Below are 56,074 nucleotides of genomic sequence, written 5' to 3' on the forward strand. Positions count from 1 at the left end.
GGGGTGGGGCGATGCGGGTGGGGCGGGACGATGCGGGTGGGGACGATGCGGGGCGGACCCCGGCGGAGAGGTGCCGGGGCCCGCCCCGGGTCCCGAGGCGCGCCGACGAGGAGGATGCGTGCCCCGGGTGGGGGCGTCAGCCGCGCGCGCCCATGAGGTGCTCGACGGCCAGCTGCTGGATGCGGACGAAGCCGAAGCCCTCGCCGTCGTAGTAGACGTCGGGGTTGAAGTCCTCGTAGGCCGAGGTGTCGGCGAGGAGGTCCGCGGTGGACTCGCCGGCGGCGAGCGTCGTCTGCGCGAGCTGGTCGTTCTTGGCGGCGAGCAGCGCCTCCTGGACCTCGGGGTCGGCGCGGAACGCCTGCGCGCGCTCCTTGAGCAGCAGGTACATGCGCATGTTGGCCTTGGCGGACTCCCACACGCCGTCGATGTCCTCGGTGCGTGAGGGCTTGTAGTCGAAGTGGCGGGGGCCGGTGTAGGACTGGCCGCCGTCGGGGCCGCCGTTCTCGAGCAGGTCGACGAGCGAGAACGCGTTGATCAGGTCGCCGTGGCCGAAGACCATGTCCTGGTCGTACTTGATGCCGCGCTGGCCGTTGAGGTCGATGTGGAACAGCTTGCCCTGGTACAGCGCCTGCGCGATGCCGGCGGTGAAGTTCAGGCCCGCCATCTGCTCGTGGCCGACCTCGGGGTTGAGTCCGACGAGCTCGGGGTGATCGAGCGTCTCGATGAAGCCGAGCGCGTGGCCAACGGTCGGGAGCAGGATGTCGCCGCGGGGCTCGTTCGGCTTGGGCTCGATCGCGAACTTGAGGTCGTAGCCCTTCTCCAGGACGTAGTCGCCGAAGAGGTTGGCGGCCTCGCGGTAGCGCTCGAGCGCGACGCGGATGTCCTTGGAGAAGTCGTACTCGGCGCCCTCGCGGCCGCCCCACATCACGAAGGTCTTGGCGCCGAGCTCGGCGGCCAGGTCGATGTTGCGCAGGATCTTGCGGATCGTGAACCGGCGCACGGCGCGGTCGTTCGAGGTGACGCCGCCGTCCTTGAACACCGGGTGGGAGAAGGTGTTGGTCGTGATCATCGGGATGACCATGCCGGTCTCGTCGCACGCCTTCTTGAGGGCGTCGATCGCGGCCTGACGCTCGGCGTCGGAGCAGCCGAAGGGGAACAGGTCGTCGTCGTGGAACGTCATGCCGTACGCGCCGAGCTCGGAGAGCTTGTGGATCGCGTCCACCGCGCCGAGGGGGCCGCGCGTCGCGGAGCCGAACGGGTCCTGCGCGTTCCAGCCGATGGTCCAGAGTCCGAAGGTGAAGTGGTCCTCACGCGTGGGGGTGGGCGCCATGGTCGTGCTCCGATCTTCCTTGATCAATAGTTGATGCTGTAAACTTAAAGCCGTCGGGTCGCCCTGTCAAACGCCGCGCCTAGGATCGAGGCCCAGGACGATCGGACGGTTCGGCCGCGTCGCCAGGACATGGACGATGCGGCATGAAGGGCGATGATGACGCGCAGGGCGACACGAGTGGAGGCAGTGGTGACGGACGCGGAGCTGGCGCCCACGCTGGCCGCCGGCGTCGTGGCCGCGACGCCCGCCTCTCTGCCGGGATCCGTCCTGGTGCCGGGCGTCGGCTCGGGCCCCGAGGACACGCGTCGACACAACCTCTCCTCGATCCTCACCGCGGTCCACCACCGGCCCGGCGTGACCCGAGCGGAGCTGACGAGGCTCACCGGCCTCAACCGCTCGACCGTCCTCAAGGTGGTCGCGGAGCTCGTCGACGGCGACCTCGTGCACGAGGTGTCGCCCTCCGAGCACACCGGCCGCGGGCGTCCCAGCTCGCACGTCCATCCCGCGCGGGACGTCGTCGCGCTCGCGGTCTATCCCGACCTCGACGCGGTCACCGTCGGCGTCGTCGGCCTCGGCGGAGCTCTGCTCGGCCGCCTCCGTCGCACGACGGGAGGGCATGCCGCGCCCGACGACATCGTCGCCCTGATCGCCGATCTCGCCTCGGAGGTCCTCGCCTCGCTTCCCGAGCCTGTGGTGGTGGTCGGGGTCGGGTGCGCGGTGCCCGGACTGGTCCGCGCCGCCGACGGGGTGGTCGTCGACGCGCCGCACATGGACTGGCACGACGTCCCTTTCGGCGCGATGCTCTCCGAGGCACTGGGGCTGCCCGTCCAGGTGAGGAACGACGCGCGGGTCGCGACGGTCGCGGAGGCGGTCTTCGGCGCGGGTCGCGGAGTCGCCGACCTCGTCTACCTCAACGGCTCGTACTCGGGCATCGGCGGTGGCGCGGTGCTGGGCGGCGCGACGCTGCGCGGACGCGACGGCTATGCGGGGGAGTACGGCCACACTCGCGTGGACGGCGGCCGTGAGCGCTGCCATTGCGGACGCACCGGCTGCCTGGAGACCGAGGTCAACCTGCGCAGGCTCCTCGCCGCGCTCGGCGCCGAGGACCTGGACCTGCGGGACCTGGACGATGAGCTCGAGGCCGCGCGCGGACGGCCCGAGGTCGACGCCGAGGTCGGCCGTCAGATCGGCATCCTCGCGGGAGCCATCGGAGACCTCGCCTCGGTGTTCAACCCCTCGCTCGTGATCCTCGGAGGCGCGCTCGGCTCGCTGTGGAACGTCGCGTCGGAACGGCTCGCGCGGGCCGTCGAGGCCGACTCGTTCGCGCCCATGACGGGCGGGATGCGGATCGTGCGCGCGGAGCTCGGCTCGCGCGTGCACCTGGTGGGCGCCGCCGAGGTGTTCCTCCTCGCGTACCTGCGCGATCCCGCGCAGCTCGCCCAGCGGGTGGCGGCGCTCAGGCAGGCAGGCTGAGGCGCGGCGGTCGCGGAGGAGGGGTCCGAAGACAAGGGGCCTGACGGGCCGCGACCAGGGGCCAGAGTCATGGTCGGCGGTCCCGCGGCGCGTGCCAGACTGACCGCATGATCACCGTCGCCGTGCCCGACCAGGAAGTTGCCGACGCGCTGGGAGACCTCGGGGACGATGTCCGCCTCGTGCTGTGGAGCCCCAAGGAGACGGACGCCCCCGAACAGGAGCGCGACCGCATCGACCTCGTGTGCGTGCCTCACCTCCACGGGGGCCGTCACCTGTACGCGCGCATGGGCGCGTGCGCGAACCTCAAGGTGATCCAGATCCCGAGCGCCGGCTTCGAGCACGTCGCGCACATGGTCCCCGACGGCGTCGTCCTCGCGAACGCCCGCGGGGTCCACGACACCCGCGTCGCGGAGGCGACGCTCGCGCTCGCGCTCATGGCGCGCCGTCGGCTCCCGCAGTACGTCGAGGCGCAGCAGCGCGGCGTGTGGGAGCAGGACCCGTGGACGCCGTCGCTCGCCGACTCGCGCGCGCTGATCGTCGGCTACGGCTCGATCGCGGAGGCGATCGCGGTGCGGCTCAGGGCCTGCGAGGTGGAGGTCGAGGGCGTCGCCCGGTCCGCGCGCACCGCGCCCGACGGCACCATCGTCCATGTGGTGGGCGACCTTCCGACGCTGCTGCCCGACTTCGACCTGGTCGTGATCGTCACCCCGCACGACGAGTCGACCGACAAGCTCGTCGACGCGGCCTTCCTTGCCGCGATGCCCGACGGCGCGCTGCTCGTCAACGTCGGCCGTGGCAAGGTGGTCGACACCGACGCTCTGCTGGACGAGCTCCAGTCGGGGCGCCTGAGCGCGGCGCTCGACGTGACCGACCCGGAGCCCCTGCCCGAGGGGCACCCGCTGTGGACCGCGCCGAACTGCCTGATCACCCCGCACATCGCGGGCTTCGAGGTGCTCACCAACCGCCGCTACACGGATCTGGTGCGCAAGCAGGTCGAGGCGTTGCGCAGCGGGGGCGAGATCGTCAACGCCGTGATGGTCGGGTCGGCTCCGCGCGAGCGGTAGGGGAGCGGGCGACGCAGGCGTCGCGAGCCGGCGCCTCGAGAGCCGCTGGGTTCAGGACGCGGCCGCGTGCTCCATGGAGTCGCGCCATTCGATCCACGCCGAGACGATCTGAGCGATCTCCTCGCGGTACTCCTCGGCCTCGGCGATCGAGGCGATCTTCATCACGCGGCCGGCCTTGCCTGATCCCTCGAGGTGGGGGAACTTGCCGGGGATGAGCGCGCCGTGGTGGAACATCAGCGTCGCGTGGTTGCGCGAGTTCGGGAAGAACGAGGCGAGATTGCCCTTGTAGGTGAAGGTGGGCGTCTTCCACTTGATGCATTCGCCGATGCGGTCGTCGGACGAGAGCAGGATCAGGCGAACCCGCTGCACGACATCCCTCATGGGGTTGTCGTAGTGGGCCAACCAGGCATCCACGTCGTCATACGCCATACCCCCAAAGTAACCTGTCCGCCTGGAAATGTGACCCACGCCACAGACAAAAGTCGGTCGGATGTGAGACGAGCGCGGCGTTCAGTGTCGCGTTTGGGGTGGTTTGTTCCGTTTCAACGCGGCGAGAGAGGCCTCGCGTTCCGCCTGATGGTCGACGATCGGCGAGGGATACCCGGGCGTGTCGAGCTCCGGGATCCAGCGCTGGGCGTAGCGGCGCTCGGGGTCGAATCGCTTGGCCTGCGTCTCGGGGTTGAAGATGCGGAAGAACGGGGCGGCGTCGCGGCCGGTGCCTGCGACCCACTGCCAGTTGAGCTGGTTCTGGGCATGGTCGTAGTCGAGCAGCGTGCGGCGGAAGTGGTCGGCCCCGCGCTGCCAGGGCAGGTGCAGGTCCTTGACCAGGAGGCTCGCGACGACCATGCGGACCCGATTGTGCATCGTCCCCGTGGCCGCCAGCTGCCGCATGCCGGCATCCACGAGCGGGAAGCCCGTCTCGCCCAGGCGCCAGGCTCGGAAGGACTCGTCGGCGTCGCGGCCCGTGATCCACGCGTCGTCGGGCAGGACCGCGCTGAGGGACTCTCGCTGCGCCGTGGGGTGATGGTGGAGGACGTCGGCGTGGAACTCCCGCCAGGCGAGCTCGGACTCGAAGACTCGCGCGGAGTCGGACCTCACCCGCGCGGTCGCTGCGAGGATCGTGCGCGGGTGCAGCTGTCCGAACGCGAGCGGCACGGACAGGTGGGAGGTCGTGTCGAGGTCGGGGCGGTCGCGCTCGGCCGCGTAGCGCGCCAGGTCGCCCTCGACGAACGCGCGCAGGTCCTCGAGCACCCGCGACTCGCGGAACTCGTGCGTCTGTGCCAGCAGGTCCTCGGCGTCGCCGTGCGCGGCCTGGCTGTCGAGGCTCACGTCGGAGTCGAGCGCGCGCAGCGACGATGCGTCGGCGGCCGGGGCGGGGGCGCGCCAGCCGTGGTCGCGCCAGGCGTGGGAGAACGGCGTGAAGACCTTGTACTCGGTGCCGTCGGACTTCGTGACGCGGCCCGGTGCGACGGCGTACGGGCTGCCGATCAGGCGCAGCTCGCGGCCGTCGGCCTCGAGCGCGGCACGCACGGCCTCCTGCTCGCGGGCCCCGGCCGGGCTGTGTTCGCTCGACGCCCAGACGATGCGGGAGCCGGTCTCGCGCGCGGCCGTCAGGATCACCTCGTGCGCGGGGCCTCGGCGGACGGCCAAGGCTCCGCCAGTGTCCTCGCGCAGGCTCCACAGCACGCGCGCGAGGTGCGCGCGGCGTCGTCCCGACCAGAAGTGGAGCGCGGGGGTCCAGGCGAAGACGGCGGATGCGGGTCCGTCGCCCAGCGCCTCGAGCAGGGCGGGATTGTCCGCGAGGCGAAGGTCGCGTCGGGCCCACCACAGAGTCATGTTCTTATCAAGGCCGCCACGGCCTCCTGCATTCCTCTGCGTGTGGCCGGCGAGTGTCGCATCGTCCCTGCGTTCCTCTGCGTGCGGCCTGGACGCGCGAAGGCCCCTGCGTCCCGGGGGCGGGGAGCAGGGGCCTTGGCGGAGGAGGCGTTACGCGGAGGCGTGCTCCGTGACGTGCGAGCCGATGAACGCCGCGGCGGCCTCGGCGAAGCCGCGCAGGACGGCGGCCGAGCCCTCGTTCTGGACCGAGCCGTCGGCGCCGAACGCGTCGGCGTTGTACTGGAAGAAGGTCTCCGGCTGGCCCATCGTCGGCGCGTTGAAGTGCGCGAGGATGTTGCGCAGGTGCTGCTGCGCCATCGCGGTGCCGGCGGCCGAGATCGAGGCGCCCATCACGGCGGTGGGCTTGCCGTTGAACGAGGCCTGACCCCACGGGCGGGCCGACCAGTCGAGCGCGTTCTTGAGGGCGCCGGGGATCGAGCGCGAGTACTCGGGGGTGACGATGATGATGCCGTCGACGCCCTCGATCGCGTTCTTCCACGCAGTGGCCTCGGCGGGCCACTCGCTCTCGAGCTCGTAGTTGAAGAAGGGCAGCGCCGAGAAGTCGAGGAACTCGGCCTCGAAGCCCTCGGGCAGGTAGGTGGCCATGGCCTTGGCGACCTTGAGGTTGATGGAGGCCGAGGCGGTCGAGCCGACGATGATTCCGATGCGGGGCATGACGAAGTCTCCTCTGGAAAGAGTGATGGGGGTGGGCGCGGCGTCCGCGCCGCTGCCATCTGCAACTTAGATGACTATGCAACTATTCCCAGAGGTTGCACCTTGAAGCAAGTCAGATTCCTTACAGGTGTTGAGAACGTGGCGAGGGTCACTCCCGGTGCGTCGTCCTTCGCCCGGCTACAGGTTCCGGTCCGCCCACACGTCGGCCGCGTCGCGCAGCAGCTCCGCTGCTCCCGGCGCGACCTCGTCGTAGTTGCGGCGGAAGCGCTCGTCGTCAACGTACATCTGGGTGAGCCCCTTGTACGTCTCGAGCGTCGGCGTCCAGAACAACGACACCCACGCGTAGTGCTGCGCGACGATGTCCTGCACCTCGGGGCTGGCAGGCGTGAACCCGACGCGGATCGCCGCGCCCAGCGCCTCGACCACCTCGCGGTGCGCATCGAGGTGCTTCTGCTGGCCCTCCTTGCCCAGGGCCTTCCACCGCGCGTTCGAGCGGTCGACGGCGTCGTCGCCCCAGCGCTCGCGGGCCTCGGGCTCGTAGCGGTCGTGGGCGAAGCCGTCGAAGATCTGCTCGTCGGTCATGGGTCGGCCTTTCTCGAGGGAGTCGATGGTGCGCGCCACGGTCGCGGCGAGGCGCGCGTAGCGGTCGCGCTCGGCGGTGAGGCCGCCGAGGTGGTCGCGCAGCAGGGCGACGACGGTCGCCTGGTCGTCCGCATCGACGATGCTGCCGATGCGGTCCAGGCTCGTGCCCAGCTCACGCAGGGTCAGGATGTGCTGGAGGCGCAGGAGCTCGTCGCGCCCGTAGTGGCGGCGGCCGTCGGGGCCGGTCCAGGCGGGGGAGAGCAGTCCCGTCGCGTCGTAGTGGCGCAGGGTCCGGCTCGTCACGCCGCTCATGCGGGCGACCTGAGCGATGTCCCACGTGGTGTCCGTCTCCGTCATGGGAACCAGCCTAGAAGTTGACGTTGCGTCAAGCACAACCCGCCGATTCGCGCGTGCGCGAGAACACGCATCGTCCCGGTCCTAGACTCGGCCTCATGACAGAGACGCCCGACATCAAGCCCCGTTCCCGCCAGGTGACCGACGGCATCGAGGCGACCGCCGCGCGCGGCATGCTCCGCGCCGTCGGCCTCGGTGACGACGACTTCGCGAAGCCCCAGATCGGCATCGCGAGCTCGTGGAACGAGATCACCCCCTGCAACCTCTCCCTCCAGCGCCTCGCGCAGGGATCCAAGGAGGGCGTGCACGCCGCCGGCGGCTACCCGCTCGAGTTCGGCACCATCTCCGTCTCCGACGGCATCTCGATGGGTCACGAGGGCATGCACTACTCGCTCGTGTCGCGCGACCTGATCGCCGACTCGGTCGAGACCGTGATGCTCGCCGAGCGTCTCGACGGCTCCGTGCTGCTGGCCGGCTGCGACAAGTCGCTGCCCGGCATGCTCATGGCCGCGGCCCGCCTGGACCTGTCCTCGGTGTTCCTCTACGCGGGCTCGATCATGCCCGGCAACGTCACGCTCACGGACGGCACCACCAAGGACGTGACGATCATCGACGCGTTCGAGGCCGTGGGCGCCTGCTCCGCGGGGCTCATGTCCGAGGAGGACCGCCTCAGGATCGAGAAGGCGATCTGCCCCGGCGAGGGCGCGTGCGGCGGCATGTACACCGCCAACACCATGGCGTCCGTCGGTGAGGCCCTCGGCATGTCGGTCCCCGGCTCCGCCTCCCCGCCCAGCCCCGACCGTCGTCGCGACTACTACGCGCACAAGTCGGGCGAGGCCGTCGTCAACATGCTGCGCAAGGGCATCACGGCGCGCGACATCATGACGAAGGAGGCGTTCGAGAACGCCATCGCCGTCGTCATGGCCTTCGGCGGCTCGACCAACGCGGTCCTGCACCTGCTCGCGATCGCGAACGAGGCCGAGGTGGACCTCACGCTCGACGACTTCGCGCGCGTCGCCGCCAACGTGCCGCACCTGGGCGACCTCAAGCCGTTCGGCCAGTTCGTCATGAACGACGTGGACCGCGTGGGCGGCGTGCCCGCCGTCATGAACACCCTGCTCAAGGCAGGCCTCATGCACGGCGACGTCATGACCGTCACCGGCAAGACGCTCGCCGAGAACATGGAGGAGCTCAAGCCCGCCGCGATCGACGGCCGCGTGGTCCGCGCCCTCAACAACCCGATCCACAAGTCGGGCGGCATCACGATCCTCAAGGGCTCGCTCGCCCCCGAGGGCGCCGTCGTGAAGTCCGCGGGCTTCGACAACGACGTCTTCGAGGCGACCGCCCGAGTCTTCGACCGTGAGCGCGGCGCGCTCGACGCTCTCGAGGCAGGCGAGATCCAGAAGGGCGACTGCGTCGTCATCCGCTACGAGGGCCCCAAGGGCGGCCCCGGCATGCGCGAGATGCTCGCCATCACGGCGGCCATCAAGGGCGCGGGGCTCGGCAAGGACGTCCTGCTCATCACGGACGGCCGCTTCTCGGGCGGAACCACCGGCCTGTGCGTCGGCCACATCGCCCCCGAGGCCGTCGACGCCGGTCCTATCGCGTTCGTCCAGGACGGCGACAAGATCACGCTCGACGTCGCCAACGGAACGCTTGAGCTGCTCGTCTCCGAGGAGGAGCTCGCGGCGCGCAAGGAGGGCTGGGAGCCCATCGCCCCGCGCTTCACCAAGGGCGTGCTCGGCCGCTACCAGAAGCTCGTGCAGTCGGCCTCGAAGGGCGCGATCCTCGCCTGATCCCGCGCGAAGCGGGTACCTGGTTGTCGCTTGCGCGGCTGCTGATCTGACGAAGGCCCCCGAGTTCTGCTCGGGGGCCTTCGCGCGCTGTGATGCGCGTCGTCTGCGTGAGCGTCCTGGAGGGAACTGAGTGCAGGATCTGCTTCGGATCCTGCACTCAGTTCCCTCCAGCGCGCGCCGGCGTGCAGCGGCGGACTCGGCGTGGACCAGCGGGGCTCGGCCGGGAACCTCGCCCGGCCCAGACGCGACGAATGCCCCCGCGAGAGAGAATCGCGGGGGCATTCGCGTGGCCGGCGGGGTCTGGTGGACGTGACCGGCCAGGCAGAGCGGTGCTGAGGGGCGCTCCGCCGATGGGCGTCAGACGCCCACGGTCTCCTTCTCGGTCAGCCCCGCTGCGATGAGCTGCTCGGGGCGTGCACCGGGGATGGTCTTGACGACCTGCCTGTACGCGTCGGTGTCGTCGTAGACCTCCTCCTTGAAGACGTTCTTGCGGCCCTTGACCATCTTCGTGATCTGGAGGGCGGCGAGCGCGACGTTCGCGGCGAGCGCGATCGCGGACACGGTGAACAGCGCCGCCGGGTTGTGCGACGACTCGACCGAGAACTGCGAGTCACCCACGAAGGCCGGGACCGCCATCGTGAACATCATCCAGAACGCGAGCGTGTGTGCGCGGTGCTGGAGCCAGGCGCCCTTGCGGATGAAGAACGCGGGGATGGTGCAGCTGATGAGCAGCGCGGCGCCGGCGTAGAACGAGTGGTCGCCCACGCAGTTGTAGACGTACGCGAAGTTCCACAGGTCGTACGCGATGATCCACGGCCAGATCATGTCGGGGTAGATCATGTCCGCGACCTTGTCCTTGGCGACGTAGATGCCCATCCAGCCGGTGATCGCGAGGAGGTTGATGAGGCCCGCGATGCCGTTCATGTAGTTCCATGCGCCGGACAGCATGTACACGCCGTCGACCATGCCGTCGGCGCCCATCGCGCCCACCTGGAAGTCGCGGATGCACGCTTCGAGGATGTTGAGCGCGAGGATCCCGGCGGGGAACATCAGCGCGTACTTGTTTCTCGCCAGGCGCGGGATGTACCGGATCGCGAGGAATCCCAGGCAGCCTGCCAGCGCCGAGTAGACCTTGACCCAGTGGAACCACGTGCCGGTGGACGAGCCCGCGCCGGCCGTGGTGGGCCACACGAAGATCGTCAGCACCACGGGTACCGCGATGAAGAAGAACATGCCGGCCCAGGGTCCGCGGCGCGAGAGCTCGTTGAGCCCGATGAGGGCCCCGAGCACCACGAACCACATGACCCCTTGGGTCAGCGTGATCGATTCGAACAGGAACATTGCTCTCTCCTTGAAAGCGGGGGACTCAGGAGTCCCCTGATAGATCCCGGTCGGGGGCCCGGGTGGGATCGGGTGCGAGACGAAGGGTCTGACGCACGATGTCGGCGAGAACGTCGTCGCCGATGGCTGGGTTGGTGCGCATGACGCCGATGATCCCGTGGAGGAGCATCGCGAACGTCTCGCGCACATGGGTGATCTCGATCGTGTGCCGTGCGGCGTAGGCCGGGATCGTCGTCTCCTCGAGGACGTCGAGGATCGCGGCGATCGACTGGTCGAGGTACCGCACGTACAGGCCGGCGTCGTCGAACCGGGGGAGCGGGTGGGTGGTGTGCGCCTCGCCGTCGATGCGGTGCGGCATGTTGCGGCGGAAGAGCTGGACGTAGCTGCGCACGGCGCCGTCGATGTCGCCGGGGGTGCGCGCGGCGTCCCAGGCGCGCAGCTCGTCGGCGAAGTCCTTGACGCATGCGTCGAGCACCTGGTCGACGAGCCGGTCCATCGAGCCCGCGTAGTGGTAGACGAGCGTGCGGGCGACGCCGACCTCGTCGGCGATGTGCTGGAAGGTCGTGGCGCGGACCCCCTGGCGGGCGAACATCAGCCTCGCGGCCTCGACGATCTCCTCGCGGCGCTCCTCAGGCGCCTTCACCGTGCGGGATCGTCGTTGGTCCATGGTTTGACCGTAGACCTCATTGACATTGTGTCAATTGGGACGGAGGTCCCATCTTTCTGCGGACCGTCCACCATGCGCTCCGCACGGATTCACGCGCGACGCGCGAGCGTGTCGCGGCGGAGGATCGGCGTGTCGTCGGGGTGTCGGATCCGATTCCGTGCGGAGTGCATGGGGCGGGGACGATGCGCGGGCGGGGACGATGCGGCGGTCGCCGGGACCTTGGCGCAAGGGGGCGCCGCGGCCCGGTACTACGGTGGACGTGAACCACCGCCAGGAGGAATCGATGAGCGCGTCCAGGATCAGTCCGAGGCTCGTGCTCGCCTGCATCGGCGTCGGGCTTCTCGCGGGCACGCTGTCCGGGCTGTTCGGCGTGGGCGGCGGCATCGTGATCGTGCCGATGCTGTCCCTCCTGCTCGGCTTCGACCACCGCCTCGCGGCCGGGACGTCGCTCGCGGCGATCGTGCCGACCGCGACGGTCGGCGTCGTCTCCTACGCGACCCACGGCTCGGTCGCGTGGATCCCCGCGCTGATCATCGCCGCGGCCGCGGTGGTGGGTGCGCAGGGAGGGACCTGGCTGCTGCACCGCCTGCCGCTGGACGCGCTGCGGTGGGGGTTCATCGCGTTCCTCGGCTTCGTGGTGGTGATGCTCTTCGTCGTCGTGCCGTCCCGTGACGCGGGCTTCGACCTCACGTGGCTGTCCGCGCTCGGGCTCATCGGCGTGGGCCTGTTCGCGGGTGTCCTGTCCGGGCTGCTGGGCGTCGGGGGAGGGATCATCGTGGTGCCCGCGCTCATGCTCCTGTTCGGCACGAGCGACCTGCTCGCGCGTGGGACGTCGCTGCTCATGATGATCCCCACGGCGGCCTCGGGGACGGTCGGCAACCTGCGCCGCGGCAACGTGAACGTCCCCGTGGCGCTGATCGTCGGCGCGTCGGCGTGCCTCACCACCACGCTCGGTGCGCACGCCGCCAAGCTCATGGGACCGGTCGCGTCGAACGTGCTGTTCTCGCTGTTCATCGTCTTCGTCGCCGGGCACATGGCGTGGGACATGCTCCGCGGTCGCGGCGAGGACCTCGACACCGAGGGCTCGTAGCCCCGAGGCGCGTCACTCCGAGCGATACCGGGCCCCAGCATCGTCCGGAGCCACCGGACCTTGCGGCTGCGGCATCGTCCACCTCGTGCTCCACACCCTCGGCAACGTCTCACAATATAAAACGGTGAACCACAATGTGAGATTCTTCGCCGATTCGGTGAGACAAGCCTCGCTCCGGGCGTACGGTGGAGCCATGCAGGCGATCGTCGTAGTACTTATCGGGCGCGCGGACCTCTAGTCCACGACCCGGCATCGTCCGCGCGCATCCTCCCCGAAGCCTTCCGGCGTAGGGGATTTTTCATGCGGGGCGGACAACGGACGCCCTCGGTTCACAGCAGAGCAGGAGAGAAGATGGCACAGGTGAAGGCGAAGCCCACCGCACCGCCGACCTCGCCGCGCCCGTCCACGTCGGGCGGCGCGACCACGTCCACCGTCGTCGGGGCACGTCCCACGCCGCAGGCGGACCCGGACCCGTCGCTCAACGGCAGGCAGATGACCGGCGCCGAGTCGATCATCCGGTCGCTCGAGTGCGCCGGCGCGACCGACGTGTTCGGACTGCCCGGCGGCGCGATCCTCCCGACCTACGACCCGCTGATGGACTCCGAGAAGATCCGTCACATCCTCGTGCGCCACGAGCAGGGCTCGGGCCACGCCGCCCAGGGCTACGCGCACGCCACCGGCAAGGTCGGCGTCTGCATCGCCACCTCGGGCCCCGGCGCCACGAACCTCGTGACGGCGATCGCCGACGCCAACATGGACTCGATCCCCATGGTCGCGATCACAGGCCAGGTGGGCGCGGCGCTCATCGGCACCGACGCGTTCCAGGAGGCCGACATCGTCGGCATCACCTCCCCGATCACCAAGCACAACGTGCTGATCAAGGACGCCGCCGAGATCCCCAAGGCGATCGCCGAGGCCTTCTACATCGCGAGCCACGGACGCCCCGGCCCCGTGCTCGTCGACGTCGCCAAGTCCGCCCAGCAGGCCATGACCGAGTTCCAGTGGCCCGAGCGCATCGACCTGCCGGGCTTCAACTCGGGCGCCCGCCCGCACGCCAAGACCATCCAGGAGGCCGCGCGCCTGCTGGCCACCGCGCGTCGTCCCGTCCTGTACGTGGGCGGCGGCGTGATCCGCTCGGGCGCGTCCGAGGGGCTGCGCAAGCTCACCGACCTGTCCGGCGCGGCCGTCGTCACGACGCTCATGGCCCGCGGCGCCCTGCCCGACTCGCACCCGCAGAACCTCGGCATGCCCGGCATGCACGGGACGGTGGCCGCGGTGGCCGCGCTGCAGAAGGCCGACCTCATCGTCGCCCTGGGCGCCCGCTTCGACGACCGCGTCACAGGCAAGCTGTCGAGCTTCGCGCCGCACGCGACGATCGTCCACGCGGACATCGACCCCGCGGAGATCGGCAAGAACCGCGCCGTCGACGTCCCGATCGTGGGCGACCTCAAGGACGTGTTCAACGAGCTGGTCCCGGCCCTCGCAACCGAGCACGAGCGCCACGGCAAGCCCGACCTCGAGGCCTGGTGGCACCAGCTCGACGACTGGCGCACCACGTACGCGCTCGGCTACCAGCCGACCGCAGACGGCCTGTCCAACCCGCAGTACGTGATCCAGCGCCTGGGCGAGCTCAACGACCCCGACTCGACGATCTTCACGTCGGGCGTGGGCCAGCACCAGATGTGGGCCAGCCAGTTCATCAAGTACGAGCACCCGAACACGTGGATCAACTCGGGCGGCCTCGGCACCATGGGCTTCTCGGTCCCCGCCGCGATGGGCGCCCAGGTGGGCGTGCCCGACAAGCAGGTGTGGGCCATCGACGGCGACGGCTGCTTCCAGATGACCAACCAGGAGCTCGTCACCTGCGCGATCAACGAGATCCCGATCAAGGTCGCGATCGTGAACAACTCGTCGCTGGGCATGGTCCGCCAGTGGCAGACGCTGTTCTACGAGTCCCGCTACTCGAACACCGACCTGCACACGGGCCACGGCACCGTCCGCATCCCCGACTTCGTCAAGCTCGCCGAGGCGATGGGCTGCGTCGGCCTGCGCTGCGAGTCCGACGCGGACGTGGACGCCACGATCAAGCGGGCCAACGAGATCAACGACCAGCCCGTGGTCGTCGACTTCACCGTGTCGCGCGACGCGATGGTGTGGCCGATGGTCGCCGCCGGCGTCAGCAACGACGAGATCCAGTACGCGCGGGGCGTCGCCCCCGCGTGGGAGCGCGAGGAGAACGCATGACCACCCACACCCTCTCGGTCCTGGTCGAGAACAAGCCCGGCGTGCTCGCGCGCGTCGCCGGCCTGTTCAGCCGCAGGGCGTTCAACATCCACTCGCTCGCGGTGGGCCAGACCGAGCACCCCGAGATCTCCCGCATCACCGTCGTGGTCGACGTGGACGAGCTCCCGCTCGAGCAGGTCACCAAGCAGCTCAACAAGCTCGTGCACGTGCTCAAGATCGTCGAGCTCGAGCGCGACCGCTCCGTGCAGCGCGACCTGTACCTCATCAAGGTCCGCGCCGACGCGCGCCAGCGCGCCGACGTGCTGCAGATCGTCGACCTGTTCCGCGCCCACGTCGTCGACGTGGCGCCCGACTCCGTCGTCATCGAGGCGGTCGGCACGCGCGAGAAGCTCGAGGCGCTGCTCGCGGCCCTGTCCCCGCACGACGTGCGGGAGATCGTCCAGTCCGGCACCGTGGCAATCGGCCGCGGCTCCCGGTCCATCACCGAGCGCGCGCTCGAGCGCGTCGCCGTCACCGCTTGACCCAGACGATGCGGGAGGAGGCGACGTTCTGACGTCGCCCGACCCACGCATCGTCCATGTGAACCCCACCCCGAAGAAGGAGCAAGAACCGCATGGCTGAGATGTTCTACGACAAGGACGCAGACCTGTCGATCGTCCAGGGCAAGAAGGTGGCCATCGTCGGCTACGGCTCGCAGGGCCACGCCCACGCGCAGAACCTGCGCGACTCCGGCGTCGACGTGCGCGTCGCGCTGCGCGACGGCTCGAAGTCGGTCGCGAAGGCCGAGAACGACGGCTTCACCGTGATGAACGTCGCCGACGCGTCCGCGTGGGCCGACCTCATCATGATCCTCGCGCCCGACCAGCACCAGCGCGGCATCTACAACGACGAGATCAAGCCGAACCTCGCGCCCGGCAAGACCATCGCGTTCGCGCACGGCTTCAACATCCGCTTCGGCCTCATCGAGGCCCCCGAGGGCGTCGATGTCATCCTCATCGCCCCGAAGGCCCCGGGCCACACCGTGCGTCGCGAGTTCGTCGCGGGCCGCGGCATCCCGGACATCATCGCGGTCGAGGTCGACGCGTCGGGCTCGGCGTGGGCCACCGCGCTGTCCTACGCCAAGGGCATCGGCGGCACGCGCGCCGGCGTCATCAAGACCACCTTCACCGAGGAGACCGAGACCGACCTGTTCGGCGAGCAGGCCGTCCTGTGCGGTGGCATGTCGCACCTGGTCCAGACCGGATTCGAGGTCCTCACCGAGGCCGGCTACCAGCCCGAGATCGCCTACTTCGAGGTCCTCCACGAGATGAAGCTGATCGTGGACCTCATGTGGGAGGGCGGCATCGCCAAGCAGCGCTGGTCGATCTCCGACACCGCGGAGTACGGCGACTACGTCTCCGGCCCGCGCGTCATCACCCCCGAGACGAAGGCCGCCATGCAGGGAATCCTCGCCGACATCCAGTCCGGTGCGTTCGCCGAGCGCTTCATCGCCGACCAGGACGCGGGCGCGCCCGAGTTCACGGCGCTGCGCGAGAAGGAGGAGTCGCACCCGATCGAGAAGACCGGCAAGGAGCTCCGCGCCCTGTTCTCGTGGTCGGACGCCAAGGTGGACGAGGACTACGTCGACGGCTCGGCCGCGCGCTGATCAGCGCTTGAGCCTGGCCTGAGCGCTGATCGCGCTCCGGCCGACAGAAGGGGAGGTCCCACAGGGCCTCCCCTTCGTCGTGTCTGGGGCAGGGGCCGGCGTTGGGGGGCAGGGGCGATGCCGGGGTTGGGTCACGTGGACGATGCGTCGTCCGGATCGCCGTAGGCGCCGCACGTCGCGCGCCAGTCGCCACCGTCCGGAAGGAAGGCGTCCCACTCGGCGTGCGTGAGGTTCCGGCCTGCCACGTCGCAGGCCGCCTCCGCCAGGTGCGACGGGTCGAGGTCCCAGATCGCGACGCCCTGCTCGACGTTGATGGCGAGCCTCGCGCCGTCGGGGCTGAGCCAGGCCTGACGGGCGCCGAACGACGACGCGTCGAAGGGGATCCCGATGCGTTCTCCGGTGTCCATCGAGAACAGGGCCGCGCTGCCGTCGTTGGCCGACACGAGGAACATCGTCGCGTCGGAGCTCACCTGGAGCCCCGTCACGCTCGCGCGCGCCACGCGCGTACCGCCGAGGAGTTCGAGGTTGGGGCCGAATCGACTGACCGAGCGCACCGAGTCCGCGGTGTTGGCGACGATCCGACCGTCGGGGGACTCCTCGGCTCCCGCGAGGCCGTCTCCCGGGGGCGCGAGCGCTTCGCCCGTGACCCCGTCGAACACCTCGGTGCGCACGCCGCCCTGGTAGCCGGCGGTGACAGCGACCTGCGCGCCTCCCGCCGAGGTCGACACGTAGAACGGCCACCCGTCCACCTGGAGCGTCGGCTCGATGCGGCGCCCGGTCGACGTGTCGTAAGTCGCCACGGTGCCATCCGCGAACGTGGCGTACGCGCGCGTGCGGTCGGCGCTCGGGAACACCTGCATCGCGTCCAGCGAGATCGAGTCGGTCTCCACCGCCTCGCCGGTGGCGACGTCGGCGACGACGAGCGCGTCCTCCCCGGGCGAGTAGCCGAGCACCGATCCGGGGCCGAACCAGCCGACGCCCTCGAGCGAGTTGTCGATCCTTCCACTGACCGAGTCGCGCTCGACGTCCCAGGCGGCGAATCCGTCGAAGAGGTAGAAGGTGTTCGCCGCGGGGTCGCGCAGAGCCGTCAGGATCATGGACCCGTCGCCGCTCCAGCCGTCGGTCATGAAGCGGCCACGGGCGACGAGGCGCGTGACCGGACCGGTCCCGTCGAGGCTCCACCGCGTGAGCGTCGAACGGTCCGCCGCGAAGGTCACCAACGTCGACTCGTCCGGTGTCAACGCGATCGTGCCGACGTTGCCCTGCTGCGGCGCGAAGTCCCGACCGGTGGCCGCCCCGGAGTCGAGATCGTAGGTCTCGATGATTCCGTCGACGCCACCGCAGAGGACCCACCGGTGGATCGGCGCGATCGCGAACCACTGGCACATGCCCTGGTCGCCGCTTCGGCGAGGGGCCGTCCAGATCGGCGCTCCGGCCTCGAGGTCGTATGCCATGACGCCCTCGTCGCCGGCGGTGACGAACTGTCCCTCGGGGCCGAGCGCCGCCGCAATGTTCGAGTAGCGTCTCGTTCCGGGAAGCGCGGATGTCGGTCCAGGAAGCGTCGACAGGACCCGAGCCGTGGCCGCATCGACGGTGAGGATGTCCCCGTCGAGCGTGGTGACCGCGACCATGTCGTCGTTCAACCAGGCGGTGGCACCAGGGTAGACCGACCCGGTGTCGTCGACGGTGAGGGTCGGCTCAGGGTCAATGCTGCCGACGATCGTCCCGGAGACGGTCTCCACGATCGTGAGGCCTCCATCGAAGGGGTCGACGGTCGCGGCGTACGCGCCGTCCGGGCTCAGTGCGAGGGTGCGCATGCGCTGACCCGTGAGCGGCATCGGGGTCACCGACAACTCCTCGCCCGAGGCCAGGTCGTACGTCGCGAGCAGGAGGCATCCGACATCGAGGTCGCAGATCTGATCGGCGCCGAGCGAGGTCTCGGTGGGTCCGAGCAGCGCCGCAGTGCTTCCGTCGGCGCTGACGGCGAGGTCGGCTCCGATCTGAGCGTTCCAGCTCACGCTCGTGGGGATGACGTCCTCGATCTCCGTGGACTCCGGGTCCCTCAGCTGGATGCCCGCGGCGGTGGCAGTCATGATCGCGCTGCCGTCGGGCAGCAGCGTGCTCGAGGCGAAGCCGTCGACGCCGAGATCCGTGGTCCCGCGGTACCCAGGGTCGGTGGCGAATGCGGTGAGCAGCGAGCCGAACGAGGCCTGCGATTCGGGATCCCGACGGTAGGCCTCCACGGCGAGCAGCATTCCGACATCGGGGGCCGCCTGAAGCTGTGCCGCGGAGTCGGCGACGAGTGACTCCAGCTGTGCGGCGGCGCCCCGCGCGTCGGCCACTCGCGACAACGTCGCCGCCGAGACGAGGGCGATGATCGCGACCGCTGCGGCTGCGGCTGCGCCGACGCGCAGGCGTCTGGCTCGCGACTGCGCGGCGGCCTGCCGCCGATCCGCCTCAGCCGACTCCTTGGCGGCCGAGGTCTCCTCCTCGAGCGACGCCGCGAGGAACTGGCGCTCCGTCGGGGTGAGGGCATCCGGGGTGCGGCGGGCCCAGTCCAGAGCGACGCTCAGCCGGGTGCCCCGGTACAGGTCCGATGCGACCCGGCCCAGCTGGTCCCAGGTGGACGCGGAGGTCGCGAGGTGATCGAGCACGCGCTGTCCCTCGATGTCCGCCTCGAGCCAGCCGCGCAGCCGAGGCCAGGCGCGCACGAGCGACTCGTGGGCGAGCTCCGCCTGGCCGCTTCTCATCGTGATCAGCCGAGCGCCGACGAGCTTGCCGAGCACCTCTCCCGTCTGGCCCTCGCCGAGCGCGCGAGTGTCGAGCGAATGGGTGGTCACGGTGCCCGATCCGGCGAGCGAGCAGAGCCGCCGGAGGATCAGCTCGCATTGGCGTCGTTCTCCAGCAGTGAGGTTCGTGTAGAGCAGCTCGGCGGATGCGGCGACGGCGCCCCGCAAGCCACCGGAGGCGGTGTAGGCGTCGATCGTCAGGGTGGACCCTTCGCGGCGCACCCAGGTCTCGGCGAGAGCGTGCGACAGCAGTGGCAGCGCGCCTGCCGCGCCTTCGGCGTCGGCGAGCGCCACGTCGGCGAAGCCGTGCTCAAGCGTGAGGTGCGCCCTCTCGGCGGGCCCCTCGATCGCCTCCCGCAGCGACTGGTGCCCGAGCGGGGTCACGAGATGGAGGCCGGACAGGGCGTGCGGGCCGAGCGCCTCGTCGCCGGCGAGGGGGTCCAGCGCGTCCGCGCGGACGACGACGATGACCCGTCCGCCCACCGCGTGATGGCCGTCGATCGCGTCGAAGATCTCTCGGGCGGTGCCTGGCGGGAAGGTCGGAGCGAACACGGCCTCGAGGTGGTCGACCACCAGCACATGGCGGGGATCGAGGCTTCGGACACGCGCGGGCAGAGAGGCGTCGGGGGCGACAGCGGTGACGAGATCGCCGCGAGACTCGAGCACGGGTTGGATGCCCGCGCCGAGGAGCGAGGACTTGCCCGAGCCGGACGCGCCGGCGAGGACCAGGAAGCGGGTGCGCGCGAGCAGCCCCACGGCACGGGCGATGTCCTCGTCCCGCGCGAAGAAGAGGTCGGCGTCCTCGGGACCGTACGCGGTGAGGCCCTTGTAGGGGCACTCGGAGGCGGGCGCCGGCGCGGGAGAGGCCGCGAGCAGCCCCGCATCGTGGCTGAGGATCGCCGCCTCGAGTCCGGTGAGCGAAGGTCCTGGATCGATGCCGAGCTCCTCGACCAGGGTCCGCATGCCCCGGCGGACGGTGGCGAGCGCGTCGGCCTGCCTCTCGCATCGGTACTGAGCGAGCGCGAGCGCGTGCCAGCGGCGCTCGCGGAAGGGGTCCGCTCGCACGAGCGTCGCCGCCTGCTCGGCGACACCTCGGTGGTCGCCGGCCGCGAGCCGCGATTCGAGCAGATCGTCCAGCGCTGCCGCGCGAAGCTCGGTGAAGCGCTCCGACTCGTCGTGCGCGGGCGGCCAGTCCGCGAGGTCCACGTAGGGCGTGTCGCTCCAGAGGGCCAGAGCGCGCTCGAACGTGGTCACGGCGCGCATGTGCTCCCCGGCCTCCGCATAGGAGCGTGCCCGCGCGAGCGCTTCCTCGAAGGCGTCGGCGTCGACCTCGACGCCCGTGCCCGTGAACCGGTACCCGCCGCTCACGGTGACGATCGCATCGTCCCCGAGCGCGCGGCGAAGGTGCCCGATCGCGGCCTGCACCTGCTTCGGCCACGTCGTGGGAGGCGCCTCGCCCCACACCGCCTCCGCGATCTCGGAGGGCGCGATGGTCCCAGGCCTGCTGACCAGCAGCGCCTCCAGGACCGCGCGATCGCGGGGGCTGACCCCCTGCCGCACCGCGCTCTCCTGGCAGACCAGGACGCAGATCCCCTCCATGAGATCGAGTGTCGGACCGGGCCCGGACGTCGTCAATTGATGCGTCAACAGTGCATACCGCGCGCATACCGGTCGCGTGGCGCCGCATACCTGGCGAAGACGATGCCGAGGTGACGTGGAGCCGACTCGAGGGGAGGAACCATGACGATCGGGTTGCAGGTGAGCGGTGCGCGAGGGCGCACGAAGATCCCATGCGCGCCGGAGGGTGTCGCGAGGGACATGGACGATGCGGGGGAGGGCCCGCGGTCTCGGAGCGACATGGGTGGGGGTCACGCCGACGCTCCACCGGGGCCGGCCGCGCGGGAGACGGTGGTGACCACGGGGATCATCGCGTTCGTGATAGGCATCGGCGCGGCCTTCGGCGTCGGCATGATCGAGAATCCGCCTCCGGCGGAGGCCGACGTCATGCTCCCGGAGTGCGAGAGCTCCGTGGGAGGCGTGTGCGCGAACGAGCTGTCGGCGGGGGAGCACTCGTCGCTCGCCTTCGGGCCCCGGATGACGTTCTCCGTGCCCGAAGGCTGGGTGAACACCGTCGACCAGGAGGGGAGCTACGTGCTCGGGTTTCGGGGCGGAGCGGATCCGGGAGGCTGGGGCGGCGACACGATCGGTGTGCACAGGTCGGTGCGCTTCCCCGAAGGGCCGTGCTCGGTGGAACCCGACCCGACGGTCTCGGGAACGGCAGGTGCGCTGCACTCCGCGCTGCTGTCGGACCCCGCGGTCGATGTGCTCAGTGATGAGCCCGCGACTCTCGGAGGGCTCGACGGGTGGGTGATGGATCTCGCGATCAGCGACCACTGGGACACGGTGTGCCCCTGGAGTCACGAGGAGCCGGCCGCGCCGGTCCTCACGGGGTCGAACGGCTCGCAGATCTACCGGCACCTGAGCGCTGGCCGCCCGCTCCGGCTGTACGTGCTGGCGTGGGGAGGGAGCAACATCGTGGTGGAGGTCCGCGGGGACGGGGCGGTGATCCCGCTCGGCGACTTCTCCGACCTCGCCGCGCCGGTGCTCGAGACCTTCCGGTTCGACGATCCTCGGTGGCCCACGGAGACGTAGAGCGTCTCATGATGTGAGATGACGTGCGCGACAGGTGAGACAACCCGTAGGATGCTGATGTCACCCGCTCAGCGTCTCAAGGGAGAAACATGGCCACCTATCGCCTCGCAGTCGTCGCCGGAGACGGCATCGGCCCTGAGGTCGTCGCGGAGGGGCTCAAGTGCCTCGACGCGGCCATCGAGGACACCGACATCAGCTTCGAGATCACGGAGTTCGACCTGGGCGCGGACCGCTGGCACCGCACCGGCGAGACCCTGACGGACACCGATCTCGAGGCGATCAAGGGCAACGACGTGATCCTGCTCGGCGCCATCGGCGACCCGACGGTCCCGTCCGGCGTGCTCGAGCGCGGCGTGCTGCTGCCGCTGCGTTTTGCGCTCGACCAGTACGTCAACCTGCGCCCGTCGCGCCTGTACCCGGGTGAGGTCTCGCCGCTCGCGAACCCCGGCGACATCGATTTCATCGTCGTGCGCGAGGGCACCGAAGGCCCGTACGTCGGCAACGGCGGCGCGCTGCGCGTCGGCACGCCGCACGAGATCGCGACCGAGGTGTCCGTCAACACGGCCTTCGGCGTGGAGCGCGTGGTCCGCTACGCCTTCGACGTGGCGTCCAAGCGGGACAGGAAGCACGTGACGCTCGTGCACAAGCACAACGTGCTCGTCCACGCGGGTCACCTGTGGCGCCGCAACGTCGAGGCGGTCGCCGCAGAGTTCCCGACCGTCACGTGGGACTACCTGCACGTGGACGCCGCGACCATCAAGCTGGTCACGGACCCCGCGTCGTTCGACGTGATCGTCACGGACAACCTGTTCGGCGACATCCTGACCGACGAGGCCGCCGCCATCTCGGGCGGCATCGGCCTCGCCGCTTCGGGCAACGTCAACCCCGACCGCACCGCGCCGTCGATGTTCGAGCCGGTTCACGGCTCGGCGCCCGACATCGCGGGCCAGGGCAAGGCCGACCCGTCGGCCACCGTCCTGTCGGTCGGCATGCTGCTCGACTTCCTGGGCTACGGCGAGCTCGCGGCCAAGGTCGAGGCGGCCGTCGCGGCGGACGCCGCCGCGAAGGGGGACGCTGTTCGCAGCACCTCCGAGGTCGGCGACGCGCTCGCGGCCCGCATCCGCGGCTAGCAGAACCGCCAGGCGCCACCCGCGCCTGCAGCAGAACCACCCAACCGGGTACCTGGTTGCCGGTGGCGGGGCTCACGAGGCCCCGCCGCCGACGATCCGCCGGCTCTGGTGCGCCCTGGCGGGACATGAGTGCAGGATCGGGCTCGATTCCTGCACTCATGTCCCGCCAGGACGCGGTCCCCAGGAAGCCAGCCCTGGGGAAGGGGACGATGCGCCGCATCCGGCGCCCGGATTCCCACCAGGTGCCACTTCAGGCACCACCGCGTGACCTCCCGGCAACGTGCCGCGAGTAGATTCACACCCAGACCCCACCGCCGCGACAGCGGCACCCTCACCAACGAACAAGGAAGGACCTCACGATGACCACATCGACCGACGCATCGACCGCGGAGGCCTTCCGCGTCGTCCCCAACCCGAACCCGGCCTCCGACGAGCGCCGCGCGGAGGTCCTCGCCGACCTCAAGTTCGGCGTCAACTTCACGGACAACATGGCGCGCATCTCGTGGACCGCGGACCAGGGCTGGACCGATCGCCGCGTCGAGGCGTACGGCCCGCTTCCGCTGGACCCGGCCGCGTCGGTGCTGCACTACGCGGGCGAGATCTTCGAGGGCCTCAAGGCGTACCGCTGGGCCGACGGCACCATCCGCACGTTCCGTCCCGAGGAGAACGCGAAGCGCTTCCAGCGCTCGGCCCGCCGCATGGCCCTTCCCGAGCTCCCGGTCGAGGACTTCATGGCCGCGATCCGTGCCTACGTGAAGGCCGACGGCGACTGGACGCCCACCGCGCCCGACTCGTCGCTGTACCTGCGCCCGTTCCTCATCGCGACCGACGTCTTCCTGGGCCTGCGTCAGCCGAAGGAGGCCGAGTTCCTCGTCATCGGCTCGCCGTCGGGTCCGTACTTCGCCGGCGGCGTGAAGCCGGTGAGCATCTGGGTCGAGCAGGACTATCACCGCGCCGGCCCTGGCGGCACGGGCGCCGCGAAGTGCGGCGGCAACTACGCGGCCTCGCTGTTGCCTCAGATGGACGCCTACGCCCGCGGCTACGACCAGGTGCTCTACATGGACGCGAAGGACGGCAAGGTCCTCGAGGAGCTCGGCGGCATGAACGTGTTCGTGGTGCTCAAGGACGGCACGGTCGTGACGCCGGTCCTCACGGGCAACATCCTCGAGGGCGTGACGCGTTCCTCGATCATCCAGCTGCTCTCCGATGACGACCTCAAGGTCATCGAGCGTCCCATCACGATCGACGAGCTCCGCGAGGGCGTCGCGTCGGGCGAGGTCGCCGAGGTGTTCGCGTGCGGCACCGCCGCGGTCGTGACCCCGGTCGGAAAGATGGGCTCCAAGGACTTCGAGCAGCAGGTCGGCGACGGCCAGCCCGGCCCCGTCACGATGAAGGTCCGCCAGACCCTCACGGACATCCAGTACGGCCGCGCCGAGGACACGTACGGCTGGATGGAGATCCTCGCCTAAGGCGCACATGGACGATGCTGGGGCAGCCCAGCGCGAGGCCCGTCCGATGCTCCCCTCACCGGGGCATCGGGCGGGCCTTCGTCATTCGCGGGACCTTCGTCCCTCGGCACGGCGGCGATCGCGCTCAACCATGAGAGAGAGCGTCCGCGTGATGCGTGGGCACGCCACGCGACGCCCGTGAGCATCTCCATCCTTCAGCAGGTCGCCGTGGAGGTCCGACCTCCGCCACGTGGACCACGAGAGGTCCGTCCGGTGCCGCCGCCAGGGCCGCCGGGCGGATCTCTCGCACGTTCGGGGTCGGGTACGGGCGACGGGGGCCGAACTTCATCGAATCTTCATCGATCCTGCGCCGCGCCTGCCAGGTCGCCGGGACACGATGACCGCATCGGGGCCGCCAGGGCCGCGGCGAGAGGAGATCGTGATGAGCGTGTGGACGCATGGCTACGGGATGATGGGCTACGGATACGGCTCCGGGCTGGAATGGCTCGTGTGGCTGTTCGTCATCGTCGCGGTCGGCGCGGCGGTGTACATCGCGGTGCGGTTGGCGCAGCGCGACAAGGACGCCAAGAAGGACGATGCGGCGGTCGCGCCGGCGGCGCCTACGTCGGCCCGTCAGATCCTTGAGGACCGGCTCGCGCGAGGCGAGATCGACCCCGACGAGTTCCGCGAGCGTGTGAACGCGCTCGAAGGGGCTTGATTCCAGCCACAATGAAGAGATGAACACGGCGCAGTCAGGAGACTCCCGGGCCGCGGTCGTGCCGCGCGCGCTCGTCGTCGAGGACGAGGCGGCGCTCGCGATGCTGGTGGCCGGCTACCTGGACAAGGACGGCTTCGAGGTCGAGGTCGCGCACGATGGCGAGTCCGCGCTCGCGAAGGCGCGCGAGCTCGACCCCGACGTGGTGGTCCTCGATCTGGGCCTGCCTGGGATCGACGGGATCGAGGTGTGCCGGCAGCTGCGCACCTTCTCCGACTGCTACGTCGTGATGCTCACGGCGAGGGTCGAGGAGGTCGACAAGCTCGTCGGGCTGTCCGTCGGCGCCGACGACTACGTCACGAAGCCGTTCAGTCCCCGCGAGCTCGTCGCGCGCCTGCGGGCGATGCTGCGCCGGCCTCGCGTGAGCGCGAGGCAGGCCGAGGCGCAGTCCTCGGAGGCGATCCGCGTGGGCGACCTCGAAATAGACGTCCCCGCGCACGAGGCCCGCCTCGGCGGCGAGGTCGTCCCGCTCACCCGCACAGAGTTCGACGTGCTCGCGGCGCTCGCGGAGCGGCCGACGATGGTGATGACGCGCGCGATGCTCCTCGAGGCGGTGTGGGGCGGCGGCTGGGTCGGCGACGAGCACCTGGTTGACGTCCACGTCCGGCATCTGCGGCTCAAGCTCGGCGACTCCGCGGAGCAGCAGCGCTACGTCCGCACCGTGCGTGGCGTGGGCTACCGCATCGGCACGGGTGAATGATCATGCACTGGCTGCGGGAGCGTGGGCTCGCGACGCGCATGATGCTGTCGTTCTCCCTGGTGATCGCCGTGATCGGCGTCACCGTGTGGCTCGTGGCGCGCAGCGTCGGACAGGTCGACTTCCAGCGCCGCATGATGGGCGGCGGACGCGGCGGCGACATGAGCGGCATGGGCGGCATGATGGACACCGCCGCCGAGGATCTCGACGAGGTGTACCGCGCGTCGAGCGGCACCGCGCTCGCGGTCGCGCTCGGCATCGCGGCCGTCCTGGCGGTCCTCCTCAGCGTCCTGCTCGCGCGCCGGGTCTCGCGCTCGCTCGGCAAGCTCGAGGATGCGGCGCATCGGGTCGCCGACGGCGACTTCGCCTCGCGGGTCGAGGCTCCCGGCATGGGGCGCGAGTTCGACGAGCTCGCCGAGTCCTTCAACCGCATGTCCGAGCGCCTTGCGGAGAGCGAGCAGCTGAGGCAGCGGATGATCGGTGACGTCGCGCACGAGCTGCGCACGCCGATCGCGACGCTGACCGGCTACCTCGAGGCGCTCGAGGACGGCGTCGCGGAGCTCACCCCGGAGACCGTGGCGATGCTGCGGGCGCAGGGCGCGCGGCTGACGCGGCTGTCGGAGGACCTGTCGGCGGTGTCGCGCGCGGAGGGAAGCGGGGCACGGCTCAGCCGTGAGCGTCGGGATCCTGCCGACCTGCTACGCCTCGCGCGCGCGACGGCGCGCGAGAGGGCGGGCGGCGCCGGGGTCTCGCTCGAGCTCGCGGTCGCCGACGGCCTGCCCCCCGTCATGGTCGACCCCGAGCGGATCGCGCAGGTGCTGGGCAACCTCGTGGACAACGCGCTGCGCCACACGCCGTCGGGCGGGACCGTGACCCTGACCGCCCGCCCGGACGACGCGGGGGTCGCATTCGTCGTCGCCGACACGGGGGCGGGGATCGCTCCCGAGCATCTGCCGCACGTGTTCGAGCGGTTCTACCGCGCCGATACCGCACGAGACCGCGCGAGCGGTGGCTCGGGCGTGGGGCTGGCGATCGTGTCGGCCTTGGTGGCCGCCCACGGCGGGATGGTCCGCGCCGAGAGCGCGGGCCTGGGGCGCGGCGCGACGTTCACGGTGACCCTGCCCGCTGCGCCTGCCTGATCGCATCGTCCCCGCGCCTGCGCACCCCCGCATCGTCCGGGTGAACCTCTGGCGACTCCCCGTGCGTGTCGACGCTGGTACGCGCATGATGGGAGGTGCGCAGAACGCATCGGAAGGAGTGCATCGTGGCCATCGCGGATCTGGTCCTCACCAGCCCTGACATCCCGAACGGCAGCAGGATCGACGACCGTTTCGCGGGCGAGGTGGGGTCCGAGACCCCCCGCATGGTGGTCACCGGCGTGCCGACCGATGCGGTCGAGCTCGCGATCATCTGTCACGACCCCGACGCGCCCTTGCCGCACGGCTTCACGCACTGGACCCTGTACGGTCTGCCCGCGATCGACGGCGAGGTGATCGAGGATGTCGGGCGTCCGGGGCTCAACGACGACGACAGCTTCGGCTACGTCGGCCCGTTCCCGCCGTACGGGCACGGCACGCATCACTACTTCTTCTGGGTCTACGCCCTGTCGCGGCAGGTGGTGGGGGAGCCGTCGCGGGACGAGTTCCTGCGCGACTATGCCGACGCGGTGGTCGAGCAGGCGCGCATCGTCGCGACCTACTCCCGGTAGTGGTGGAGCGTGCGGGCACGTCGCCACGGTCCCGTGCGTTGACAAGGTGGCGTCTCCAGCCCGACGGAAGGTCCGATCGCATGGCGATGGTTCATGACTCACGTAGGACCTACGGCTCCGTAACTTACGGCTCCGTAGGTTAGCATTCTCACATGCAGAGCATGATGACCTCCCCGAGCCTCGTCAGCGTCGACGAGCACCTGAACCTGACCGCGCTGCTCCGCGAGCGCGCCACCGCGAACCCCGCCGCGCCCTTCGCCGAGATCAAGGACGATGCGGGCTCCTGGGTGCCCGTGTCGATCGGCGAGTTCGACGAGCGCGTGCGCGCCGTCGCCAAGGGTCTGATCGCGCTGGGCGTCGCCGCGGGCGACCGCGTCGGCATCATGGGGGACACGAGCATCGAGTGGTCCGTCATGGACTTCGCGGTGCTCGCCGCGGGCGGCGTCAACGTGCCGATCTACCCGTCGTCGTCGGCCAAGCAGTGCGAGTGGATCGTGGACGATGCGGGCATCGACTTCGTCGCCGCGCAGACCGAGCCCCAGCGGACGATGCTGGAGGAGCTCGAGGAGCCGCCGGTCGCGCTCACGCTCAGCCGCGAGGGCCTCGACGAGATCGCGGCGAAGGGAACGGCCGTCTCCGACGCCGACCTCGATGCCCGCACGGCCGACGTCGTCCTCGACGACCTCGCTTCGATCATCTACACGTCCGGGACCACGGGCCGTCCCAAGGGCGCGATGCTCACGCACGGCAACCTCGTCGTCCACTGCGCGAACATCGAGAAGGACCCCGACTTCGGCGTCTTCGTCCAGGGCGAGACCCGCGTGCTGCTGTTCCTGCCGCTCGCGCACGTGTTCGCGCGCCTCGCGATGGTCCTCGCGATGCAGTCGGGCGCGGTCATCGGCTACGCGCCGAACCACAAGACGCTCGCCGCGGACCTCGCGTCCTTCAAGCCGACGTGGATGCCGCTCGTGCCGCGCGTGCTCGAGACCATCTACAACCGTGCCGACGCCGCTCAGACCGGCATCAAGAAGAAGATCTTCCGCTGGTCCGCCTGGGTGGCGCGCAAGGTGTCGATGGCGCAGGAGAGGGGTGGCCACGGCATCGTCCTCAAGGCGCAGTACGCGATCGCGAACGCCCTGGTGCTGAAGAAGATCCGCCACCTCATGGGCGGCGAGCTCGGCTTCGTCCTCGCGGGCGGCGCGAAGCTCACGCCGCAGATCGGCCACTTCTTCCGCGGCCTCGGCGTCACCGTGATGCAGGGCTACGGCCTCACCGAGACCACCGCCGCCCACATGGGCACCCCCGCCACCAACCAGATCATGGGCACCGTCGGTCACCCGATCGCGGGCTGCGACGTCATGATGGCCGAGGACGGCGAGATCCTCGTGCGCGGCATCAACGTCTTCAAGGGCTACTGGAACGCGCCCGATGCGACGGCCGCCGTCATGCAGGATGGCTGGTTCGCCACGGGCGACCTGGGCGAGATCCAGGACGGCGCGCTCACGATCACGGGCCGCAAGAAGGAGCTGCTCGTGCTGTCGTCGGGCAAGAACATCCAGCCCGCGGTGCTCGAGGACTCGATCAGGTCGCACCCCGCGATCCAGGACTCGGTCGTGATCGGCGACGGTCGCCACTTCGTGTCCGCGGTCGTCGCGCTCGACCCGGTGCTGCTGCCCGCGTGGCTCAAGTCCCACGACCTGCCGGACATGTGCCTCGAGGACGCCTCGCGCAACGAGCGCGTGCGCGAGCTCATCGGCCGTGCGATCTCGAACGCGAACGAGCACGTGTCGCGCGCCGAGGCCATCCGCGAGTTCCGCATCCTGCCGCGCGAGTTCACCGAGGCCCGCGAGGAGCTCACCGCGTCGCTCAAGGTGCGCCGCAACAACGTGATCGAGCACTTCTCGGACGTCATCGAGTCGATCTACGCGGGAGCAAAGCCCGCGCAGGCGTAGGCCCTCAGCGCCGCAGCGCCTCCGGGAGGATCGGCGCTGCGGTGGTCATCGCGACCAGCGCGTCCGTCGAGTCGCCCCACAGGCAGCCGAGCAGCTCGCGAGCGTCGTCGTCCGAGTCCGCGATGTCGGGCAGCCGCATCGCCATGCCCGTGTTGATGAGCATCCCGGTGGCGAGGAAGTGGCTCGCGACCTCGGGTCCGAGCCCGGCCTCGTCGCGCGCGAAGCGGTAGATGTCCAGGTAGCGCTCGCGGATGAGCGGCCCGACGCGCGGGTCGTGGCCGAGCGTGAAGGCGTGCATCATCGTGAGCAGCGTGCCGCGGTCGGCGATGAGGTCCACGTACGAGCGCCCGAGCGCCGCGAGCCGCTCGACGACCGTCTCCTCGCCGTCGAGCTCCGCGATGGCGGCGCGGAACGTGTCGATGACGCGCTCGCATGCGCGCTCGGTCGCGGCGATGAAGAGCTCCTGCTTGGAGCCGAACATGCGCACCACATAGGCCTGGGAGACGCCGGCGACCTTCGCGATCGCGTCCGTGGTCCCTCCTGCGAAACCGCGCTCCCCGAAGACGTCGGAGGCGGCGGCGAGGATCTGCTCGCGGCGATCCTCCGAGGTAAGGCGCTCATTCGTGGCAGACATGTTGACATGTTATCAGCCGATTACTACCTTGGGCCGTGGAAGTTATCAGCCGATTACAACTAGCCCGGAAGGCTGCTCATGACCACCACCCGCAAGGTCCCCCTAGGGATCGTGATCGCCGCCGTCTCGGTGCCGGTCTTCATGGCCTCGCTCGACAACCTCGTCGTCACCAACGCGCTGCCCGTGATGCAGGCAGACCTCGGCGCCAGCATCGAGGAGCTCCAGTGGTTCCTCAACGCGTACTCGCTCGCCTTCGCGAGCCTCATCCTCATGGCGGTCGCGCTCGGCGACAGGCTCGGGCGCAAGCGCGTGTTCCTGTCCGGCATCGTCATCTTCACCCTCGCGTCGGTGGCCGCGGCGCTCGCCACCACCCCCGAGGCGCTCATCGCAGCCCGCGTGGTCCAGGGCGCCGGGGGAGCGGCCGTCCTCCCACTGTCCCTCGCGCTGCTCGCGGGCGCCGTCCCCGACAGGCTGCGCGCCGCGGCGATCGGCATCTGGGGCGGCGTCGCGGGCCTGGGCGTCGCGCTCGGCCCGCTCATCGGCGGCGCCGTGGTCGAGGGGCTCACCTGGCACGCGATCTTCTGGCTCAACGTGCCGATCGGCGTCGTCGCCCTCGCGCTCGGCGCGTGGTCGCTGCCCGAGGCGCGTGGCGCCAAGGCGCGTCTGGACCTCACGGGTCTCGCGCTCGCGGTGACAGGCGTGTTCGCCCTGGTGTTCGGCATCGTCCGCGGCAACGACGCGGGCTGGACCTCGACCGAGGTGCTCGCAGGGCTCATCGGCGGAGGCGTGCTCCTGATCGCCTTCGTCGCATGGGAGGCACGCACCCGCGATCCGCTCATGCCGCTCGGACTGTTCCGCGACCGCAGCTTCTCGGCCGCGAACGCGGTGGCCGTGCTGTTCAGCATCGGCATCTTCGGCGCGATCTTCATCCTCATCCAGTTCATGCAGGTGGTGCAGGGGGAGTCGCCGCTCGCGGCGGGCGTGAAGACGATGCCGTGGACGATGGCGCCGCTGATCGTCGCCCCGCTGTCGGGCCTCATCGCGCCGAAGGTCGGCACCCGGGTGCTGATCGTCGCCGGGACGATGCTCCAGGCCGTCGGTCTCGCGTGGTTCGCCTTGGTCCTTGCGCCCGACGTCGCCTACGCCACGATGGTGCCCGGCTTCGTCGCCGCGGGGGTGGGCATGGGCCTCGTGTTCGCTCCGTCGGCCACGGCGGTGCTCGCGAACATGGCGCCGCACGATCACGCGAAGGCCTCAGGCACCAACTCGACGCTCAGGGAGATCGGCGTGGCGCTCGGCGTCGCGATCCTCACCGCTGTCTTCACCGGCGCGGGCGGCGACTTCACCCCCAACGAGTACACGGACGCGGCCGTGCCCGCGCTGTGGGTCGGGGTCGGCTTCCTCCTGCTCGCGACCCTCGCGGGGCTCGCGCTGCCCGAGGGCAAGGGGACGCCCACCGAACCTCAGCCCGCGCCCGCATCGTCCAGGGGCGAGGAGGAGCCCGCCCTCGTGACCGCCGGCTGACGCATCGTCCCTGGCTGGGCGGGGCGGGGGACCAACCCTCGCCCCGCCCACCTGTGCGTCGTACCCTGAAATCTCCGCGCGAACCCGGACAAGCGCGGTGAAGGAGCCGGCTATGCCCGAACTCGCGATCGAGACCTCGGGTCTCACCAAGATCTACGGCAAGCAGCGCGCCGTCGACGGCATCGACCTGGCCATCCCCAGCGGCGGCGTCCACGGCTTCCTCGGCCCCAACGGGGCCGGGAAGACCACGACCATCCGCATGCTCGCCACACTGATCCGCCCCGACGCGGGCTCGGCACGGGTGCTCGGGCACGACATCGTCCGCGCCTCCGATGAGGTCCGCTCGTGCGTCGCGCTGACAGGGCAGTTCGCGTCGGTTGACGAGGATCTCAGCGGCCGCGAGAACTTGCGGCTGCTCGCGAAGCTCTACGGCTTCCGCGGCAAGGCGGCGACCGCGCGGGCCGACGAGCTGCTCGGCGCGTTCGGGCTCGAGGCTGCCGCCGACCGGCAGGTCAAGAAGTATTCGGGCGGCATGCGCAGACGCATCGACATCGCCGCGTCGCTGGTCGTGACGCCCGAGCTGCTGTTCCTCGACGAGCCCACCACGGGACTCGACCCTCGCAGTCGGATCGAGGTGTGGGACATCGTGCGCGCGCTCGTCGCGCACGGGACGACGGTGATGCTCACGACGCAGTACCTGGACGAGGCCGACCAGCTGGCGGGGCGGATCTCAGTGATCGACTCGGGGCGCATCATCGCGGAGGGGGCGTCGAGCGAGCTCAAGGCCTCCGTCGGGTCGGGGTCGCTGCACGTGCGCGTCATGCACCGCGCCGACCTCGCCTCGGTGCGCGAGATTCTGGTGCGCGAGCTCCAGATCGAGGTCGAGACCACGTCCGATCCTCACGGTCTCGTCGCGCCGCTCGAGGACCGGTCGCGTGTCACGGCGGCGCTCACCGCGATCGAGGGCTCGGGCCTCGAGCTCGCGCAGTTCTCGCTCGGCCAGCCGACGCTCGACGAGGTGTTCCTCGCCCTCACCGGGCACGCGGCGGACGGCTCCGACAGCGACCAGGCCCCCGAGGAGGTGGCGGCATGAGCGCGACGTCCGCACCCGCATCGTCCCTGACGAAGGCGCCGACGATCGCCGAGGCCCTCACGTCGGGGACCAGGCCCCCACGTCCCACGCCGCTGTCGACGTCCGTGACGTTCGGCTGGCGGGCGCTGCTCAAGATCAAGCACGTGCCCGAGCAGCTGTTCGACGTCACGGTCTTCCCCGTGATGATGACGCTGCTGTTCACGTACCTGTTCGGCGGCGCGCTCGCGGGCTCGGTGCAGGACTACATCGCGTACCTCGCTCCGGGCGTGCTCGTGCAGTCCGTGCTGTTCATCACGATGTACACGGGCACGACGCTCCGGACCGACATCGATCGCGGGGTGTTCGACCGCTTCCGGTCGCTGCCGATCTGGCGCCCGAGCGCGCTCGTGGGGATGCTGCTGGGCGACGCCGTGCGGTTCGCGGTCGCGTCCGGCATCACCGCGGCGGTGTGTCTCGCGATCGGCTGGCGGCCCGGGGGAGGCGTGGTCGGGGTCCTCGCGGGGATCGGGCTGGTGCTCGTGTTCGCCTTCGCGCTCGGCTGGATCTGGACGTTCCTGTCCATGATCCTGCGCACGCCCGGCGCGATCATGGGCGTCGCGAGCTTCGTACTGATGCCGCTGCTGTTCGGATCGAACATCTTCGTCGATCCCTCGACGATGCCAGGCTGGCTGCAGGCCTGGGTCGAGGTGAATCCGGTGTCGCACCTGGTCACGGCGGTGCGAGCGCTCATGGATGGCACGCCGGTCGGCGCCGAGGCCGGGTGGTCGCTCATGTGGTCCGCGGGGCTCGTGGCCGTGTTCGGCTCGCTCACGATGTGGCGGTACCAGGATCCTCAGTGAGGTCCACAGGTCCGCAGTAGGTTGAGTCCTGTCCAGGGCGGCGAGCGCCGCCTTCAAGGGGTGAAGCATGGCGAGGACGATGACCCGCAGGGACGATGCGCGCTACAGGGCCGCGGAGGACGCGGTGTGGGACTCGCGCGGGCTCGCGCGCGAGGAGCGCTGGGTCGACGTCGACGCGCTCGGGCTCAGGGTCCGCGTGCAGGTCCACGGCGAGGGTCGGCCCGTGGTGTTCGTCCACGGCTCCCCGTCGGCGGGCGACGTGTTCGTGCCGCTCGTCGCGGAGCTGCCAGGCGTGAAGGCGATCATCATCGACCGGCCCGGCTGCGGCCTGAGCGACCCCCTCGACTACTCGGCGATGACGCCCGTGGATCTGGTCGAGGCGATCCGCTCGTACATGGACGTGGTGGTCGACGAGTTCGCGGAGGGCCGCGCGGACGTCGTGGGCAGCTCCGCCGGCGGGATGGTGGCGCTGACGTACGCGGCGCAGCGTCCCGAGGCGATCCGCAGCGTCGTCCTCGAGGGGATGCCCGCCGTCCGGCAGATGCGGCTGCCGTTCGAGATGCGGATGGCGACCCTCGCGCCCGTGGCCGCCGCGGTCGTGCGACGGGGAGTGCGCGAGCGCGACGTGAGGACGTCGTTCCGGCAGATGGGCCACGGCGCGACGCTCAGGGCGGGGACGATGCGCCAGGAGGACATCGATTGGCGCGTCGCCGTCGGCGACGCGAGCGACACGTTCCTGCACGACCTGCGGCTCCTGAACCGGGCGGCGAGCTGGCGGGGGCCGAGGCCCGAATGGGCGGCGGGACCGCAGACGCTGTCGTCCGTGGCGGCACCCACCCTGTGGGTCGTCGGCGGAAGCGATCCGTTCGTGCCCACCGGGGGCGTCGCCGCGCTCGCGGACGCGATGCCGCGCGCGTCGGTCCACGAGCGCGTGGGCGAGGGTCATCTTCCGTGGATCGACGACCCGTCGGGCCACGCGGAGCTGATCGCCCGATGGTGGGGCTCGCTCGAGCAGTGAGGGAGCCTGGGGCTGGGCGCGCGTAGGCTCGCCTCATGTCCCTGGATTCCGTGGAGAGCCTGCTGCTGAAGGTCGACCGCTTCGCGGGCGGCCGTGACGCGCACATCGTCATCCCCGAGGAGTCGCGCACGCATCCGAGGACGCGCCGCGCGTTCACGTGGATCATGTGGCTGCTCGTGTTCGAGCTGGTGCTCGGCTTCGGGGCCGTGGTGTTCGCCGTGTGGCGCTTCACCGAGGGCGAGGCGATCCCGTTCGCGGTGTGGATGCGCACGCTCGTGGTCCTCGCGATGACGGCGACCCTGTTCTACTTCGCGTGGCGCGCGATGCTCGGCTGGCGCTGGGCGTATCAGCGACTGCGCCTGTTCGCGCAGATCTTCCCCGTGATCACCCTGGTATTGGCCGCGATCCCGGACCTGTACCCCGCATGGATGGTGACCGAGCAGATCATCTTCAGCCTCGTCATGATCGGCGTCGCCGACTTCCTCACGAGCGACCACATGCGCGCGGCGTACCGCAAGCCGGAGGCGGATCCCGCCGGGGAGGCCACGGCGTCGTAGCCGATGTCCCGTCGACGGCGTGGAGTCCGGCCGTGCCGCCCACGCGCCATACTCGAGGGGTGACCACCTCCGTCCATGTGCCTCGTGCCGCGCGCTTCCGCCAGGCCGAGGTGGCGATGTGGGCGAGCCGCGGCATGCGGCCCGAGGAGCGGTGGGTCCGCGTGCCAGGGCTCGACATCCGCGTGCGCGCGCTCGTGCACGGCGAGGGTCGCCCCGTGGTGTTCATCCATGGCACCGCGAAGGCCGCGGGCGTGTGGTCCCCGCTGGTCGAGCAGATGTCGGGGATCAGGGCGATCGTCCTCGACAGGCCAGGGTGCGGGCTGAGCGATCCGCTTCCCGACCTTCCGAACGAGCCCCAGGCGGTGCGTCGCGCGATCGACGCCTACCTGTCCGCGATCATCGACGAGCTCGCCGACGGTCGCGCCGACCTGGTCGGCAACTCCGCGGGCGGCATGGTCGCTCTCACGTACGCCGCGATCCAGCCGTCCAAGGTGCGAACGGTCGTCGTCGAGGGTGTGCCGGCGGTCGAGGGCATGACGCTGCCGTTGCCGCTGCACGCGCCGAGGCTCACGACGCTGCAGCGCGTGATCGTGAACTACCGCCTGTCCGAGCGTGAGCTGAAGATGGCCTTCAGGCTCGTGGGCCACTGGGACATGGTCGCGACCCGCTGGATGCCGCAGCCGGACGTGGCCTGGCGCCTCGCGCTCGCGCGCCACACCGACACGTACCGCCACGAGATGGCGATGCTCGGCCAGACCGTGACCGCTGCGGGACCGCGACCCGGGTGGGCGACGTCGCTCGAGGAGCTTGCGTCGATCGAGGCTCCCGCGCTGTGGATCGTGGGGGACAGGGACCCGTTCGCTCCCAAGGTCGGCATCGAGGCGTGGGCGTCGCGGATGAGGAGCTCGGAGCTGCACGTGATGCCCCGGCAGGGCCATGAGCCCTGGATGGACGATGCGCCGGGCAACGCGGCGATGATCGCCGCCTGGTGGCGCGAGCAGGGGTAGGCGGGAAGCCCACGGCTCGCCCGCGGGTTGGAGTGGTCATGGACAGGCTGACCCTGGAGCTCGACGGCCGGACCGTCGGCTGGTACGACTCCGGCACCGGTGGGGACGATGCGCTCGCCGTGATCTGGCATCACGGGACCCCGAACATCGGTGAGCCTCCGGAGCCGTTGTTCTCCCTGGCTGATGAGCTCGGGGTCCGTCTGCTCGGTGTCGACCGGCCCGGGTACGGGGCTTCCGAGGGGGTGGTCGGGCGGTCGGTCGCCGACATCGCGCCCCTGGCCGCGGCGGTGGCCGACGAGGTCGGCGCCGAGCGCTTCGCCGTGATGGGGCACTCCGGAGGAGGACCGCACGCGCTCGCGTGCGCCGCGCTCCTGCCGTCCCGCGTGGTCGCCGCGGTGACCTTCGCGGGAGTCGCGCCGCTCGTCGCCCCCGGCGACGGGCCCGCGGGGCTCGGAATGTCGTGGTGGGACGGGATGCACTCGGTCGGGACCGCCGAGCTCAAGGCCGCGCTCCAGGGCGGTGAGGCGCTTGAGGAGCTGCTTGCGAGCGAGGAATGGGATCCGTCGACGTTCACCGACCGCGACCTCGAGGCGCTCGACGGTCGCTGGAGCTGGTTCACGCGCATTGCCGCCTTGGGGGTCGAGCACGGTCGGGCAGGATTCGTCGCCGACGACCTCGCGTTCGTCCGGCCGTGGGGCTTCTCCGTGACCGACGTGACCGCCCCCACCCGCATCGTCCAGGGAGGCGACGACCGCATCGTCCCCGTGCGGCACGGCCGCTGGCTCGGTGAAGGCGTTCCTGAGGCCGACTACCAGGAGCGTCCCGGTGACGGTCATCTGACCGTGGTGGACGCCGCCTTCGACGCGCTCAGGTGGGTGAGCGGCCTTCGGTGACGAGTTGCTGTGGTAGCGGTCAGCGGTCCCGGGTTTTCGGGTCCATCATGGACGAGTGAGCAGCTCTGCAGAACTTGAGGACCGTAAGTACTTCCCGACCATCGAGGACGCGATTGCCGACTGGCAGCCGCCGCTCGACAACATCACCGCCATTCGTGACGCGGTCCGCGGGCTCGCCTACGAGCACGTCTACATTCCCGCTACCAGGGAGTTCATTGCTCTTGAGGCTCCGGCAGGCGCCGGGATCGTCGGCTACGTGATGCCCGACTTCGTGTCCCTGCAGCCGCTCGACGGAGAGAAGCAGATGGTGCCGCTGCCCGTCGCGGGTGGCCCCGCGCCCAAGCCCGTGAAGAAGAAGGCGAAGCCGAAGAAGGTGCATGCCGTGGACATCGTGCATGACCTGTGCCCCACCTGCTTCACGGCGCTTCCCGCGACCGGGGTGTGCGCGTACTGCGAGTAGCGGCGAACTCCCGGGCGATTCTGCGCCTGGCGTGATCTGGGCGGCCGCATCCGTCGCGTAGCGTCGGGTCCGTGCTTGAGATCTGGGACCGCATCTGGGCGGACGTGACCACTGACGTTGTTGCGTCTCCTCCGGCGGCTTTGGTGCCGCTCGCGGTGGTCGTCGCCGTGCTGGCCGTGCCGTCGCTGTGGCACCTGGCACGTCACGTCGTGACGATCGCGCACGAGGCCGGCCACGGATTCGTCGCCTTCCTCACCGGAAGGCGCGTGAGCGGGATCCGACTGCACTCGGACACCTCCGGCCTGACGACGTCGGTGGGTCAGGAGAAGCGGCTTCCGCTGTCACTCATGGCCTTCGCGGGGTATCCGGCGCCCGGGGTGCTGGGGCTGGGCGCCGCCGCGCTGATCGCGGCCGGGTATCCGCTCGCGCTGCTGTGGATCGTCGTTGTCGTGCTGGTGCTCGTGCTGGTGCAGATCCGGAACTGGTACGGCTTCCTCGTGATGGTGGTCGCGCTCGGGGCCGCCGTCGCGGTCGCGTGGTTCGCTCCGACCGACTGGCGTGTAGGTGTCGCGTACGGCATGGCGTGGCTGCTGCTGCTCGGTGCTGTTCGGGCCGTCGTGGAGCTGGGGACCTCTCGGCGCCGACCTGGTGGTGGCGGGTCGGACGCCGACGCGCTGGCGCGGCTGACGCGCGTGCCTGGGGGAGTGTGGGTGGCGCTGTTCTGGCTCGTGACCGTCGGGTGTGCGCTGGGTGGCGCGTGGCTGATGCTCGCCGGGTTGGTCGCCTAGCGGCTTGCCCCGTCCCTGACCGCGGTCTCCCACAGCTCGAGCGTGAACTCGATGTCGGGGCGGGCTCGCCGCAGGCCTCGCAGGAGGCTGGTGGCCTCGGCGGCGTGCTGATTGGCGGCGATGCGTGAGGGCCAGCCGTGCTCGGGCTCGAAGTGGGCGTTGAAGCTCGCGGCCCAGGCGAGGATGCGCTGCGTCAGTTCGTCCGGGAGGCCTGCTGGGTTGCCGTCGAGTGCGGGGCCGACGTCGTCGTCGTCCCACAGCGGCCAGTCGACCGCGTACTCGTTCATGAGGCGCATGGCTCCATCATGGCTCGCGCCGCGCTTCATCCGTCGAGGCAGTTGCCGTTGAGGTCGCAGTCGACGAGCTTGCTGTGGACCGTGCGGACCTCGAGCGTCTGCGTGGCCGAGGTGCTGGTGATGGTGCCGTCGATGTCGATCCAGGCGCCGCCGTCGATGCTGTAGCTGCCGGCCCACGTGGTCTCCAGGACGATGCTGACGTCCGTTTGCTGGGCGGTGTAGGTGTGGCTGATGGTCTCGTTGGGGTACGGCTGACCGGGGTCGGTGGTGGTCGTGGTTTCGCCGTCTCCCCAGGTCCATTCGTATGAGGTCGGGGTGGCGCGGATGCGGACCGGGACGCCCAGGAGCGTGCGGGAGATGATGACGGGGTCGGGTTCCACGTAGGCGATCGTCGGGACCGTGGAGTAGACCCAGCCTTGGTCGGGCTGGATCGTGTGCTCGGGGACGCCGGGCTCAAGGGAGGCCCATGCGGTGACGGCGAGCTCTGCGACGGTGGGGCCTGTGTCCTCGGTGGCTGCCGCGCAGCTGTAGCTGGTGACCATCGACCATGCGGTGGCGTCGCCCGTCGCGACGTCCACCCAGCGTTCGAACAGCGGCCAGGTCAGAGTGGCTCCAGGGGCGCAGATAGCGACTGCGGTGATTCCGGTAGGGCAGGCGGCGAAGCTGGCGTCGTTGACGCAGTCGACGCGGATGGTTTCGTGGCGTTGTCCGGTGTCTGAGGCGGTGTCCGTTGATGAGTCGCCTGTGCTGCTGCCACCTGTGTTGCTTCCTGCGCCCAATTCGAAGCGGGCATCGTCGTCGCTTGTCTGTCCGCCGAGGGTGCCCCACGAGGAGTCGTCTGCGGATGCAGACTGCGAGAGCCAGGTGAGGAGCGCGGCGATCGCTGCAAGGGTGATCGCGAGCGCGCGAACGTCTGCCCTACTTCGTGTCGTCAACGCTGACCCCTTGGACGCGCCACAGGCCGTCGGTCCAAGTGAGGAGTGTGTCAACTGTAAACGTCCCAGCGGGGGAGGACCCGGCGCTATTGCCCTCGCTATCCACGTAGTCGAATTGGCTCTGCGAGACGGTAACGCGCACGAAAGCCGAGCCATCGTCGTCGAGTGTGCCTTGCAGGGTTGACTGGTCCTGGTCAACCGACCCAACGGCGAGGTGTTGACCTGTCTCACTCAAGTACTCGACGTCGCCGATTATGTCCGCGCAGAAATCGCAACTGTCCAGGGAAAGTGACTTCAATACGAGGGGATCGGTGCTCTTCAATGCATTCGGATATTCACTCATGAAGAACTGCGCCGTCGCCATCGCGCCCGCGACGTCGGTGCGCGCCGCATCCTCAGGCATCATCGCCAGCAGTTCCTCGTCGCTCAGGGTGGTCGTACTCGGCGAAGCCGACGGGGAGGCGGACGGCGTCGCCGAAGCGCTCGCGGACTCCGTGGTCTCCGTCGGCGACGCGCTCTCAGCGACCACAGCATCGGACCCAGTGCAGCCCGTGAGCAGCACGGCGCCGAGCGCGCCAGCGGCCAGCGCGACTCCGAGTGTCCGATTTGTCCCCACCATGCGGCGACCCTAGTTCGGCGAGCCGCGCCGCTGCACCAGGGTTGCTGAAGCTGTGGACAACGCTCAGTCGAGCGACTCGATCGAGGTACGCAGCCGCTCCTCGGCCTTGGCCTTCCAATTGCCGTCGGAGTAGTTGGCGGCGAACGTCTCGACGAACTCGACGGGGTCGTCTCCGACGACGTCGCGGACTGGGGTTGACCCAGCGGCGGCCTGCTCGAACAGGTCTGCGAGGTCCTCGAACATCTGGCTGAGGATGTCGGCGTCGTTGGAGACGATGGCGGCGCTCATCATGTACTTCTCGAGCGCGGCGACAGCGGTGCGGTACGGCTCGGGCAGCGCCTTCGCGCGGGCCTTGTACTCGCGCCAGCGTCGCTTGTCTCCGATGAGCTTCTCTGCGAGCTTGGTGATGTCCATGGTCAGCGTCCTTCGGTCTTGAGTTGGTCGATGCGGGTGGCGAGGAATCCCCAGGTGGTCCAGAACTCGTCGAGCTGGGTGCGACCTGAGGCATTGAGCGAGTAGACCTTGCGGGGCGGTCCCTGTTCAGAGGGCACCTTCTCGACGTCCACGAGGCCGCGCTTCTCGATGCGGACGAGTAGGGCGTAGACAGTGCCCTCGACGATGTCCTCGAAGCCCTGTTCGCGCAGCCGTGCGGTGATCTCGTAGCCGTATGCGGGTGCGGTCGCGAGCAATGCGAGCACGATCCCCTCGAGCGTGCCCTTGAGCATCTCGGTGATCTGCTTACCCATTGAGCACCTCCGTTCAGTACTTGGTGTTGTTGAGTACTAGTAGATAGTATTGCCAAGTACTGGGGGTGTGGCAAGTCCTTGATGGACGATGCGGTGGCTGGGGAGCTATTCAGGGTGATGCTTGCGGGCAGTCCAGCCAGTCGCGGCGGGGTGGCTAGCTCCGGTGTTCTTCCCAGTGCTTCTCGAGCCACTCCGCGTGTTGGTCGTTGATGTCTACCTGAAGCGGCTTGTCCTGGAGGCGCGTGTACTGCGCGTACGGCGCAAGCGTTTCGGACACGTCGATCCGGCGCGTTGACGGGTTGACTGCGAGCCCGCCGTCATCGAACAGGCGGTGGATGTCGCGCCGGAGCATGAGGCCCCCGTGCTCATGGTGCTCACCGAGATCTGCGTAACTGTAGAGGTGGCCCGCATCGAGGACCCGCTTCGGTGTGGGGCCAGTAAACGCGCAGTGCTCGCCGAAGCGAGCCAGAATGCGTTCGCGGAACTGTTGCTGACCCCTGCGGACGCGGACGACCGCTTGCGCGTGGCCCGAGGCTAGCGGCGTGTACTCGACTTGCTGATTCGGTGTGATGATTTCCGGGGCCCGGTGGACAATCCGAGACACTGCTCGTGTCTCTCCAGCAGTCACGAGTGCGCTGCTAAGGGCGCTCCAGTCCAGGCTGCGCATGCTGTGCTGGCTCGCGGGGGAGAAGCAGAGGCTCCTCAATTGGGGTCCGCTGAGTAGTCCTTCTAGAGACGTCCACGCCGCGTCGTGCCGCGCTTTGTACTCCTTGACTTTGACGGGGTCGAGAGTCGGCTCGTCGAACTCGGAACCGCACTTCTGGCACTTGTAGCGAGGGGTCTTCGTCGTGCGCTCGCCGATGTTCGTGCGACTGCAACTCGGGCACCGTGATCGGACCTTCGTCGCGTCTTTGGTCTCGATTTCCTCGACCACCGAGACGCCGAGCAGCCTCACTTTGTCCCAGATTGCCACCCGGTCGCCGACGGCGATCTCGGCATGGTTCTTGACCGTGCTGTCCCAGCTGTAGAACACATCCGCTTGGTCGTCATAGCCGGAGTTGCCACCGTACTGCCTGTTCTCGCCTGCAGCCATGAGCAGCCAAGCGGTTGGCCGCTGCGTCGCATCCATGTCCGCAGCTTGGCAGCTCCACGACTTCCTTACAAGAACCTGGAATAACGAGTCGTGTGTCGCCGGTTGACGAAGGCGTGACCACACGTGCGCTCGTCCTCGGAGGCGGCGGATCCCTCGGCAACGCCTGGGAGATCGGCGTCCTCGCCGGCCTCGCCGACGGCGGGGTCGATCCCACGCGGGCCGAACTCGTCGTCGGTACCTCAGCCGGCGCCACGGCCGCCGCGATGATCGCCTGCGAGGCCCAGGATGTCCTGCTGGCGCAGGTCCTCGCCGAGGCCTACCCTGCGCCACGCAAGCCGCCGGCGGCCGGAGGAGCGCCCCGGCCCGGCACGAACTTCATGCAGCTCACCGCCGACATCATGGCGACCTCGGCGGACCCCGTGGACATGCGCAGGCGTATCGGCGCCGCCGCCCTCGAGCTCGAGTCCGACCTCGGCGTCGAGATCGTCGAGCGTCGCCTCGCCCAGGTCGCCTCACGCCTGCCGAGCCAGGACTGGCCCGACCGGCGAATCGTCCTCACGGCCGTCGACGCCGAGACGGGCGAGGAGGTCCTGCTGGACCGCGACAGTGGCGTTGCCCTCGCGGACGCCGTCGCCGCGAGCACCGCCGTCGGATTCGGCGTCCCGCCGCATGCGATCGGGAAGCAGAGACTCCTCGACGGCGGCTACCGCGCCAACGAGAACGCCGACCTCGCCTCCGGCTACGACCGCGTCCTCGTGCTGTCCCCGTTCGGCGGTCGCTCACGCCATCCGCAGGAGTGGGGCACCGCGCTCGCGGACCAGGTGGCCTTGCTGAAGGCCCAAGGCAGTGCCGTGGAGACGATCTTCCCCGACGACGCCTCGCGAGAGGCTTTCGGCCCCAACATGATGGATCTGAGCCGCCGCCCGGCGGCCGCGCAGGCCGGTTTCGATCAAGGAAAGGCCCGGGCGGGCGCCCTGGAAGCGTTCTGGCGCTGACGCATCGTCCAGGTGGCACGAATGCGCGCCACGAACACGCCAGAGCGATGTCACGGGGCGAAGGCGAAGCGGGCGTATCCTTGCATTTAGCAGGAATGACGTCGATGGCGCGTTCGGCCGCGACGCGAACGACAGAGAAGCAAGGTTGCCTGTCGAGATTCTCGTTGAACGGCAAAATCGACAGGCTTCCTTGCAAGGTTGCCTGTCGAAGTCGTACCGTGGAAGCATGACAGACAGCGAAAGCGCCTCCGAGGACACCCTCGAGACCGCTCGACGCCTGCGCCTCGCCATCAACCGCATCCGGCGCCTCTCGCGCCAGGCCGGCGAGCCCTCGGGCGTCACCCGATCGCAGGAGGTGGTGCTCCTCGTCCTCCGACGCCAGGGCCCCCTCAGCACCGCAGAGCTCGCCGAGATCGAGCGCGTCCGCCCGCAGTCCATGGGCGAGATCGTCCGCGGGCTCGTCGAGATCGGCATGGTCACCAAGGAGCCCCACCCCACCGACGGGCGCCGCGAGCTCGTCACCCTCACCCGCGTCGGCAAGGCGGTCGTGGAGCGCTCCAGCGCCTCGCGTGACGCCGAGCTCGCCGACCTCATCGCAAGCCGCCTGGACAACGAAGCCCGCGCGACCCTCGACGACGCCCTTGAGGTGCTCGAGCGGTTGGCGGCCGAGAAGTGACGGCGGCGCCGAATACGGCACAGGCCAAGGCCCAGGCCCTCGCCGAGCGCACCGGCTTCGGCCCGCGCTTCGCCGCCGCGACCCTGACGGGCCCCGCGCTCAACCCGCTCAACACCACGATGATCGCGGTCGCGCTCGTGCCGATCGCCGACGCCACCGGAGTCTCCACCGCGACCGCCCTGTGGCTCGTCGCCGGCCTGTACCTGGTCTCGAGCGTCGGCCAGCCGACCTGGGGTCGCCTCGCCGACCTCTTCGGCCCGCGCCGCGTCTACCTCCTCGGCCTCACGTTCGCCGCCCTCGGCGGCCTGGTCCCGCTCTTCTTCCCCACGTTCGGGGGAGTGCTCGCCGCGCGCATGCTCATCGGACTCGGCACCTCCGCGCAGTACCCGGCCGCGATGACGCTGATCTCCGACCAGGAGGCGCGCCTCAAGCGCGAGCCCCCGCACTCCCTCCTCGCGGGCCTGTCGCTCGCGAGCCTCGTCTCCATCTCCGTCGGCCCCGTCCTCGGCGGGCTCCTGGTCCACTTCCTCAGCTGGCGCGCGATCTTCCTGGTCAACGTGCCTGCCGCGATCCTCATCGCGATCGCAGCGCTGCGCTTCCTGCCGCCCGACCGCTCGCGACCCTCGGGCGTCGGGCGCCGCAGCCTCCCGCTCCATGCGGCCCTGGACATCCCCGGCATCGTCCTGTTCGCAGGGACGACGCTGACCTCCCTGGTCTTCCTCCTCGACATCGAGTCGGGCGTGTGGTGGCTCCTGCCGGTCGCCCTCGCCTTCGGGACGATGCTGGTGCTGTGGGAGCGACGGGCGCGTCGCCCCTTCCTGGACGTGCGCATGCTCGTGCGCAACGGCGCGCTGACGCGCACCTACCTGCGGTTCTTCCTCAGCTACATCGCGATCTTCGCTGTCACCTACACCGTCTCCCCGTGGCTGCAGGAGGTGCGCGGCTACGACACCGACATCGTCGGCTGGATGCTGCTGCCCGCCGCGCTGCTCGCCATGGGAGCCAACCGGATGGTCGCGCGCCTGCCGAAGCCGAGGCTCGCGCTCGCCGTCGCGGCCGCCGTCCAGATCGCCGGGGGAGCGCTCATGTGGGCGCTGCACGCCGAGACCGCGCTGTGGCTCGTGCTCGTGGTCGTCGCGCTGTTCGGCATCCCGCAGGGCCTCGTGGCGGTGTCCAATCAGGCGGTGCTGTACCGCCAGGCGCCCGTGGGTCAGGTGGGCGTCGCCTCGGGGCTGTCGCGCACATTCCTTCAGATCGGCGCGATGACAGCATCGGCGCTCATCGCGATCGTCGTCGGAGCCTCGCCGTCCGACGCGGGCCTGCACCGCATCGGGATCGTCATCGTGATCGCCTCCGTGCTCGTGCTCGCCCTGGTGCTGTGGGACCGCTCGCTCTCGACCGCCGCCGATACCAGGGACGTCGACTTCGCTGACTGAGTCCTCCCACGGTGTGATACCTCAGAGGTATCATCGAGGTATGGCCATGACACTCAGGACAAGCGAGGCGCAGGACGCTGCCATCGAGCGCCTCGCCGCGCGCTGGAACGTCTCCAAGACCGAGGCGATCCTTCGTGCCGTGCTCGAGGCGGACTCCCAGCGGCGGCTCGAGGACGACGCGATGGAGGCCTACGCCCGCGTGAGCACGCGCTATCGCGACGCTCTTGATCGTCTCGGGTCGGTGTGATCCGCTACCTCCCGGTCGAGGTGGTCTTGAGGATCATCGACGCGGAACGCATCGGTCCGGTGCGAGATGAGGGTCTCCTGCAGTCCGCGCTCGACCGTCCCGCCACCACGGTGCTGGGCGCCGATGCCTATCCTGAGCTGCCCGCGAAAGCCGCGGCGCTCATGCACTCGCTCTGCCTCAACCATGCGCTCGTCGACGGGAACAAGCGGATCGCCGCAGTCTGCGCCGTTGTCTTCCTGGAGGTCAACGGTTCGACGTCGGGTCTCGACAACGACGGATTGTTCGACCTCACCATGGCTGTGGCCGAGGGGTCGATCCGCGACGTCGATGAGATCGCCGCGCGCCTCGACGTGCGCGAGCTCTGACGCACCACCGCCCGGGGCCGTAGGGGGTGACGGCACCGGGCGGGTGATGCGGCGCGCTCGAAGGGGTCTTCAGGCGCGGTTCAGAAGCGCGAACTCCTCCACGCTCGCATTGCCTCCCGTGCACGCGAACGCGGCGGTAGACACCTGTCCACTATCGCCCTCGGCGATCGCTCCCGCAAGTCCAGCCGCGCCGGCGCCCTCGCACAGTGTGTGCGCCGCGCCGGCCATCAGCCGGACCGCCTCCTGCATCTGCTCCTCCGTCAGCAGCAGGAAGTCGTCAAGTCCTCCGCGCAGGACCGACTGGGGGGCGCGGAAGCCCGACCCGGTCGCGAGTCCCGCTGCGAAGGTGTGAATGGGTCGGGTCTGGATCTCGCCCGACGCCCATGAGTCGTAGGCGGCCCGCGCGCCCTCTGCCTGCACGCCGACCACCCTCACGTGCGGCGCGATCGCGTCGCGGACCAGCACGGCGCCCGCCGCGCCGGAGCCCGAGCCGATCGGCACGTAGAGCGTGTCGATCTCGGGGTGCGCGGTCAGAAGCTCCAGGTAGACGGTCGCATGACCGTGGATGATGGCCGGCTCCTCGCCCGGGTTGACGAAGTACAGCCCCTCGCGGTCGGCGAGCGCCGCGGCCTCGACCGCCGCCTCGGCCATGTCCGCCCCGGCCAGCACGACGCGCGCGCCGAGCGCGCGCACGGCGTCGGCCTTGAACGACGGCGTCGCCGTGGACATCACGATGGTCGCGCTCACGTCCCGGAGTCGAGACGCGTAAGCGAGCGACTGCGCGTGGTTGCCGGTCGACACGGTCACGAGCCCGCGCTCCAGGACCGAGGCGGGAAGCGTCGCGAGCAGGTTCAGGCCGCCGCGCACCTTGAAGGCGCCGGTCGGCTGGACGTTCTCGTGCTTCACGATCACCTTGCGCCCCGCGGCGCTGTTCAGCAGCGGATAGGACCAGGCAGGGGTGGCGGGAAGGGTGGTGGCGAGCACGTCGGCCGCCGCGAGAACGCCCTCGAAGGAGAGGCCGTGGTCGCGAGCGGCCGAGGCGCCGCGCTGGGCCACCGCGCCGGGGCGGGCGGGCCGCGCTGCCTGGCTCCCGGCCAGGGGAGAGGCGCTGCGGGCCGCGACCGCGTCGGTCGTGGGGCGAAGGGTGGTTTCCATGACCTCCACGATGCCGCGACCCGATCTATACGTCCAATGAATGTTGTCTCGCACATTCATCGATGACGTCAATATGATGAGAGGCATGCTCGATCTGACGCGCCTCCAGGCGCTCGTCGCCTTCGCGCGCACCGGCTCGGTGAGTGCCGCGGCCGACGAGCTCCATTACTCGCAGCCCACCGTCTCCCACCACCTCAAGCGGCTCGAGGCGGAGACGGGCGCGGTCCTGTTCCGCCGCGTCGGCCGCAACCTCGTCCTCACCGACGAGGGGCGGCGCCTCGCGGATCGAGGCGAGGAGATCCTCGGCCTGGTCTCGCGAGCCGACAACGAGCTCGCCTCCGCAGTCTCGCTCCAGAGCGGCCGCGTGCGCGTCGCGATCTTCCCCTCCGGCATCGCGACCCTTGCGCCCCGCATCGTCACCGTGATGCGCGAACGCCACCCCGGGCTGAGCCTCGAGGTTCGCGAGGCCGAGCCGCCCGAGGCCGAGGGGCTGCTGCTCGCCGACGAGGTCGACCTGGCCGTCACCTTCACCTACCCGCGCGAGCAGCCGTCGGACGCGATCACCGCGGAGATCCTGGGCGAGGACCCGCTGTACCTCGTCACCCCGCCCGCGCGCCCCGACTGCCAGGTGGGGCACTCGGCCGCCGCGCGCGAGCCGTCGCACGAACCACTCGGCTCGCGCATCGCGATCGGGCGGCTCAGGGACTTCGCCGACGACGACTGGATGGCCGGCTGCGAGCGCTGCCGCGGCTACCTCGTCGCGACCTGCGAGGACGCGGGCTTCGAGCCCCACGTCCAGTTCGCCTCCGACGACTTCGTGGCGATCCAGGCGCTCATCGCCGTCGGGCATGGGGTGTCGATGCTGCCGGGCCTCGCGCTGGCCGCCCACCGTCACCCCGACGTCGTCCTCACCCCGATCGACGGGGCGGCCCGCACGCTGCGCCTGGTATCGCTGGGAAGGCCGCCGCTGCCGCCGGCCCTGGAGGCGACGAGCGAGGTGATCCGCGAGGTCGTGCGCGCGGTCGTCCCCGACCCCGTCCCCACGGGCTGACGCCTCGGCCTAGGCGTCGTCCCGCACGACGCGCAGGCGCGCGGGCTGCGGGAGCGGCGCGAGCGCGTCGTCCGCGGCGTTGGAGACCTCGTAGATCCGGTGCGTCGCGATGGGGTTCGGGGCGGCGGTGCCGCCCGCGGTGAGGGCGTGCGAGACGGAGAGGACGCCACGGCACGGCCAGCGGGTCGCGACCTGCTCGTCCATCCAGGCCACGGCGTCGATCACGCTGTCGGCCACGATGTCCCAGGACTCCATCGCACCCGTCAGCGCGTCGCCGGTCCACAGCTCCGCCCTGTACCGGGTGGGCCCTACGGGCTCCTCGATCGCATTGCGGTCGTCGACCAACTCCGCCCTCAACAGAGTCATGTCTGCCTCTCTCCAACTCGGGCGCTCCGGGGACGCCTCGACTCCCTCCAATATCGCACCGGCTCCCGGGTCCTGCAGGACGCGCCGCGGAGTATCCCACAAGTGGCACTTTGTGCACGGATGCCGAACCGGTTGCCAGTGTCAGGGGTACGAGGAAGGATGGCGCGCATGAAGGATCTTGAGGCTCTCGACGCGTCCGCGAAGGTCGCCTTCGCCGACGCCTTGCTGGGGCGGCTGGCAGGCGCGCCCTTCGGCTCCGTTCCCAAGCGCGAGGTGGACGTCGCGGTCTTCGCGGGCCTCGTCGCCGCGGGATACGTGTCCGACGCGGACCCCGTCTTCGTGACCGCCAAGCGACTCGGGATCACGCCCGCCCGCGCGAAATCCCTGCTCTACGGCTACCGCATGACCCAGGACAACGAGCCGGGCTTCGCGCGCATGCTCGCTGCCGTGCGCATCGTGTCGCTGACGCGCGGAGGCGAGGCAGTGTTCAACGTCGAGGACGCGTACTGGCGCGACGCGTTCGTCGCCCGCCTCAAGGAGGTCGGGGTCTTCACCGACGGCTCCCACAACGCGGAGCGGGTCGTCGCTGACGCCGACCAGTTCATGGCCGCCTTCGATGACGCCTTCGGCCGGGACGGGGACGATGCTCGGGCCCGGCTCCAGGAGATGCTCGCGGACGATGCGCGGGCCGGGCGGGTCGCGTTCGGTCGGGCGGTCGCGCTCAAGACGCTCGGTGAGCTGGCGAAGAAGGCGGCCGAGGCTCTCCTGGTCCCGTGACCGACGAGTAGGGTGCCGACATGGAGTCCTTCCCCTCGATGTCGACCGGCCGGATCCTCTCCGGCGACGCCTTCCCGCTGACCCGGAATCCGAATCCCGCGACCGAGTCCGAGCGGGTCGCGCTGATGGCCAACCCCGTGTTCGGCAAGGTCTTCACCGACCACATGGCGCGCGCGACCTGGGAGGGTGGGAGCTGGGGCGACCGCGGCATCGTCCCCATGGCTCCGATCCCCATGCACCCCGGCGCGGCGGTCCTGCACTACGCCCAGCAGGTGTTCGAGGGGCTGAAGGCGTACCGCCACCCGGACGGCACCGTCCACCTCTTCCGCCCCACCGCCAATGCGGAGCGCATGATCGACTCGGCCTACCGCCTCGCGATGCCGCCGCTGTCCGTCGATGACTTCCTTGCCTCCGCGGCCGCGCTGGTCCAGGCTGACGCGGCCTGGGTGCCTCAGCAGGAGGGCGGCGCGCTGTACCTGCGCCCGTTCCTCATGGCCACCGAGACGAGCCTGCTCGTGCAGCCGTCCGACACCTACGACCTCGTGGTCACCGCCTCGCCCGTCGGCGCCTACATCCAGGCCGCAGGGGGAGTGTCGATCTGGGTCTCGCGCGGCTACCACCGTGCCAACCTCGGCGGCACGGGCGAGGCGAAGACCGCAGGCAACTACGCCGCGAGCATGCTTCCGCAGCACGAGGCCAAGGAGAACGGCTGCGGCCAGGTGCTCTTCCTTGACGCGAAGGAGGAGACGTACGTCGAGGAGTTCGGCGGCATGAACCTCATGGTGGTCTTCGGCGACGGCTCGATCGCGACGCCCCGACTGTCCGGCACGATCCTTCCCGGGATCACCCGCGACTCGATCCTGCACCTGCTGGGTGAGGCCGGCCGGCCCGTGCGCGAGCGCGACATCTCCCTCGACGAGATCCGCGAAGGCGTCGCGTCCGGCGCGATCACCGAGCTGTTCGCGTGCGGCACCGCCGCGGTCGTCACCCCGGTCGCCGAGCTCAAGTCCGACGACTTCACGCTCCAGGTCGGCGACGGCCGGCCCGGCCCCGTCGCGACGTGGGTCAAGAAGGAGCTGACCGACATCCAGTTCGGCCTCGCCGAGGACCCGCACGGCTGGATGGTGCGCGTCATCTGACGCGTCGTGCGTCGCATCGTCCCTGGTGTAAGGGTGAATTGAGGCGTCACACGGGCCGTCACACGGCCCCGGCGGACGCTGGTGTCACGACTCAGGGAGGGATCGTGACATGAACGCACAGACACTCGCACAGGACATCACCGACGACGTCATCGACCGCGGCACCGAGCCGTTCCGCATCGCGTTCGGCATCCTCGCCGACGCGGTCCGGGACGCGCACCCCGGCGTCGCCGAGGCGCTCACCGACTGGGAGGGCGCCGAGGTCGCCCGGCTCAGGGCCTTCGCCCTGGCCAGGGAGGCGCTGCGCGACATGGACGATGCGTCGGTCGCCGAAGCGCAGGACGAGGACGCGCACGCAGGCGTACCGTGGGCCGCATGAGGTGACATCAGCACTCGGCCCGGGGGAGGGGACGATGCTCACGATCCACATGCTCGGCCGGCCGAGGCTCGAGCGCGACGGAGAGGCCCTCGCGGGTCCGCGAGGCGCGAAGTGCTGGGCCCTGCTCGCCCGGGTGCTGCGCTCCGAGGCGCCGGTCTCGAGAGAGCGGCTCGTCGAGGAGCTCTTCGCCGACGCCGACGATCCGTACGGAGCGCTGCGCTGGAGCCTCGCGGAGCTGCGGCGCAGGCTCGGCCTCAAGGAGGCGCTGTCGGGCAACCCCGTGAGCGCCGACCTCGGGCCCGACGTGAGCATCGACGTCCTGGACCAGCTCGTCGGCACCCCGCCGAGCATCGTCCTTGGAAACGGGCGATTCCTTGAAGGAATCGAGCCCCGGGCCTCGGCGACGTTCGAGATGTGGCTCACGCTCGAGCGCCGGCGTGTGGACGCGGACGTGCTTGCGGCGCTGAGGCGTCAGGTGTTGAACGCGCTGTCGCGAGGAGAGCCCGAGCGGGCCGCGGGGATCGCGCAGACGATGATCGCGCGCGACCCGCTCGACGAGGGCTCGCACGTGCTCTTCGTCAAGGCGCTCGCTGCGTCGGGAGCGCGCGACGCCGCCGTGGAGCATGCGCGCGAGACCGAGGAGATGGTGCTGCGAGAGACGGGCGAGCCGCTCGGCCCGGCGCTCAGGGACGCCGCCCGGCGCGCGCCCCCGACGCTGAACCCGTCGGTCTCGAGCCGCGCGACGTGCGAGACGCTGCGCGAGGCGGGGAGGGCCGCGCTGTCAGCGGGCGCGGTCGACGCCGGGGTCGAATGCATGCGAGGCGCGATCGCCGCGGCGGAGAGCATCGGCGACGCGGGCCTGCTCGCCACATGCCTGCACGATCTGGGCACGGCGTTCGTGCACAACGTGTGCGGCTACGACGACGAGGGCATGGTGCTGCTCGAGACCGCGGTGAGCCGGGCCACCGAGGCAGGGCTGCCGTCGGTCGGGGCGCGCGCCCTCGCGGAGCTCGGCTACGTGGACCTGCTCTTCGGACGCAGCTACTGCGCGGAGCAGCGGCTCGCCACGGCGCGCGTCGCCGCGGGGGAGGACCGCGAGGTGCTCGCCGCGGTCGCGTCCTTCGAGGGCACCCACCTCCACGACCTCGGCCGCCTCGAGGAGTCGCTCGCGCGGTTCGAGGAGTCGATCGCGCACGCGCGGGCCTCGGGCGATGTGCGCCGCGAGATCTGGGCCCTCGGCATGGGCGCGCGCACCGTCTACTCGCTGGGCGACCACGCGGGAGCAGAGTCCTGGGCCCGCACGGCGATAGAGATGTGCGACGCGGACAGGTGGACGTCCTACCGCCCGTGGCCCGAGTCGTGGGTGGACCTCGCGAGGCTCGCGCAGGGCGCCGACCCGATCGCGGTGCGCGACTCGGCCGAGGCGACCTACGCGATGGCGACTCAGCTGCGCGACGCCTGCTGGGAAGGCCTCGCGGCCGAGGTGCTCGCGATGACCTACGCGGCGACCGGGGATGTGGACGACGCGCTCCGGTGGCTGCGCGTCGGCAAGGTCGCGTGTCGACGGGACACCGACGCCTACGCGTGGGTCGCGACGGAGATCGCCGTGACGACCGCGGAGCTGCTGCTCGCCCACGGACGGCGCGAGGAGGCCGGCGCCGCCGCGCGGGAGGCGGCCGCCGAGGCTGCGGCCTTCCACATGGATCGCCTCCTGGAGCGCGCCGAGGCCGTGGCCGTCGCAACGTCGGGGAGTGTTGCGTCGGACGGCGTCGCCACGTCGGAAGGCGTCGCCGCTCGCGCGTAACCTGGTCGCACCATGCCGCCAGAGACCACCCCCTACGCGCTCGTGCGCCGCAAGGGCATGAAGAATCTCCGCATCCGCGTCCGGCCAGCCGACGGCGGCGTCGCGGTATCGGCGCCGCACTGGGTGCCCAAGCGGACGATCGACGACTTCGTGGCCGGGCGCTCGGAATGGATCGCGCGAGAGCGGGCGCGCCTCGCGACCCTCCCGCCCCCGCTCGAGGCCGGCCCCGAGGCCGAGGCGTTGCGCGCCGAGCTGCGCGCGCGGGTCGCGCCGATGCTGGCCCGCTGGGCCGAGCGCATGGATCTGCTGCCGGTGCCGCCCTTCATCGTCCGCCGGATGACGACCCGGTGGGGCACGTGCAATGTCCGGACCCGCCGGATCACGTTCGCGCTCGAGCTCGCGCGCAAGGATGACGAGAAGCTCGAGTACGTCGTGGTCCACGAGCTCGCTCACCTCATCGAGGCGGGTCACGGACCGCGCTTCCACGCCGTCATGGACGCGCATCTGCCCGACTGGAAGCGGATCCGGCGCAAGCTCAACGGCCGCTGACGGCGTGTCAAGAAGATGCGAAGGTGAATCTTCCTCGCTTCGAGGTCGACGCGAGCAGCCCGCCGAGGCTCCGCGCTGCTCTCGTGCGAAGTTCCTGCGCCGCGAGAATGCTCCCTGCTAGAAGCTCAGATTGCAGATCGGCTCACGGTCGGAGCGGAAGGCGCGAGAAGCGCTGCGGACGGACCCGGGGCTCTCCTCCTCGACCCGGCCGGCGGCACGCAGCGCCTCGAGCGACGTTCCACCAAGGAGCGCCGCGGACAGCGCGTCGATCCCGAGTCGAAGATCGCAAGGTGCATCCGTGCGCTCTATCATCGGCGTGGCGTCGGCCCGGGCTGACAGCTTCCAACGCCCCTCATTCGAGGCAAGAAGTGCATCGCTGACCTCTATCACGACATCGAGGTCCGCCGAGTAGGTCCTCGAGGCGAGCGCCGCGGGCACGTCGAGGATGCGCAGCCACATCCCGTCGAACTCCCGCATGCCGATGCCGCGAGGGTCCTCGAGCAGCTGGAGGAGGAGCGTGTCGGCACCGCCCGCGGTGATCTTGCAGGACGCCATCAGGTCCAGGTCCGCGACCACACTGAACAGCCGCCGGGTCGAGGCGGAGTCGGCAGCGCCCCAGACCTTGACCTCGACGGTGCCCGCGGCAGCGACCTCCGACCAGTTCACCGAGCGGGAGAGCACCGCGTAGGCGGCAGGGCCCTCGGCGTCCTCGACGATCACGATCCGCTGCTCCTCCGCATCCGGGTGGGGCACCGTGAGGTTGAGGAGCGCATCGTGCGCGACGGAGTCGCCGATCTCCACGGGAGAGCCGGGCGCGTCGAGGCGGCGCTGGACGGCGCGGACCACGTCGGCGTGCACCGTCATGTCGATGGTCTCGATGCGGACGGGAAGATCATCGGAGCCGGGCACGGGCCGAAGCTTGGGCGATCTCCCGAGGTCCAACGCTGTCTTCGCCGCGGCCATGGCGTAGCCGAAACGCGGGTAGATGGCCGTCTCGGCGGCGTACAGCACGCTCACCGCCTCCCCGCGGGCCAGCGCGCGCGAGAAGTGGTCGGCGATCATCGTCGTGAGGATTCCTCGGCGGCGGTGCGCGGGGTGGACGCTGACCCAGGTCAGCCCCGAGGCCCGCATCGTCCCTCCGCCCGGCATGCGCAGGGACATCGAGTGCGAGGAGTGGACGCCACAGAACGTGCCGACCGGCCCGCGCGCGGGATCCGTGATCTCAAGCGCCCTCGCGTGCTCCCACGGGACCGTGGAGCGCATCGCCGTGGGCTCGAGCCTGAACGCGAACGCCCATTCGACGAGCGAGAGCATCTCCGCGGACCGTGACTGGTCGAGCGAGACGATCTGGTAGCCGGCAGGGACACTCATGAACCGATCCTCGCAAAGGACGAGGCGCGGTTCGGCGCGGCGCGCCGGTCAGTCCTGAGCGGCGGCGATCCTGTCGGCGAGGCGCGCGTACTCGACCTTGAGGCAGCGGTTCTGCACCACGACCGCCCCGGCCTTGCACGCCCTGTCGGCGGCCTCGGGGTGGCGCACGCCGAGCTGCATCCACACGACGGGCGCGCCGACCTGGACGGACTCGTGGACCACGGGCGGCACGTGGTCCGAACGGCGGAAGATGTCGACGATGTCGACGTCCACGGGGACGTCATGCAGGGATGCGTAGAACGCGTGGCCACGGATCTCGTCGTCCGGCTGGGCCACGGGATTGACGAGGTACACCTCGTAGTCAGTGTGGTCCATGAGCCACTCGGCGATCCGGTGGCTCGTGCGGGCGGGGTTCGGGGAGGCTCCCACGACGGCCACGGTGCGGGCGCGCGCGAGAACGTCGACGAGCACCGAGTCGTCGGGCACATCGGAGCCGAGCGGCAGCGGGCAGGCGGCGTCAGTCGTCATGCGGGTGAAACTCCCTGGGTCATACGGGCATTCCCGATGAAGCCATGACACTACGACAAATCCGGATCCGCGCGGGCACTGGGTCCCGCATCGTCCCCGTCGCCCGGCCCACCTCCCTGGCCTCTCGCATCGTCCGCGCCCGCATCGTCCCCGGGGCCTGACCCGGGACTGTCCGAACCGGCGTCGCCGTCCTACCCTGAAGGCAGGGGAGACCCCCCTCTCCCCACGGCCACGAGGGAGGCACCACCATGATGGAGCACATGACGCCCGTCGCGACGGCTGAGAACAGCCCGAGCATCGGGATCCGCGCCGAGGACCTGCGTGCGATCAACCACGGACTCGCGCAGGTGCTGTCCGACACCTTCACGCTGTACGTGAAGACCCAGGGGTATCACTGGAACGTCACCGGCCCGCACTTCCGAGCACTCCACCTCATGTTCGAGGAGCAGTACACGGAGCTGCGCGACACGGTGGACGACATCGCAGAGCGGATGCGCGCGCTCGGCTCAGGGGCTCCCGGCTCGCTGTCCGAGTTCCTGGATCACTCCACGATCGTCGACAACCAGCCGCACACCGACGCCATGTCGATGGTGATGACGCTCGCGGCGGACCACGAGACCGTCGCGCGCCTCATCCGCCCGCTCGTGGACGTCGCCGAGGACGCCGGCGATGGCGCGACCGCCGACCTGCTCAACGCGCGCCTCGCCGCGCACGAGAAGGCCGCGTGGATGCTGAGGGCGTTCGCCGCCGAGTAGTCGGTGTCGCGCCGCTGAGACAGAGCACCCCTGAGACAGAGCACCCCTGAGACAGAGCACCCCCAGACAGAGCAACGGGCCCCCGCCGAAGCGGGGGCCCGTTCTCCTTGGCGCGGCTGAGGGGTTCGCGCCAGGTCTCTGTGCGCCTCCGTGATGGTGCTGCATCCACGCGCGGGAATCGATCCCCCTGTGAATGCGCCCCCACCCGAAAGCGACTAACTTCAGCATAACCACAATGTGACACCATGTGCAGGTTTCTGTGGAATGGATCACACTCCCAGCACGGAGAACGTCTGTGGAGCTGGGTTCCCCGTGCTGTCGTGGATCAGATGTAGTACATCGCGGGCTCGTGCAGGTCCGTGTCTCCGGACGCGTGCACGTGGGAGTCGCCCTGGTCGACGCACGACGCCGCGGTGTGCGCCTCCGCAGGCTTCGGGTGCTCCTTGATCTTCGCCGGGATGCCCACGGCGGTCGCGCCGTTGGGGACGTCCTTGACGACCACGGCGTTCGCGCCGATCCGCGAGTCCGACCCGACGTACACGGGGCCGAGCACGCGCGCGCCCGCGCCGATGACGACGCGATCGCCCACGGTGGGGTGACGCTTGCCGTGGCTCATCGAGGTGCCGCCCAAGTTGATGTTGTTGAACATCAGGACGTCGTCGCCGACCACCGCGGTCTCGCCGATGACGACG

56 protein-coding genes (1 of these 56 cut by a window edge) are annotated in these 56,074 nt (G+C 70.2%); 36 read left to right on the forward strand and 20 right to left on the reverse strand.

Annotation, left to right across the window (positions count from 1 at the left end):
* Window positions 1-136 precede the first annotated feature (136 nt).
* On the reverse strand, window positions 137-1,330 hold the full coding sequence (xylA, locus tag AOP78_RS06950; RefSeq protein ID WP_062202636.1) for a xylose isomerase: 1,194 nt from the start codon (window positions 1,328-1,330) through the stop codon (window positions 137-139).
* Between the two features lie 189 nt (window positions 1,331-1,519).
* On the opposite strand from xylA, the gene AOP78_RS06955 reads away from it, so the two are divergent.
* Window positions 1,520-2,803 (forward strand): ROK family transcriptional regulator, encoded by a 1,284-nt coding sequence (locus AOP78_RS06955; RefSeq protein WP_160297605.1) that lies wholly within the window; start codon window positions 1,520-1,522, stop codon window positions 2,801-2,803.
* A 107-nt stretch (window positions 2,804-2,910) separates the two neighbouring features.
* On the forward strand, window positions 2,911-3,867 hold the full coding sequence (locus AOP78_RS06960; protein WP_062202639.1) for a 2-hydroxyacid dehydrogenase: 957 nt from the start codon (window positions 2,911-2,913) through the stop codon (window positions 3,865-3,867).
* Between the two features lie 51 nt (window positions 3,868-3,918).
* Here the strand turns inward: AOP78_RS06960 and AOP78_RS06965 are convergent, their stop codons facing one another.
* From AOP78_RS06965 to AOP78_RS06980, 4 genes are all read right to left on the reverse strand, one after another.
* Entirely contained in the window at window positions 3,919-4,296 is a 378-nt protein-coding gene (locus tag AOP78_RS06965) for a DUF1801 domain-containing protein (RefSeq protein ID WP_062202641.1), read from the reverse strand.
* A gap of 81 nt (window positions 4,297-4,377) precedes the next feature.
* Window positions 4,378-5,703, reverse strand: a complete 1,326-nt coding sequence (locus AOP78_RS06970; protein WP_062202643.1) for a cryptochrome/photolyase family protein — start codon at window positions 5,701-5,703, stop codon at window positions 4,378-4,380.
* Between the two features lie 150 nt (window positions 5,704-5,853).
* A complete protein-coding gene (locus AOP78_RS06975; protein WP_062202645.1) occupies window positions 5,854-6,417 on the reverse strand; it encodes an NADPH-dependent FMN reductase in 564 nt (187 codons plus the stop codon).
* 177 nt (window positions 6,418-6,594) lie between these two features.
* Window positions 6,595-7,356, reverse strand: coding sequence for a MerR family transcriptional regulator (locus AOP78_RS06980; RefSeq protein WP_062202647.1), 762 nt, complete (start codon window positions 7,354-7,356; stop codon window positions 6,595-6,597).
* A gap of 95 nt (window positions 7,357-7,451) precedes the next feature.
* Between AOP78_RS06980 and ilvD the strand changes: the two genes are divergently transcribed.
* Window positions 7,452-9,149: a dihydroxy-acid dehydratase gene (ilvD, locus tag AOP78_RS06985; protein WP_062202650.1), complete on the forward strand. Its 1,698-nt coding sequence runs from the start codon at window positions 7,452-7,454 to the stop codon at window positions 9,147-9,149.
* Window positions 9,150-9,506: 357 nt separating this feature from the next.
* Here ilvD and AOP78_RS06990 read toward each other — a convergent pair whose 3' ends face one another.
* Window positions 9,507-10,490: a DUF5692 family protein gene (locus AOP78_RS06990; protein ID WP_062202652.1), complete on the reverse strand. Its 984-nt coding sequence runs from the start codon at window positions 10,488-10,490 to the stop codon at window positions 9,507-9,509.
* A gap of 25 nt (window positions 10,491-10,515) precedes the next feature.
* Entirely contained in the window at window positions 10,516-11,157 is a 642-nt protein-coding gene (locus AOP78_RS06995) for a TetR/AcrR family transcriptional regulator (protein WP_062202654.1), read from the reverse strand.
* Between the two features lie 283 nt (window positions 11,158-11,440).
* On the opposite strand from AOP78_RS06995, the gene AOP78_RS07000 reads away from it, so the two are divergent.
* The 4 genes from AOP78_RS07000 (at window position 11,441) to ilvC (ending at window position 16,136) form a co-directional block, all read left to right on the forward strand.
* Entirely contained in the window at window positions 11,441-12,247 is an 807-nt protein-coding gene (locus AOP78_RS07000; protein WP_062202656.1) for a sulfite exporter TauE/SafE family protein, read from the forward strand.
* A 351-nt stretch (window positions 12,248-12,598) separates the two neighbouring features.
* Window positions 12,599-14,491, forward strand: a complete 1,893-nt coding sequence (locus AOP78_RS07005; protein ID WP_062202658.1) for an acetolactate synthase large subunit — start codon at window positions 12,599-12,601, stop codon at window positions 14,489-14,491.
* Window positions 14,488-15,012 carry an acetolactate synthase small subunit gene (gene ilvN, locus AOP78_RS07010; RefSeq protein WP_062202659.1) on the forward strand — a complete coding sequence of 175 codons (525 nt, stop codon included), beginning with the start codon at window positions 14,488-14,490 and terminating at the stop codon, window positions 15,010-15,012. The genes AOP78_RS07005 and ilvN overlap by 4 nt, the downstream gene beginning before the upstream one ends.
* 92 nt (window positions 15,013-15,104) lie before the next feature.
* On the forward strand, window positions 15,105-16,136 hold the full coding sequence (ilvC, locus tag AOP78_RS07015) for a ketol-acid reductoisomerase (protein ID WP_062202661.1): 1,032 nt from the start codon (window positions 15,105-15,107) through the stop codon (window positions 16,134-16,136).
* 131 nt (window positions 16,137-16,267) lie between these two features.
* Here the strand turns inward: ilvC and AOP78_RS07020 are convergent, their stop codons facing one another.
* Complete coding sequence (locus tag AOP78_RS07020; RefSeq protein WP_062202663.1) at window positions 16,268-20,524, reverse strand: nSTAND1 domain-containing NTPase; 4,257 nt, start codon at window positions 20,522-20,524, stop codon at window positions 16,268-16,270.
* A 312-nt stretch (window positions 20,525-20,836) separates the two neighbouring features.
* Between AOP78_RS07020 and AOP78_RS07025 the strand changes: the two genes are divergently transcribed.
* From AOP78_RS07025 to AOP78_RS07060, 8 genes are all read left to right on the forward strand, one after another.
* Entirely contained in the window at window positions 20,837-21,577 is a 741-nt protein-coding gene (locus tag AOP78_RS07025) for a hypothetical protein (RefSeq protein WP_062202665.1), read from the forward strand.
* A gap of 89 nt (window positions 21,578-21,666) precedes the next feature.
* Window positions 21,667-22,707: a 3-isopropylmalate dehydrogenase gene (locus AOP78_RS07030; RefSeq protein WP_062202666.1), complete on the forward strand. Its 1,041-nt coding sequence runs from the start codon at window positions 21,667-21,669 to the stop codon at window positions 22,705-22,707.
* Window positions 22,708-23,066: 359 nt separating this feature from the next.
* Entirely contained in the window at window positions 23,067-24,176 is a 1,110-nt protein-coding gene (locus tag AOP78_RS07035; protein ID WP_062202668.1) for a branched-chain amino acid aminotransferase, read from the forward strand.
* Between the two features lie 421 nt (window positions 24,177-24,597).
* Complete coding sequence (locus tag AOP78_RS07040; protein ID WP_062202671.1) at window positions 24,598-24,873, forward strand: SHOCT domain-containing protein; 276 nt, start codon at window positions 24,598-24,600, stop codon at window positions 24,871-24,873.
* A gap of 19 nt (window positions 24,874-24,892) precedes the next feature.
* On the forward strand, window positions 24,893-25,630 hold the full coding sequence (locus AOP78_RS07045) for a response regulator (RefSeq protein ID WP_062202673.1): 738 nt from the start codon (window positions 24,893-24,895) through the stop codon (window positions 25,628-25,630).
* A 2-nt stretch (window positions 25,631-25,632) separates the two neighbouring features.
* The gene (locus tag AOP78_RS07050; protein ID WP_062202675.1) at window positions 25,633-26,766 is read left to right on the forward strand and encodes a sensor histidine kinase; all 1,134 of its coding nucleotides are present in this window, start codon (window positions 25,633-25,635) and stop codon (window positions 26,764-26,766) included.
* 125 nt (window positions 26,767-26,891) lie between these two features.
* Entirely contained in the window at window positions 26,892-27,335 is a 444-nt protein-coding gene (locus AOP78_RS07055; protein WP_236685321.1) for a YbhB/YbcL family Raf kinase inhibitor-like protein, read from the forward strand.
* A 152-nt stretch (window positions 27,336-27,487) separates the two neighbouring features.
* Window positions 27,488-29,287 (forward strand): AMP-dependent synthetase/ligase, encoded by a 1,800-nt coding sequence (locus tag AOP78_RS07060; RefSeq protein ID WP_062202678.1) that lies wholly within the window; start codon window positions 27,488-27,490, stop codon window positions 29,285-29,287.
* Window positions 29,288-29,291: 4 nt separating this feature from the next.
* Here AOP78_RS07060 and AOP78_RS07065 read toward each other — a convergent pair whose 3' ends face one another.
* Window positions 29,292-29,921 (reverse strand): TetR/AcrR family transcriptional regulator, encoded by a 630-nt coding sequence (locus AOP78_RS07065; protein ID WP_062202680.1) that lies wholly within the window; start codon window positions 29,919-29,921, stop codon window positions 29,292-29,294.
* A 78-nt stretch (window positions 29,922-29,999) separates the two neighbouring features.
* On the opposite strand from AOP78_RS07065, the gene AOP78_RS07070 reads away from it, so the two are divergent.
* The 9 genes from AOP78_RS07070 to AOP78_RS07110 all read left to right on the forward strand — a co-directional run bounded on the left by AOP78_RS07070 (window position 30,000) and on the right by AOP78_RS07110 (window position 38,100).
* Entirely contained in the window at window positions 30,000-31,445 is a 1,446-nt protein-coding gene (locus AOP78_RS07070; protein WP_083979906.1) for a DHA2 family efflux MFS transporter permease subunit, read from the forward strand.
* Between the two features lie 112 nt (window positions 31,446-31,557).
* Entirely contained in the window at window positions 31,558-32,538 is a 981-nt protein-coding gene (locus tag AOP78_RS07075; protein ID WP_062202683.1) for an ATP-binding cassette domain-containing protein, read from the forward strand.
* A complete protein-coding gene (locus AOP78_RS07080) occupies window positions 32,535-33,377 on the forward strand; it encodes an ABC transporter permease (protein WP_062202685.1) in 843 nt (280 codons plus the stop codon). The genes AOP78_RS07075 and AOP78_RS07080 overlap by 4 nt, the downstream gene beginning before the upstream one ends.
* Window positions 33,378-33,444: 67 nt before the next feature.
* The gene (locus AOP78_RS07085) at window positions 33,445-34,395 is read left to right on the forward strand and encodes an alpha/beta fold hydrolase (protein ID WP_062202687.1); all 951 of its coding nucleotides are present in this window, start codon (window positions 33,445-33,447) and stop codon (window positions 34,393-34,395) included.
* 35 nt (window positions 34,396-34,430) lie between these two features.
* Window positions 34,431-34,952 (forward strand): hypothetical protein, encoded by a 522-nt coding sequence (locus AOP78_RS07090; protein WP_062202689.1) that lies wholly within the window; start codon window positions 34,431-34,433, stop codon window positions 34,950-34,952.
* 59 nt (window positions 34,953-35,011) lie between these two features.
* Entirely contained in the window at window positions 35,012-35,959 is a 948-nt protein-coding gene (locus AOP78_RS07095; RefSeq protein WP_062202691.1) for an alpha/beta fold hydrolase, read from the forward strand.
* A gap of 38 nt (window positions 35,960-35,997) precedes the next feature.
* Window positions 35,998-36,852: an alpha/beta fold hydrolase gene (locus tag AOP78_RS07100; protein ID WP_062202693.1), complete on the forward strand. Its 855-nt coding sequence runs from the start codon at window positions 35,998-36,000 to the stop codon at window positions 36,850-36,852.
* 55 nt (window positions 36,853-36,907) lie between these two features.
* A complete protein-coding gene (locus tag AOP78_RS07105; RefSeq protein WP_062202695.1) occupies window positions 36,908-37,312 on the forward strand; it encodes a hypothetical protein in 405 nt (134 codons plus the stop codon).
* A gap of 71 nt (window positions 37,313-37,383) precedes the next feature.
* Window positions 37,384-38,100, forward strand: a complete 717-nt coding sequence (locus tag AOP78_RS07110) for a M50 family metallopeptidase (protein ID WP_236685322.1) — start codon at window positions 37,384-37,386, stop codon at window positions 38,098-38,100.
* On the opposite strand, the gene AOP78_RS07115 is transcribed toward AOP78_RS07110, so the two are convergent.
* From AOP78_RS07115 to AOP78_RS07140, 6 genes are all read right to left on the reverse strand, one after another.
* Window positions 38,097-38,396, reverse strand: coding sequence for an immunity protein CdiI family protein (locus AOP78_RS07115; protein WP_062202697.1), 300 nt, complete (start codon window positions 38,394-38,396; stop codon window positions 38,097-38,099). The two genes, AOP78_RS07110 and AOP78_RS07115, sit on opposite strands and share 4 nt — an antisense overlap.
* Window positions 38,397-38,422: 26 nt before the next feature.
* The gene (locus AOP78_RS15385; RefSeq protein ID WP_062202699.1) at window positions 38,423-38,974 is read right to left on the reverse strand and encodes a hypothetical protein; all 552 of its coding nucleotides are present in this window, start codon (window positions 38,972-38,974) and stop codon (window positions 38,423-38,425) included.
* 340 nt (window positions 38,975-39,314) lie between these two features.
* Entirely contained in the window at window positions 39,315-39,950 is a 636-nt protein-coding gene (locus AOP78_RS07125) for a DUF6318 family protein (RefSeq protein ID WP_062202701.1), read from the reverse strand.
* Between the two features lie 63 nt (window positions 39,951-40,013).
* Window positions 40,014-40,364, reverse strand: a complete 351-nt coding sequence (locus AOP78_RS07130; protein ID WP_062202703.1) for a DUF1048 domain-containing protein — start codon at window positions 40,362-40,364, stop codon at window positions 40,014-40,016.
* Window positions 40,365-40,366: 2 nt separating this feature from the next.
* Window positions 40,367-40,696 carry a PadR family transcriptional regulator gene (locus AOP78_RS07135; protein WP_062202705.1) on the reverse strand — a complete coding sequence of 110 codons (330 nt, stop codon included), beginning with the start codon at window positions 40,694-40,696 and terminating at the stop codon, window positions 40,367-40,369.
* A gap of 154 nt (window positions 40,697-40,850) precedes the next feature.
* Window positions 40,851-41,825, reverse strand: a complete 975-nt coding sequence (locus AOP78_RS07140) for an HNH endonuclease (RefSeq protein WP_152659441.1) — start codon at window positions 41,823-41,825, stop codon at window positions 40,851-40,853.
* A gap of 77 nt (window positions 41,826-41,902) precedes the next feature.
* Here AOP78_RS07140 and AOP78_RS07145 point away from each other — a divergent pair, with 77 nt between their 5' ends.
* From AOP78_RS07145 to AOP78_RS07165, 5 genes are all read left to right on the forward strand, one after another.
* Window positions 41,903-42,784: a patatin-like phospholipase family protein gene (locus AOP78_RS07145; RefSeq protein ID WP_236685323.1), complete on the forward strand. Its 882-nt coding sequence runs from the start codon at window positions 41,903-41,905 to the stop codon at window positions 42,782-42,784.
* A gap of 226 nt (window positions 42,785-43,010) precedes the next feature.
* A complete protein-coding gene (locus AOP78_RS07150; RefSeq protein WP_062202708.1) occupies window positions 43,011-43,460 on the forward strand; it encodes a MarR family winged helix-turn-helix transcriptional regulator in 450 nt (149 codons plus the stop codon).
* Window positions 43,457-44,896, forward strand: a complete 1,440-nt coding sequence (locus tag AOP78_RS07155; RefSeq protein WP_062202710.1) for an MFS transporter — start codon at window positions 43,457-43,459, stop codon at window positions 44,894-44,896. Before AOP78_RS07150 ends, AOP78_RS07155 begins: the two co-directional genes overlap by 4 nt.
* A 46-nt stretch (window positions 44,897-44,942) precedes the next feature.
* Window positions 44,943-45,143 carry a hypothetical protein gene (locus AOP78_RS07160; protein ID WP_152659442.1) on the forward strand — a complete coding sequence of 67 codons (201 nt, stop codon included), beginning with the start codon at window positions 44,943-44,945 and terminating at the stop codon, window positions 45,141-45,143.
* Window positions 45,140-45,508 carry a type II toxin-antitoxin system death-on-curing family toxin gene (locus tag AOP78_RS07165; RefSeq protein WP_062202719.1) on the forward strand — a complete coding sequence of 123 codons (369 nt, stop codon included), beginning with the start codon at window positions 45,140-45,142 and terminating at the stop codon, window positions 45,506-45,508. The genes AOP78_RS07160 and AOP78_RS07165 overlap by 4 nt, the downstream gene beginning before the upstream one ends.
* A 69-nt stretch (window positions 45,509-45,577) precedes the next feature.
* On the opposite strand, the gene AOP78_RS07170 is transcribed toward AOP78_RS07165, so the two are convergent.
* Window positions 45,578-46,663 (reverse strand): threonine ammonia-lyase, encoded by a 1,086-nt coding sequence (locus tag AOP78_RS07170; protein WP_083979909.1) that lies wholly within the window; start codon window positions 46,661-46,663, stop codon window positions 45,578-45,580.
* A gap of 85 nt (window positions 46,664-46,748) precedes the next feature.
* Here AOP78_RS07170 and AOP78_RS07175 point away from each other — a divergent pair, with 85 nt between their 5' ends.
* The gene (locus tag AOP78_RS07175; protein ID WP_062202722.1) at window positions 46,749-47,714 is read left to right on the forward strand and encodes a LysR family transcriptional regulator; all 966 of its coding nucleotides are present in this window, start codon (window positions 46,749-46,751) and stop codon (window positions 47,712-47,714) included.
* 9 nt (window positions 47,715-47,723) lie between these two features.
* Here AOP78_RS07175 and AOP78_RS07180 read toward each other — a convergent pair whose 3' ends face one another.
* On the reverse strand, window positions 47,724-48,080 hold the full coding sequence (locus tag AOP78_RS07180) for a hypothetical protein (RefSeq protein ID WP_152659443.1): 357 nt from the start codon (window positions 48,078-48,080) through the stop codon (window positions 47,724-47,726).
* 168 nt (window positions 48,081-48,248) lie between these two features.
* Between AOP78_RS07180 and AOP78_RS07185 the strand changes: the two genes are divergently transcribed.
* The 5 genes from AOP78_RS07185 (at window position 48,249) to AOP78_RS07205 (ending at window position 52,728) form a co-directional block, all read left to right on the forward strand.
* Window positions 48,249-48,857, forward strand: coding sequence for a hypothetical protein (locus AOP78_RS07185; RefSeq protein WP_062202724.1), 609 nt, complete (start codon window positions 48,249-48,251; stop codon window positions 48,855-48,857).
* A gap of 20 nt (window positions 48,858-48,877) precedes the next feature.
* Window positions 48,878-49,996, forward strand: coding sequence for a branched-chain amino acid aminotransferase (locus AOP78_RS07190; RefSeq protein WP_236685324.1), 1,119 nt, complete (start codon window positions 48,878-48,880; stop codon window positions 49,994-49,996).
* Window positions 49,997-50,105: 109 nt separating this feature from the next.
* Complete coding sequence (locus tag AOP78_RS07195; protein ID WP_062202725.1) at window positions 50,106-50,375, forward strand: hypothetical protein; 270 nt, start codon at window positions 50,106-50,108, stop codon at window positions 50,373-50,375.
* A 34-nt stretch (window positions 50,376-50,409) separates the two neighbouring features.
* Window positions 50,410-52,179, forward strand: a complete 1,770-nt coding sequence (locus AOP78_RS07200; protein ID WP_062202727.1) for an AfsR/SARP family transcriptional regulator — start codon at window positions 50,410-50,412, stop codon at window positions 52,177-52,179.
* A 12-nt stretch (window positions 52,180-52,191) separates the two neighbouring features.
* Entirely contained in the window at window positions 52,192-52,728 is a 537-nt protein-coding gene (locus tag AOP78_RS07205; RefSeq protein ID WP_062202728.1) for a M48 family metallopeptidase, read from the forward strand.
* 117 nt (window positions 52,729-52,845) lie between these two features.
* Here AOP78_RS07205 and AOP78_RS07210 read toward each other — a convergent pair whose 3' ends face one another.
* Together AOP78_RS07210 and AOP78_RS07215 are read right to left on the reverse strand one after the other, a co-directional pair.
* On the reverse strand, window positions 52,846-54,099 hold the full coding sequence (locus AOP78_RS07210) for a GNAT family N-acetyltransferase (protein ID WP_062202730.1): 1,254 nt from the start codon (window positions 54,097-54,099) through the stop codon (window positions 52,846-52,848).
* Window positions 54,100-54,147: 48 nt separating this feature from the next.
* Window positions 54,148-54,627, reverse strand: a complete 480-nt coding sequence (locus tag AOP78_RS07215) for a CoA-binding protein (RefSeq protein WP_062202733.1) — start codon at window positions 54,625-54,627, stop codon at window positions 54,148-54,150.
* A 248-nt stretch (window positions 54,628-54,875) separates the two neighbouring features.
* Here AOP78_RS07215 and AOP78_RS07220 point away from each other — a divergent pair, with 248 nt between their 5' ends.
* Window positions 54,876-55,382 (forward strand): Dps family protein, encoded by a 507-nt coding sequence (locus AOP78_RS07220; RefSeq protein ID WP_236685325.1) that lies wholly within the window; start codon window positions 54,876-54,878, stop codon window positions 55,380-55,382.
* Window positions 55,383-55,707: 325 nt separating this feature from the next.
* Here AOP78_RS07220 and cysE read toward each other — a convergent pair whose 3' ends face one another.
* A protein-coding gene (gene cysE, locus AOP78_RS07225; protein ID WP_369401080.1) for a serine O-acetyltransferase crosses the window boundary here: on the reverse strand, window positions 55,708-56,074 show its 3' portion. The gene runs 242 nt beyond the window's last position; 367 of the gene's 609 nt are visible here — the last part of the coding sequence; the start codon falls outside the window, past its right edge; it ends in the stop codon at window positions 55,708-55,710.

The sequence above is a fragment of the Demequina salsinemoris genome (assembly GCF_000974805.1).
GTDB classification, from domain to species: domain Bacteria; phylum Actinomycetota; class Actinomycetes; order Actinomycetales; family Demequinaceae; genus Demequina; species Demequina salsinemoris.

Coding starts and splice junctions, on each gene's coding strand:
- ilvN (WP_062202659.1), top strand. CDS start 14,488: ATGACCACCCACACCCTCTCGGTCCTGGTCGAGAACAAGCCCGGCGTG.
- AOP78_RS07140 (WP_152659441.1), bottom strand. CDS start 41,825: ATGGATGCGACGCAGCGGCCAACCGCTTGGCTGCTCATGGCTGCAGGC.
- AOP78_RS06975 (WP_062202645.1), bottom strand. CDS start 6,417: ATGCCCCGCATCGGAATCATCGTCGGCTCGACCGCCTCGGCCTCCATC.
- AOP78_RS07045 (WP_062202673.1), top strand. CDS start 24,893: ATGAACACGGCGCAGTCAGGAGACTCCCGGGCCGCGGTCGTGCCGCGC.
- AOP78_RS07210 (WP_062202730.1), bottom strand. CDS start 54,099: ATGAGTGTCCCTGCCGGCTACCAGATCGTCTCGCTCGACCAGTCACGG.
- AOP78_RS07070 (WP_083979906.1), top strand. CDS start 30,000: ATGACCACCACCCGCAAGGTCCCCCTAGGGATCGTGATCGCCGCCGTC.
- AOP78_RS06980 (WP_062202647.1), bottom strand. CDS start 7,356: ATGACGGAGACGGACACCACGTGGGACATCGCTCAGGTCGCCCGCATG.
- AOP78_RS07130 (WP_062202703.1), bottom strand. CDS start 40,364: ATGGACATCACCAAGCTCGCAGAGAAGCTCATCGGAGACAAGCGACGC.
- AOP78_RS07030 (WP_062202666.1), top strand. CDS start 21,667: ATGGCCACCTATCGCCTCGCAGTCGTCGCCGGAGACGGCATCGGCCCT.
- AOP78_RS07195 (WP_062202725.1), top strand. CDS start 50,106: ATGAACGCACAGACACTCGCACAGGACATCACCGACGACGTCATCGAC.
- AOP78_RS07115 (WP_062202697.1), bottom strand. CDS start 38,396: ATGCGCCTCATGAACGAGTACGCGGTCGACTGGCCGCTGTGGGACGAC.
- AOP78_RS07200 (WP_062202727.1), top strand. CDS start 50,410: ATGCTCACGATCCACATGCTCGGCCGGCCGAGGCTCGAGCGCGACGGA.
- AOP78_RS07220 (WP_236685325.1), top strand. CDS start 54,876: ATGATGGAGCACATGACGCCCGTCGCGACGGCTGAGAACAGCCCGAGC.
- AOP78_RS07085 (WP_062202687.1), top strand. CDS start 33,445: ATGGCGAGGACGATGACCCGCAGGGACGATGCGCGCTACAGGGCCGCG.
- AOP78_RS07125 (WP_062202701.1), bottom strand. CDS start 39,950: ATGGTGGGGACAAATCGGACACTCGGAGTCGCGCTGGCCGCTGGCGCG.
- AOP78_RS07175 (WP_062202722.1), top strand. CDS start 46,749: ATGCTCGATCTGACGCGCCTCCAGGCGCTCGTCGCCTTCGCGCGCACC.
- AOP78_RS07065 (WP_062202680.1), bottom strand. CDS start 29,921: ATGTCTGCCACGAATGAGCGCCTTACCTCGGAGGATCGCCGCGAGCAG.
- AOP78_RS07090 (WP_062202689.1), top strand. CDS start 34,431: ATGTCCCTGGATTCCGTGGAGAGCCTGCTGCTGAAGGTCGACCGCTTC.
- AOP78_RS06970 (WP_062202643.1), bottom strand. CDS start 5,703: ATGACTCTGTGGTGGGCCCGACGCGACCTTCGCCTCGCGGACAATCCC.
- AOP78_RS07150 (WP_062202708.1), top strand. CDS start 43,011: ATGACAGACAGCGAAAGCGCCTCCGAGGACACCCTCGAGACCGCTCGA.
- AOP78_RS07190 (WP_236685324.1), top strand. CDS start 48,878: ATGGAGTCCTTCCCCTCGATGTCGACCGGCCGGATCCTCTCCGGCGAC.
- AOP78_RS07060 (WP_062202678.1), top strand. CDS start 27,488: ATGCAGAGCATGATGACCTCCCCGAGCCTCGTCAGCGTCGACGAGCAC.
- AOP78_RS07050 (WP_062202675.1), top strand. CDS start 25,633: ATGCACTGGCTGCGGGAGCGTGGGCTCGCGACGCGCATGATGCTGTCG.
- AOP78_RS07020 (WP_062202663.1), bottom strand. CDS start 20,524: ATGGAGGGGATCTGCGTCCTGGTCTGCCAGGAGAGCGCGGTGCGGCAG.
- AOP78_RS07170 (WP_083979909.1), bottom strand. CDS start 46,663: ATGGAAACCACCCTTCGCCCCACGACCGACGCGGTCGCGGCCCGCAGC.
- AOP78_RS06965 (WP_062202641.1), bottom strand. CDS start 4,296: ATGGCGTATGACGACGTGGATGCCTGGTTGGCCCACTACGACAACCCC.
- AOP78_RS07100 (WP_062202693.1), top strand. CDS start 35,998: ATGGACAGGCTGACCCTGGAGCTCGACGGCCGGACCGTCGGCTGGTAC.
- xylA (WP_062202636.1), bottom strand. CDS start 1,330: ATGGCGCCCACCCCCACGCGTGAGGACCACTTCACCTTCGGACTCTGG.
- AOP78_RS06990 (WP_062202652.1), bottom strand. CDS start 10,490: ATGTTCCTGTTCGAATCGATCACGCTGACCCAAGGGGTCATGTGGTTC.
- AOP78_RS07005 (WP_062202658.1), top strand. CDS start 12,599: ATGGCACAGGTGAAGGCGAAGCCCACCGCACCGCCGACCTCGCCGCGC.
- AOP78_RS07180 (WP_152659443.1), bottom strand. CDS start 48,080: ATGACTCTGTTGAGGGCGGAGTTGGTCGACGACCGCAATGCGATCGAG.
- AOP78_RS06995 (WP_062202654.1), bottom strand. CDS start 11,157: ATGGACCAACGACGATCCCGCACGGTGAAGGCGCCTGAGGAGCGCCGC.
- AOP78_RS07185 (WP_062202724.1), top strand. CDS start 48,249: ATGAAGGATCTTGAGGCTCTCGACGCGTCCGCGAAGGTCGCCTTCGCC.
- ilvC (WP_062202661.1), top strand. CDS start 15,105: ATGGCTGAGATGTTCTACGACAAGGACGCAGACCTGTCGATCGTCCAG.
- AOP78_RS07205 (WP_062202728.1), top strand. CDS start 52,192: ATGCCGCCAGAGACCACCCCCTACGCGCTCGTGCGCCGCAAGGGCATG.
- AOP78_RS07075 (WP_062202683.1), top strand. CDS start 31,558: ATGCCCGAACTCGCGATCGAGACCTCGGGTCTCACCAAGATCTACGGC.
- AOP78_RS07000 (WP_062202656.1), top strand. CDS start 11,441: ATGAGCGCGTCCAGGATCAGTCCGAGGCTCGTGCTCGCCTGCATCGGC.
- AOP78_RS07040 (WP_062202671.1), top strand. CDS start 24,598: ATGAGCGTGTGGACGCATGGCTACGGGATGATGGGCTACGGATACGGC.
- AOP78_RS07160 (WP_152659442.1), top strand. CDS start 44,943: ATGACACTCAGGACAAGCGAGGCGCAGGACGCTGCCATCGAGCGCCTC.
- AOP78_RS07035 (WP_062202668.1), top strand. CDS start 23,067: ATGACCACATCGACCGACGCATCGACCGCGGAGGCCTTCCGCGTCGTC.
- AOP78_RS07135 (WP_062202705.1), bottom strand. CDS start 40,696: ATGGGTAAGCAGATCACCGAGATGCTCAAGGGCACGCTCGAGGGGATC.
- AOP78_RS07215 (WP_062202733.1), bottom strand. CDS start 54,627: ATGACGACTGACGCCGCCTGCCCGCTGCCGCTCGGCTCCGATGTGCCC.
- ilvD (WP_062202650.1), top strand. CDS start 7,452: ATGACAGAGACGCCCGACATCAAGCCCCGTTCCCGCCAGGTGACCGAC.
- AOP78_RS07080 (WP_062202685.1), top strand. CDS start 32,535: ATGAGCGCGACGTCCGCACCCGCATCGTCCCTGACGAAGGCGCCGACG.
- AOP78_RS06960 (WP_062202639.1), top strand. CDS start 2,911: ATGATCACCGTCGCCGTGCCCGACCAGGAAGTTGCCGACGCGCTGGGA.